General features: G+C 63.6%; 59 protein-coding genes (1 of these 59 running past the window's edge). 21 read left to right on the top strand and 38 right to left on the bottom strand.

Going from position 1 to position 54,593, the window contains the following annotated elements; translation table 11 throughout:
• The 4 genes in view from NKI61_RS12310 to NKI61_RS12295 are tightly spaced (each overlapping or abutting the next) and all read left to right on the top strand, a layout consistent with a single transcriptional unit that may run on beyond the window.
• Window positions 1–653 carry the 3' end of a glycerol-3-phosphate dehydrogenase/oxidase gene (locus NKI61_RS12310; protein ID WP_352839639.1) on the top strand. 1,072 nt of this gene lie to the left of the window's left edge, so only the last 653 of its 1,725 coding nucleotides appear in the window; the start codon falls outside the window, past its left edge; its stop codon occupies window positions 651–653.
• Entirely contained in the window at window positions 650–1,492 is an 843-nt protein-coding gene (locus NKI61_RS12305; protein ID WP_352839637.1) for a class I fructose-bisphosphate aldolase, read from the top strand. The genes NKI61_RS12310 and NKI61_RS12305 overlap by 4 nt, the downstream gene beginning before the upstream one ends.
• On the top strand, window positions 1,485–3,023 hold the full coding sequence (locus tag NKI61_RS12300; protein ID WP_352839635.1) for an FGGY-family carbohydrate kinase: 1,539 nt from the start codon (window positions 1,485–1,487) through the stop codon (window positions 3,021–3,023). Before NKI61_RS12305 ends, NKI61_RS12300 begins: the two co-directional genes overlap by 8 nt.
• A complete protein-coding gene (locus tag NKI61_RS12295) occupies window positions 3,020–4,627 on the top strand; it encodes a GMC family oxidoreductase (RefSeq protein WP_352839633.1) in 1,608 nt (535 codons plus the stop codon). The genes NKI61_RS12300 and NKI61_RS12295 overlap by 4 nt, the downstream gene beginning before the upstream one ends.
• Before the next feature lie 12 nt (window positions 4,628–4,639).
• On the opposite strand, the gene NKI61_RS12290 is transcribed toward NKI61_RS12295, so the two are convergent.
• Both NKI61_RS12290 and NKI61_RS12285 read right to left on the bottom strand, forming a co-directional pair.
• Entirely contained in the window at window positions 4,640–4,996 is a 357-nt protein-coding gene (locus NKI61_RS12290) for a YciI family protein (RefSeq protein ID WP_023742126.1), read from the bottom strand.
• A complete protein-coding gene (locus NKI61_RS12285) occupies window positions 4,993–5,208 on the bottom strand; it encodes a hypothetical protein (RefSeq protein ID WP_023698372.1) in 216 nt (71 codons plus the stop codon). Before NKI61_RS12285 ends, NKI61_RS12290 begins: the two co-directional genes overlap by 4 nt.
• Before the next feature lie 219 nt (window positions 5,209–5,427).
• Between NKI61_RS12285 and NKI61_RS12280 the strand changes: the two genes are divergently transcribed.
• Window positions 5,428–5,853, top strand: coding sequence for an OsmC family protein (locus tag NKI61_RS12280; protein ID WP_023683888.1), 426 nt, complete (start codon window positions 5,428–5,430; stop codon window positions 5,851–5,853).
• Window positions 5,854–6,062: 209 nt separating this feature from the next.
• Here the strand turns inward: NKI61_RS12280 and NKI61_RS12275 are convergent, their stop codons facing one another.
• From NKI61_RS12275 to NKI61_RS12250, 6 genes are all read right to left on the bottom strand, one after another.
• Window positions 6,063–6,692 (bottom strand): YceH family protein, encoded by a 630-nt coding sequence (locus tag NKI61_RS12275; RefSeq protein WP_023742125.1) that lies wholly within the window; start codon window positions 6,690–6,692, stop codon window positions 6,063–6,065.
• A gap of 241 nt (window positions 6,693–6,933) precedes the next feature.
• Window positions 6,934–7,713, bottom strand: a complete 780-nt coding sequence (locus tag NKI61_RS12270) for a succinate dehydrogenase iron-sulfur subunit (protein ID WP_023670510.1) — start codon at window positions 7,711–7,713, stop codon at window positions 6,934–6,936.
• 40 nt (window positions 7,714–7,753) lie between these two features.
• On the bottom strand, window positions 7,754–9,583 hold the full coding sequence (gene sdhA, locus NKI61_RS12265; protein WP_023706721.1) for a succinate dehydrogenase flavoprotein subunit: 1,830 nt from the start codon (window positions 9,581–9,583) through the stop codon (window positions 7,754–7,756).
• 1 nt (window position 9,584) lies between these two features.
• Complete coding sequence (gene sdhD / locus NKI61_RS12260) at window positions 9,585–9,983, bottom strand: succinate dehydrogenase, hydrophobic membrane anchor protein (RefSeq protein WP_023683885.1); 399 nt, start codon at window positions 9,981–9,983, stop codon at window positions 9,585–9,587.
• A complete protein-coding gene (sdhC, locus tag NKI61_RS12255; RefSeq protein WP_023683884.1) occupies window positions 9,983–10,402 on the bottom strand; it encodes a succinate dehydrogenase, cytochrome b556 subunit in 420 nt (139 codons plus the stop codon). Before sdhC ends, sdhD begins: the two co-directional genes overlap by 1 nt.
• A 240-nt stretch (window positions 10,403–10,642) precedes the next feature.
• Window positions 10,643–11,113, bottom strand: a complete 471-nt coding sequence (locus NKI61_RS12250) for a hypothetical protein (RefSeq protein ID WP_023709350.1) — start codon at window positions 11,111–11,113, stop codon at window positions 10,643–10,645.
• Between the two features lie 252 nt (window positions 11,114–11,365).
• Between NKI61_RS12250 and NKI61_RS12245 the strand changes: the two genes are divergently transcribed.
• Window positions 11,366–11,737, top strand: coding sequence for a hypothetical protein (locus tag NKI61_RS12245; protein WP_023708760.1), 372 nt, complete (start codon window positions 11,366–11,368; stop codon window positions 11,735–11,737).
• A gap of 37 nt (window positions 11,738–11,774) precedes the next feature.
• On the opposite strand, the gene NKI61_RS12240 is transcribed toward NKI61_RS12245, so the two are convergent.
• Window positions 11,775–12,971 (bottom strand): GGDEF domain-containing protein, encoded by a 1,197-nt coding sequence (locus tag NKI61_RS12240; RefSeq protein WP_352839631.1) that lies wholly within the window; start codon window positions 12,969–12,971, stop codon window positions 11,775–11,777.
• A gap of 162 nt (window positions 12,972–13,133) precedes the next feature.
• Between NKI61_RS12240 and NKI61_RS12235 the strand changes: the two genes are divergently transcribed.
• Complete coding sequence (locus NKI61_RS12235; protein ID WP_023670517.1) at window positions 13,134–13,445, top strand: hypothetical protein; 312 nt, start codon at window positions 13,134–13,136, stop codon at window positions 13,443–13,445.
• Between the two features lie 107 nt (window positions 13,446–13,552).
• Here the strand turns inward: NKI61_RS12235 and leuC are convergent, their stop codons facing one another.
• The 8 genes from leuC to rplS all read right to left on the bottom strand — a co-directional run bounded on the left by leuC (window position 13,553) and on the right by rplS (window position 19,658).
• Window positions 13,553–14,962, bottom strand: a complete 1,410-nt coding sequence (gene leuC, locus NKI61_RS12230; protein ID WP_023670518.1) for a 3-isopropylmalate dehydratase large subunit — start codon at window positions 14,960–14,962, stop codon at window positions 13,553–13,555.
• Window positions 14,963–15,033: 71 nt separating this feature from the next.
• The gene (locus NKI61_RS12225; RefSeq protein WP_196813720.1) at window positions 15,034–15,243 is read right to left on the bottom strand and encodes a hypothetical protein; all 210 of its coding nucleotides are present in this window, start codon (window positions 15,241–15,243) and stop codon (window positions 15,034–15,036) included.
• A complete protein-coding gene (locus NKI61_RS12220; RefSeq protein WP_352839629.1) occupies window positions 15,240–15,875 on the bottom strand; it encodes a class I SAM-dependent DNA methyltransferase in 636 nt (211 codons plus the stop codon). Before NKI61_RS12220 ends, NKI61_RS12225 begins: the two co-directional genes overlap by 4 nt.
• 58 nt (window positions 15,876–15,933) lie before the next feature.
• Entirely contained in the window at window positions 15,934–16,740 is an 807-nt protein-coding gene (locus NKI61_RS12215) for an amino acid ABC transporter permease (RefSeq protein ID WP_023683878.1), read from the bottom strand.
• Window positions 16,741–16,982: 242 nt separating this feature from the next.
• The gene (locus NKI61_RS12210; protein ID WP_023687705.1) at window positions 16,983–17,783 is read right to left on the bottom strand and encodes a transporter substrate-binding domain-containing protein; all 801 of its coding nucleotides are present in this window, start codon (window positions 17,781–17,783) and stop codon (window positions 16,983–16,985) included.
• Window positions 17,784–18,020: 237 nt separating this feature from the next.
• Complete coding sequence (locus NKI61_RS12205; RefSeq protein ID WP_023683877.1) at window positions 18,021–18,518, bottom strand: MarR family winged helix-turn-helix transcriptional regulator; 498 nt, start codon at window positions 18,516–18,518, stop codon at window positions 18,021–18,023.
• The gene (locus NKI61_RS12200) at window positions 18,515–18,943 is read right to left on the bottom strand and encodes an organic hydroperoxide resistance protein (protein WP_023670524.1); all 429 of its coding nucleotides are present in this window, start codon (window positions 18,941–18,943) and stop codon (window positions 18,515–18,517) included. The genes NKI61_RS12205 and NKI61_RS12200 overlap by 4 nt, the downstream gene beginning before the upstream one ends.
• A 154-nt stretch (window positions 18,944–19,097) precedes the next feature.
• Window positions 19,098–19,658: a 50S ribosomal protein L19 gene (gene rplS / locus NKI61_RS12195; RefSeq protein ID WP_023687704.1), complete on the bottom strand. Its 561-nt coding sequence runs from the start codon at window positions 19,656–19,658 to the stop codon at window positions 19,098–19,100.
• Between the two features lie 326 nt (window positions 19,659–19,984).
• Between rplS and NKI61_RS12190 the strand changes: the two genes are divergently transcribed.
• Window positions 19,985–20,737, top strand: a complete 753-nt coding sequence (locus NKI61_RS12190; RefSeq protein WP_352839627.1) for a sulfite exporter TauE/SafE family protein — start codon at window positions 19,985–19,987, stop codon at window positions 20,735–20,737.
• On the opposite strand, the gene trmD is transcribed toward NKI61_RS12190, so the two are convergent.
• Both trmD and rimM read right to left on the bottom strand, forming a co-directional pair.
• Window positions 20,719–21,417 (bottom strand): tRNA (guanosine(37)-N1)-methyltransferase TrmD, encoded by a 699-nt coding sequence (trmD, locus tag NKI61_RS12185; RefSeq protein WP_023726048.1) that lies wholly within the window; start codon window positions 21,415–21,417, stop codon window positions 20,719–20,721. The genes NKI61_RS12190 and trmD overlap by 19 nt on opposite strands.
• Complete coding sequence (gene rimM, locus NKI61_RS12180; RefSeq protein WP_352839626.1) at window positions 21,414–22,013, bottom strand: ribosome maturation factor RimM; 600 nt, start codon at window positions 22,011–22,013, stop codon at window positions 21,414–21,416. Before rimM ends, trmD begins: the two co-directional genes overlap by 4 nt.
• Window positions 22,014–22,131: 118 nt before the next feature.
• On the opposite strand from rimM, the gene NKI61_RS12175 reads away from it, so the two are divergent.
• Entirely contained in the window at window positions 22,132–23,070 is a 939-nt protein-coding gene (locus NKI61_RS12175; RefSeq protein WP_352839625.1) for a tyrosine recombinase XerC, read from the top strand.
• A 73-nt stretch (window positions 23,071–23,143) separates the two neighbouring features.
• Complete coding sequence (locus NKI61_RS12170) at window positions 23,144–24,208, top strand: TraB/GumN family protein (protein WP_352839623.1); 1,065 nt, start codon at window positions 23,144–23,146, stop codon at window positions 24,206–24,208.
• A gap of 849 nt (window positions 24,209–25,057) precedes the next feature.
• Here NKI61_RS12170 and lpdA read toward each other — a convergent pair.
• The 11 genes from lpdA to mdh form a co-directional block, all read right to left on the bottom strand.
• Entirely contained in the window at window positions 25,058–26,464 is a 1,407-nt protein-coding gene (lpdA, locus tag NKI61_RS12165; RefSeq protein ID WP_023732889.1) for a dihydrolipoyl dehydrogenase, read from the bottom strand.
• A 23-nt stretch (window positions 26,465–26,487) separates the two neighbouring features.
• On the bottom strand, window positions 26,488–27,243 hold the full coding sequence (locus NKI61_RS12160; RefSeq protein WP_023670532.1) for an SDR family oxidoreductase: 756 nt from the start codon (window positions 27,241–27,243) through the stop codon (window positions 26,488–26,490).
• The gene (locus NKI61_RS12155) at window positions 27,240–27,746 is read right to left on the bottom strand and encodes a hypothetical protein (RefSeq protein ID WP_352839621.1); all 507 of its coding nucleotides are present in this window, start codon (window positions 27,744–27,746) and stop codon (window positions 27,240–27,242) included. Before NKI61_RS12155 ends, NKI61_RS12160 begins: the two co-directional genes overlap by 4 nt.
• Window positions 27,743–28,480: a DUF4241 domain-containing protein gene (locus tag NKI61_RS12150; RefSeq protein ID WP_352839620.1), complete on the bottom strand. Its 738-nt coding sequence runs from the start codon at window positions 28,478–28,480 to the stop codon at window positions 27,743–27,745. Before NKI61_RS12150 ends, NKI61_RS12155 begins: the two co-directional genes overlap by 4 nt.
• Window positions 28,481–28,496: 16 nt before the next feature.
• The gene (odhB, locus tag NKI61_RS12145) at window positions 28,497–29,789 is read right to left on the bottom strand and encodes a 2-oxoglutarate dehydrogenase complex dihydrolipoyllysine-residue succinyltransferase (RefSeq protein WP_023683869.1); all 1,293 of its coding nucleotides are present in this window, start codon (window positions 29,787–29,789) and stop codon (window positions 28,497–28,499) included.
• Window positions 29,790–29,837: 48 nt separating this feature from the next.
• Entirely contained in the window at window positions 29,838–32,825 is a 2,988-nt protein-coding gene (locus NKI61_RS12140; protein ID WP_352839618.1) for a 2-oxoglutarate dehydrogenase E1 component, read from the bottom strand.
• Between the two features lie 128 nt (window positions 32,826–32,953).
• The gene (gene sucD / locus NKI61_RS12135; protein WP_023738003.1) at window positions 32,954–33,859 is read right to left on the bottom strand and encodes a succinate--CoA ligase subunit alpha; all 906 of its coding nucleotides are present in this window, start codon (window positions 33,857–33,859) and stop codon (window positions 32,954–32,956) included.
• A gap of 12 nt (window positions 33,860–33,871) precedes the next feature.
• Entirely contained in the window at window positions 33,872–34,363 is a 492-nt protein-coding gene (locus NKI61_RS12130) for a DUF1579 family protein (protein ID WP_023738004.1), read from the bottom strand.
• A 2-nt stretch (window positions 34,364–34,365) separates the two neighbouring features.
• Window positions 34,366–34,737 carry a cupin domain-containing protein gene (locus tag NKI61_RS12125; RefSeq protein WP_023738005.1) on the bottom strand — a complete coding sequence of 124 codons (372 nt, stop codon included), beginning with the start codon at window positions 34,735–34,737 and terminating at the stop codon, window positions 34,366–34,368.
• Between the two features lie 6 nt (window positions 34,738–34,743).
• A complete protein-coding gene (sucC, locus tag NKI61_RS12120) occupies window positions 34,744–35,937 on the bottom strand; it encodes an ADP-forming succinate--CoA ligase subunit beta (protein ID WP_023687692.1) in 1,194 nt (397 codons plus the stop codon).
• Window positions 35,938–35,956: 19 nt separating this feature from the next.
• The gene (gene mdh / locus NKI61_RS12115) at window positions 35,957–36,925 is read right to left on the bottom strand and encodes a malate dehydrogenase (RefSeq protein WP_023738006.1); all 969 of its coding nucleotides are present in this window, start codon (window positions 36,923–36,925) and stop codon (window positions 35,957–35,959) included.
• Between the two features lie 233 nt (window positions 36,926–37,158).
• Here mdh and NKI61_RS12110 point away from each other — a divergent pair, with 233 nt between their 5' ends.
• Window positions 37,159–37,527, top strand: coding sequence for a GNAT family N-acetyltransferase (locus tag NKI61_RS12110; protein WP_352839615.1), 369 nt, complete (start codon window positions 37,159–37,161; stop codon window positions 37,525–37,527).
• 269 nt (window positions 37,528–37,796) lie between these two features.
• Here the strand turns inward: NKI61_RS12110 and zapE are convergent, their stop codons facing one another.
• On the bottom strand, window positions 37,797–38,981 hold the full coding sequence (gene zapE, locus NKI61_RS12105; protein WP_023738007.1) for a cell division protein ZapE: 1,185 nt from the start codon (window positions 38,979–38,981) through the stop codon (window positions 37,797–37,799).
• Between the two features lie 30 nt (window positions 38,982–39,011).
• A complete protein-coding gene (locus tag NKI61_RS12100) occupies window positions 39,012–39,551 on the bottom strand; it encodes a protease inhibitor Inh/omp19 family protein (protein WP_023687689.1) in 540 nt (179 codons plus the stop codon).
• A 430-nt stretch (window positions 39,552–39,981) separates the two neighbouring features.
• Here NKI61_RS12100 and NKI61_RS12095 point away from each other — a divergent pair, with 430 nt between their 5' ends.
• From NKI61_RS12095 to NKI61_RS12060, 8 genes are all read left to right on the top strand, one after another.
• Window positions 39,982–40,548: a hypothetical protein gene (locus tag NKI61_RS12095; RefSeq protein ID WP_352839613.1), complete on the top strand. Its 567-nt coding sequence runs from the start codon at window positions 39,982–39,984 to the stop codon at window positions 40,546–40,548.
• Window positions 40,549–40,643: 95 nt separating this feature from the next.
• Window positions 40,644–40,805 (top strand): DUF1328 family protein, encoded by a 162-nt coding sequence (locus NKI61_RS12090; RefSeq protein ID WP_023683859.1) that lies wholly within the window; start codon window positions 40,644–40,646, stop codon window positions 40,803–40,805.
• Between the two features lie 73 nt (window positions 40,806–40,878).
• On the top strand, window positions 40,879–41,763 hold the full coding sequence (gene dapF / locus NKI61_RS12085) for a diaminopimelate epimerase (protein WP_352839612.1): 885 nt from the start codon (window positions 40,879–40,881) through the stop codon (window positions 41,761–41,763).
• Window positions 41,763–43,082 carry a tRNA (N(6)-L-threonylcarbamoyladenosine(37)-C(2))-methylthiotransferase MtaB gene (mtaB, locus tag NKI61_RS12080; RefSeq protein ID WP_352839610.1) on the top strand — a complete coding sequence of 440 codons (1,320 nt, stop codon included), beginning with the start codon at window positions 41,763–41,765 and terminating at the stop codon, window positions 43,080–43,082. The genes dapF and mtaB overlap by 1 nt, the downstream gene beginning before the upstream one ends.
• 294 nt (window positions 43,083–43,376) lie before the next feature.
• Window positions 43,377–45,065 carry a signal recognition particle-docking protein FtsY gene (ftsY, locus tag NKI61_RS12075; RefSeq protein WP_502899894.1) on the top strand — a complete coding sequence of 563 codons (1,689 nt, stop codon included), beginning with the start codon at window positions 43,377–43,379 and terminating at the stop codon, window positions 45,063–45,065.
• A gap of 61 nt (window positions 45,066–45,126) precedes the next feature.
• A complete protein-coding gene (locus NKI61_RS12070) occupies window positions 45,127–45,798 on the top strand; it encodes a septation protein A (protein ID WP_023687683.1) in 672 nt (223 codons plus the stop codon).
• Between the two features lie 60 nt (window positions 45,799–45,858).
• Window positions 45,859–46,479 (top strand): pyridoxamine 5'-phosphate oxidase family protein, encoded by a 621-nt coding sequence (locus NKI61_RS12065; protein WP_352839608.1) that lies wholly within the window; start codon window positions 45,859–45,861, stop codon window positions 46,477–46,479.
• Between the two features lie 48 nt (window positions 46,480–46,527).
• Window positions 46,528–47,076: an NADPH-dependent FMN reductase gene (locus tag NKI61_RS12060; protein WP_352839606.1), complete on the top strand. Its 549-nt coding sequence runs from the start codon at window positions 46,528–46,530 to the stop codon at window positions 47,074–47,076.
• 83 nt (window positions 47,077–47,159) lie between these two features.
• Here the strand turns inward: NKI61_RS12060 and NKI61_RS12055 are convergent, their stop codons facing one another.
• Both NKI61_RS12055 and NKI61_RS12050 read right to left on the bottom strand, forming a co-directional pair.
• Window positions 47,160–47,366 (bottom strand): tautomerase family protein, encoded by a 207-nt coding sequence (locus NKI61_RS12055; RefSeq protein ID WP_013528835.1) that lies wholly within the window; start codon window positions 47,364–47,366, stop codon window positions 47,160–47,162.
• Window positions 47,367–47,531: 165 nt separating this feature from the next.
• Window positions 47,532–48,452: an SMP-30/gluconolactonase/LRE family protein gene (locus NKI61_RS12050; protein ID WP_023742108.1), complete on the bottom strand. Its 921-nt coding sequence runs from the start codon at window positions 48,450–48,452 to the stop codon at window positions 47,532–47,534.
• Between the two features lie 284 nt (window positions 48,453–48,736).
• Between NKI61_RS12050 and NKI61_RS12045 the strand changes: the two genes are divergently transcribed.
• The gene (locus NKI61_RS12045) at window positions 48,737–48,904 is read left to right on the top strand and encodes a hypothetical protein (protein ID WP_023742107.1); all 168 of its coding nucleotides are present in this window, start codon (window positions 48,737–48,739) and stop codon (window positions 48,902–48,904) included.
• A 184-nt stretch (window positions 48,905–49,088) separates the two neighbouring features.
• Here NKI61_RS12045 and NKI61_RS12040 read toward each other — a convergent pair whose 3' ends face one another.
• The 4 genes from NKI61_RS12040 to ccmA all read right to left on the bottom strand — a co-directional run bounded on the left by NKI61_RS12040 (window position 49,089) and on the right by ccmA (window position 51,496).
• Window positions 49,089–49,670, bottom strand: coding sequence for a DsbE family thiol:disulfide interchange protein (locus NKI61_RS12040; protein WP_023742106.1), 582 nt, complete (start codon window positions 49,668–49,670; stop codon window positions 49,089–49,091).
• Window positions 49,667–49,870 carry a heme exporter protein CcmD gene (gene ccmD, locus NKI61_RS12035; RefSeq protein WP_023683849.1) on the bottom strand — a complete coding sequence of 68 codons (204 nt, stop codon included), beginning with the start codon at window positions 49,868–49,870 and terminating at the stop codon, window positions 49,667–49,669. The genes NKI61_RS12040 and ccmD overlap by 4 nt, the downstream gene beginning before the upstream one ends.
• Window positions 49,871–49,992: 122 nt before the next feature.
• On the bottom strand, window positions 49,993–50,658 hold the full coding sequence (gene ccmB / locus NKI61_RS12030; protein WP_023683848.1) for a heme exporter protein CcmB: 666 nt from the start codon (window positions 50,656–50,658) through the stop codon (window positions 49,993–49,995).
• A gap of 229 nt (window positions 50,659–50,887) precedes the next feature.
• Entirely contained in the window at window positions 50,888–51,496 is a 609-nt protein-coding gene (gene ccmA, locus NKI61_RS12025) for a heme ABC exporter ATP-binding protein CcmA (protein WP_023683847.1), read from the bottom strand.
• Between the two features lie 285 nt (window positions 51,497–51,781).
• Here ccmA and acnA point away from each other — a divergent pair, with 285 nt between their 5' ends.
• Window positions 51,782–54,472, top strand: coding sequence for an aconitate hydratase AcnA (acnA, locus tag NKI61_RS12020; RefSeq protein ID WP_023687676.1), 2,691 nt, complete (start codon window positions 51,782–51,784; stop codon window positions 54,470–54,472).
• The last annotated feature ends 121 nt before the right edge of the window (window positions 54,473–54,593 follow it).

Below are 54,593 nucleotides of genomic sequence, written 5' to 3'. Positions count from 1 at the left end.
GGCCGCTGCCGAAAAGCGACCATGCCTTCACCGGCAGGATATCGCGCGGCCATTCCGTGCATCGCATAGCCGGCGGCATCCCGCAGTTCTGCATGATCGGCGGCAAGTGGACGACCTTCCGCGCCTTCGCCGAACAGGCGGCCGACGAAGTGCTGGCCGAGCTTGGCCGCGAGCGCATTCGCGGCACGCTGGCGCTGCCGATAGGCGGCGGCCTCGGTTTCCCCGCAGATCCGGCATCGATGGCAGCCGATCTCGCCGGTGAGTTCGCGATCAGCACCGACCGCGCCGCGTATCTCGTCGATCACTACGGCAGCGGCGCGCGCGACATCATCCTGTTCTGCCTCGGGCGTCCCGACGACATCAGGCTCGACGACAGGACCGAGACCACGGCGGCCGAGATCGTCTATCTCGCCCGGCATGAGTTCGTGACCTGCCTCTCGGATGTTGTCTTGCGCCGCACGTCGCTTGCCATTGCCGGCGACATCTCGATGGTATCAATCGAACGGATCGCCGATGCGCTAGCCGCCGAGCGCGGCTGGAGCGATCCGCACCGCGACGAGGAGATAAAAAGTCTCATCGCCGAACTCGACACCTATCACGGCGTCTCGCAAGAGATGCTCGACCAACGCACGAATCCCAGGAGCAGAACATGAAAGTCAGCGCCAAGGCCCGGATGAACCGGATGTTCACCAACGGCAATTGCCTCGACGTGGCGCTCGATCACGGCGTCTGCAATGAACCGGGGTTTCTCGTTGGCTTGGAGGACATGCCACGTGTCATCGACACGCTGATCGGGGCAGGGCCAGACGCGTTGCAGCTCGCCTATGGCCAGGCCGATCTGCTGCAATCGCGGCCGGACAAGGACAAGCCGGCGCTGGTCATGCGCATCGACATGGGCAACCCTTACAATGCACAGCGCCACCGGGTGATGTGGTCGATGCTGCAGAACCATGACGAGCCGATCATCGGCGCGCTGGAAATGGATGCCGCCTGCGTCGTCGTCAATCTGTTCATGCTGCCCGACGAGCCGGAACTGTTTCGCCAATGCGTCGAAAACATCAGCAAGGTCCGCGCCGCCTGCCATCGCTACGGCATGCCGTTGATGATCGAGCCGCTGGTCATGCTGCCCAACGATATCAGGGGCGGCTACCAGGTCGATGGCGACGCCGAAAAGATCGTGACGCTGGTGCGGCTCGCCGCCGAAATGGGCGCCGATATCATCAAGGCCGACCCGACCGAGCGAGCTGAGGATTTCCACCGCGTCGTCGAGGCGGCGCGCGTACCGGTGCTGGTGCGTGGCGGCGGCAAGGACGATCTCAAGACGGTACTGGCAAAATCGTCGGCCCTGCTCAGGCAAGGCGCCAAGGGGCTGGTCTATGGCCGCAACATCTATCAGCATGCCAACCCGAAGGCGGTGGTCAACGCGCTGATGGCGATGATCCACAACGACGCCGGCGGCGAAGAGGCTTGGGACATCTACAACAATGGCTGATCAAGCCGCCTATCTGCTCGGCCTCGACGCCGGCAACACCATCATCAAGGCGGTGCTGTTCGATCATACCGGGCGGCAGCTCGCCATGCACGCGGTCGCCGGCCGTTCGCACACGCCGCAGCCGGGCTATGTCGAACGCGACCTCGGCGGCATGTGGGCCGATGCGCGCGACGCCATACGCGCCTGCATTGCGCAGGCCGGCATCGATGCCCGCGAGATCGCCGCCGTCGGCTGCGCCGGCCATGGCAACGGCCTTTATCTGGTCGACCGTGCCGGCGAACCGCTGATCGGCATCCAGTCGCTCGACACCCGCGCCGCCCGCATGGCGGCGTCCTTGGCGTCGCGCAATGCCGAGGCACTGCACGCCATCTGCCTGCAAAAGCCGTGGCCGGCGCAGACGCCGACCTTGCTGGCCTGGGTCAAGCAGCATGCGCCCGACCTTTATGCCGCAACCGGCACGGCGATGCTGTGCAAGGATTTCATCACTTTCCGCTTGACGGGCGAGCGCGTCAGCGATGTCTCCGACATGTCCGGTTGCGGCCTCGTCCGCATGCCCGAAGGCGTCTATGATTCCGAGCTTCTCGCGCTCTACGGCATCGAGGACGCGCAGGCCAAACTGCCTCGATTACGCGAGAGCGCCGACATCGCCGGCGCGGTCACCGCGCAAGCGGCTGAAGAGACCGGACTGGCGGAAGGCACGCCGGTCATCGCCGGCTATTTCGACGTCGTCGCCAGCGCCATGGGAGCCGGCGTCGTGCGTCCCGGCGAAGCCTCTGTTATCGCCGGCACCTGGTGGGTCAATCAGGTCTTCTCCACCGCGCCGGTCGTCGACCCAGATGTTTTCATGGTGGCGCGCTTCGGTCCCGGCCGTTTCGTCAACATCGAATCCAGCGCTACATCGGCCGCCAATCTCGAATGGTATGTACGCGAACTCGTCGAGCGCGGTGCCCATTATGACGATCCGTTCGGCCACTGCAACGCGGCTGTCGGCGCGGTGACGCCAACCTGGGACGATCCGATGTTCCACCCGTTTCTCTACGGGTCGGGACAAGGGGCGGAGTTCCGCGCCGGCTTCTACGGCCTCGCCGGCTGGCATAGGGAAGGCCATATGCTGCGCGCGCTGTTCGAGGGCGTGATGTTCGAGCACCGGCGCCACATCGATGTTCTGAAGGACGCCGGTGTCAGCTTCGACAAAGCGGTCCTGTCCGGCGGCGGTTCGCGCAGCGAGCACTGGCCGCAGATCTTCGCCGACGGGCTTGGCGTGCCGATCACCGTCCCTGAAGCACGCGAGACCGGCGCACTTGGTGCGGCGATCGGCGCCGGGGTCGCGGCCGGCCTGTTCGCCGACTATGAGGCCGGCGTCGACGCCATGACCCGGTCAAGCGCCGCCTACCGTCCGAACCCGGCCATGCAGGACCATTACAACAGGCGTTATCGCGCCTATTGCGGCCTTGCCGATACGCTGCGATCGTTCTGGGCCGAACACGCCGCAGAACCGAGTAGAACACCGCCGAGTAAACCACCGCAATGACCCAACGGCTCGATGGCGACTACGACTACATCATTGTCGGCGCAGGCACCGCCGGCTGCGTGCTGGCCAATCGCCTGAGCGAAAACCCGGCGACGCGCGTGCTGCTGCTCGAGGCCGGCGGCAGCGACAATTATCACTGGGTGCATATCCCGGTCGGCTATCTCTATTGCATCGGCAATCCGCGCACCGACTGGATGATGAAGACTGCCCCCGAAGCCGGCCTGAACGGCCGCTCGCTGGTCTATCCCCGCGGCAAGGTGCTGGGCGGCTGCACCTCGGTCAACGGCATGATCTACATGCGCGGCCAGGCGGCGGACTACGATGGCTGGCGGCAGATGGGCAATGTCGGCTGGGGCTGGGACGATGTGCTGCCCTACTTCCTCAAATCCGAGGACCATCATGGCGGCAAGACCGAGCTGCATGGCTCCCGCGGCGAATGGAAAGTGGCGCGGCAACGCCTGTCGTGGCCGATCCTGAACACCGTGCAGGAGGCGGCCAAGGAATTCGGCATCATGCCGCGCGAGGATTTTAACGACGGCGACAATGAGGGGTCCGGCTTCTTCGAAGTCAACCAGAGCAAGGGCGTGCGCTGGAACACAGCCAAGGCATTCTTGCGCCCGGCGCTGCAACGGCCGAACCTCAGGCTGGTCGTCAACGCGCATGTCGAGACGGTGTTGTTCGAGGGCAAGCGTGCTATCGGCGTTTGTTATCGCGTCGGCGGCCAAACCATCGAGGCAAAGGCCAGGAGCGAGGTGCTGCTGACCGCCGGCTCGATCAACACGCCGAAACTGCTGGAGCTTTCCGGGGTCGGCGAGCCGGATCGCCTCGCCGCGCTCGGCATCGATGTGGTTCACGCCAGCCCCGATGTCGGCGAGAACCTTCAGGACCATCTGCAGATCCGCACTGTCTACAAAGTGTCGTCGGCGCTGACGCTCAACACGCTAGCCAACAGCCTGAGCGGCAAGGCGAAGATCGCGCTGCAATATGCCTTTGGCCGCTCGGGACCGATGTCGATGGCGCCGAGCCAGTTCGGCATGTTCTCGAAATCCGATCCGTCGATGGCGACGCCGGACCTGGAGTACCACGTCCAGCCCTTGTCTACCGACCGGCTGGGCGACCCGCTGCACCCGTTCCCGGCAATCACCATGTCGGTCTGCAATCTGCGGCCCGAGAGCGTCGGCTCGGTGCACGCTACGACGCGCGAGCTGGCCGTGCAGCCGGAGATCCGGCTGAACTACCTCTCTACGGCGCGCGACCGCGAGATCGCGCTGCGTTCGGTGCGCCAGGCGCGCAGCATCATGACCGCCAAGGCTCTTGCCGGCTTCCATCCGGAAGAAATCCTGCCTGGTCTCGCCCACCAGTCGGACGAGGACCTGCTGCACCAGATCGGCTCGATCGCCACGACCATCTTCCACCCGGTCGGCACCTGCCGGATGGGCATCGATGACCGCGCCGTCGTCAGCCCGGACCTGCGCGTGACCGGTATCGAGGGGCTGCGGATCATCGACGCGTCGATCATGCCGCGCATCGTCTCCGGCAACACCGCCTCGCCAGTGGTGATGATCGCCGAGAAGGCGGCGGATATGATCCGCCGGCCTGCATGACGTCGCCGCCGCCTATGACCCCGGCACGTCGTAGATCGCCCTGACTTCGACGGTGCCGATTTCAGCCAGCGGAATTTTGCAGGCGATCTCCAGCGCCTTGTCGAGAGTGTCGGCTTCGATCATGACGAAACCAAGCAACTGCTCCTTGGTTTCGGCAAACGGACCGTCAGTGATCAGCCGCTTGCCTTGGCGCCGCCGCACCGTCTTCGACGTCTTCACCGATTGCAGCGCCTGCGCGATGATCAGCTTGCCTTGCTGGTCCAATGACCGGTCATAGGCCATCGAATCGGCGTCGAGTTTGGCCAGACGCTCCGGCGTCATGGCATGGAGGTCCTTTTCCTCGCCGTAGACCAGACAGACATATTTCATTTCCAGCTCCCTTGCTGTGACGAACCATAGGTGATCACGGCGCCGGCGGCATCCTTGCCGGCAGCAGCGTGGTCGAGCACGCAGACCGCAATGCCGATCACGGCGACCGCAGCAAGCAGCCGGCCGAAGCCGGAAGGTCGCGAGCACTCGATCTCGTGTAGACGCGCGCTTTTGTCGGCGTCGTTCCAATGGGCAGAAAACAGATTGTTCATCTTGGATCTCCATCCGCCACGAGAATCCGTGGACGCTCGCAGGACGGCCGGCGCCGATGCAAGTCGACATTTTTGCACGCACATTTTTTCAGAAGAATTTGCAGGGCACGCCGGCGTCGCATCCGGCCGAAACAGCGCGGTGGTCTTCCCCGGCCGCCGCGCTATAGTTGGAGGGAACGCCGCGTGGCCGGCGCTGTCGCTGTAATCAAGGAGAATTCTATGGACCGTACCGCAAACGCCGTCTGGAAAGGCAATCTGAAGGAGGGCACGGGCACGCTCGACAGCCAGAGCGGCACTTTGAAAGGCACGCCCTATTCGTTCAAGGCTCGCTTCGAGGACGAGAGCGGCAAATCCGGCACCAATCCCGAAGAGTTAATCGCCGCGGCACACGCCGGATGCTACGCCATGCAGCTGTCGCATTTCCTGGCCGAGAACGGCACGCCCGCCACCGAGCTCGACGCCAAGGCGGTGGTGACGCTGGTCCCCGGCACCGGCATCACCGGCAGCGCCATCACCCTGGTCGGCAAGGTGCCAGGAATCGATGCGGCGAAGTTCAAGGAACTGGCCGAGAAGGCCAAGGCGGAGTGCCCGGTTTCGAAGGCGCTGGGGGCCATCGCAGTGTCGCTCGACGCGAAGCTGGGGTGATCCGCCGATTTTGCCCGGGGTAGCGATTCTTCGCGCCCCCCTCTGCCCTGCCGGGCATCTCCCGGGGAGATTGGAAGCTCGGTAGCTGGCACTTTCTTTCGACGTTCGTGATTGGCGAAGGCCGGCGTGACATCTGATCTCCCCACTTGAGGGGGAGATGGCCGGCAGGCCAGAGGGGGGTGCTGTCCCACCAACGTTTCGGATAACTATTAGGCGCCCAGCGCATCAAGCCGGGCGCGAAGGGCTGCGACTTCCTGCTCCAGAGCCTCCAATCTCGCTTCCAGGTCGGAAGCAGGCAAGGCCGGCGCGCTCCGCTGCACCGATAACGCCGCGACGTCCACCGGTCCTGCGAGCAGATGCACGTAGCGGTCCTCGCGCTGGCCTGGCCCGCGCGGTATTTCCTGGATAAGCGGCGGTCGGCGGCCGATCAGCATGTCGAGTTCAGCGCGCAGGTCTTCGATCGACGAAAACCGCGCCATGCGCTCAGCTCGCGCCAGCAACTCATGCGCCGTCTGCGGCCCGCGCAGCAAAAGCAGGCCGATCACCGCAGTCTGCGGCCTCGTCAGCGAGAAGCGCTGCGCCATCTGATGCTCATAGCGCTCGACGCGCGAGCCGAACATCTGACGCACCAGCCCCTTCTGCTCGAGCAGCTTCAGCGTCCGATGCACCTCTGTCGGCTCGAGCGCCATCACAGGCTCGCGCGCCGTCTTCTGGTTGGCGGCTACAAGTGCTGCATTCAGCGTCAGCGGATAGACATCCGGCGTCAGCTCCTTCTTCTCGATCAGGCAGCCGAGCACACGGGCTTCGACCGGATTAAGGATTGGAAGCTCTTCGCTCATTGGGTTGAGTATCCTTTCTAGCGCCGGCGAGACAGCGCCCCCCACTCTGTCCTACCGGATATCTCCCCACGCGGGGGGAGATCGGCAGCTTCGCCGACAGCGCGCCATCCTTCAACCTTGGAGATTGGCGAAAGCCGCGATGACGGCCAATCTCCCCACCCGTGGGGGAGATGTCCGGCAGGACAGAGGGGGGCGCGAAGGATCGCCGCGTCCGAGATTGCCGCGAGCGAACTCGCCTCAACTAAACCCGCCGCTCCACCATCATCTTTTTGATTTCGGCAATCGCCTTGGCCGGGTTGAGCCCCTTCGGGCAGGTCTGGGCGCAGTTCATGATGGTGTGGCAGCGGTAGAGCCGGAATGGGTCTTCGAGATCGTCGAGCCGTTCGCCCGTGGCTTCGTCGCGGCTGTCGATCAGCCAGCGATAGGCCTGCAGCAGCGTCGCCGGGCCGAGATAGCGGTCGCCGTTCCACCAATAGCTCGGGCACGAGGTCGAGCAGCAGGCGCATAGGATGCACTCGTAGAGCCCGTCGAGCTTTTCGCGGTCCTCATGGCTCTGCAGCCATTCCTTGGCTGGCTCTGGCGACACTGTCTTCAGCCATGGCTGGATCGAGGCGTGCTGGGCGTAGAAATTGGTGAGGTCGGGCACCAGGTCCTTGACCACCTGCATATGCGGCAGCGGGTAGACCTTGACGGCGCCGGAAATGTCGTCGCAGCCCTTGGTGCAGGCCAGCGTGTTGGAGCCATCGATGTTCATGGCGCAGGAGCCGCAAATGCCTTCGCGGCAGGAGCGGCGCAACGCCAGCGTCGGGTCGATCTTGTTCTTGATCCAGAGCAGCGCATCGAGCACCATCGGCCCACAATCGTCCATGTCGACGAAATAGGTGTCGATGCGCGGGTTCTCGTCATCGTCGGGCGACCAGCGGTAGATGCGGTATTCCCTGAGGTTGGTGGCGCCCTCCGGCTTCGGCCAGGTCTTGCCCGGCTGCACCTTGGAGTTCTTGGGAAGCGTTAGTTCGACCATTACCTCAGGTCCTTTCGGATGACGAGCTTCGGCACCATGGTCAGTACACCCTGGCCTTGGGCGCGATCTTGGCGAGGCTGATGCCGCCGTCCTTTTCCGCCACCAACGGTTCGGTGTGCACCGGACGATAGCTGAGGCTCACCTGGCCGTCCTCGCTTAGCCGGGCCAGCGTATGCTTGCGCCAGATAATGTCGTCGCGGGCCGAGAAATCTTCGCGCGCATGCGCGCCGCGGCTCTCCTTGCGCGCCTCGGCGCCGTAGACCGTGGTGATGGCGTTGGCCATCAGATTTTCCAGCTCCAGCGTCTCGACCAGGTCGGAATTCCAGATCATCGAGCGGTCGGAGACTTTCAGGTCCTTGAGCTCGGTCCATATCTGCGAAATGCGCTTGCAGCCGTTTTCGAGCGACTCCTGTGTGCGGAACACGGCGGCGTCTTCCTGCATCGCCTTCTGCATTTTCTCACGCAGAACAGCGGTTGGCGTCGAGCCATTGGCGTGGCGCAGCCGGTCGAAGCGGTCCATGATCTTTTCGACCGAGGCTTCGTTGGGCGAAGGGATCGCCGAATTACGGTCGATGACCTGGCCGGCGCGGATTGCGGCGGCGCGGCCGAACACCACCAGATCGATCAGCGAGTTCGAGCCCAGCCGGTTGGCGCCGTGCACGGAGGCACAGCCGGCCTCGCCGACCGCCATCAGCCCGGGTGACACCCGGTCAGGATTCTCGACCGTCGGGTTCAGCACCTCGCCCCAGTAATTGGTCGGCACGCCGCCCATATTGTAGTGCACCGTCGGCAGCACCGGGATCGGCTCCTTGGTCAGGTCGACGCCGGCGAAAATCCTGGCCGATTCCGAAATGCCCGGCAGCCGCTCATGCAGCACGGCCGGATCGAGATGGTCGAGATGCAGGAAGATATGGTCCTTGTTCTTGCCGACCCCGCGGCCTTCGCGGATCTCCAGCGTCATGCAACGCGAGACGACGTCGCGCGAGGCCAGGTCCTTGGCCGACGGCGCGTAGCGTTCCATGAAGCGCTCGCCCTCGGAATTGACGAGATAGCCGCCCTCGCCGCGCGCGCCTTCGGTGATCAGGCAGCCGGCGCCGTATATGCCTGTCGGATGGAACTGCACGAACTCCATGTCCTGCAGCGGGAAGCCCGCCCGTGCCGCCATGCCGCCGCCGTCGCCTGTACAGGTGTGCGCCGACGTCGCCGAGAAATAGGCGCGGCCATATCCGCCGGTCGCCAGCACCACCATCTTGGCGGAGAAGCGATGGATGGTGCCGTCGTCGAGGTTCCAGGCGACGACGCCGGTGCAGGTGCCGTCCGGTTCCATGATCAGGTCGAGCGCAAAATACTCAATGAAGAACTGCGCATTGTTCTTCAGCGACTGGCCGTAGAGCGTGTGCAGGATGGCGTGACCGGTGCGGTCGGCGGCGGCACAGGTGCGCTGCACCGGCGGGCCGTCGCCATAATTCATCATGTGGCCGCCGAACGGCCGCTGGTAGATCTTGCCCTCTTCGGTGCGCGAGAACGGCACGCCGTAATGCTCGAGCTCGTAGACCGCCGCCGGTGCCTCGCGCACCAGATATTCCATGGCGTCGACGTCGCCCAGCCAGTCCGAACCCTTGACGGTGTCGTACATGTGCCACTGCCAGGAGTCCGGACCCATGTTGGACAGCGACGCGGCAATGCCGCCTTGTGCCGCCACCGTGTGCGAGCGGGTCGGGAACACTTTGGTGATGCAGGCCGTGCGCAGGCCCTGCTCGGCCATGCCGAGCGTGGCGCGCAGGCCGGCGCCGCCGGCGCCGACGACCACCACGTCGAACTTGTGGTCGACAAAGGTATAGCCGGTGGCCGATTTCGCGTCCTTGGCCAAATCAGCCTCCGAATGCCAGTTTGAGCAGGGCGAAGATCGAGGCGACGCCGACCGCTATGGTGAAAAACGTGCTGAGTGCGATCAGCGCCAGCTTCATGCCTTCGGCATGCACGTAATCCTCGATAATGACCTGCATGCCGACACGCATATGGGTGAGACCGGAAACGAGCACCAGCGCCAACACCAGCGCCACGAACGGACTGGCGAGCGCCGCCCGCACCTCGGCGAAGCCGGCGCCATTGAGCGCGATCAGGAACCCGACGAAGAACAGTATCAGGGGGATGTTGGCAATGGCCGTCAGCCGCTGTCGCCAGAAATGCCCGGTGCCTTCGCGGGCCGAGCCCAGACCGCGGACCTTGGCCAGCGGCGTGCGCATATCGTTGTTGTTCGTGCCGCTCATCACAAGGTTCCCCGCGCCATGTAGCCGGCGACCCAGATCAGCAGCGTGAGCAGGATGGAACCGGCGAGCGTCGCCCAGGCGATCTTCGATGCCGTGTGTTTCTCCAGCCCGGCGCCGGTGTCCCAGACGAGATGGCGCACGCCGCCCAGCATGTGGTGCATCAGCGCCCAGGTGTAGCCGAACAGGATGAGCCGGCCGAGCCAGGTGCCGAAGGCCCAGTTGATCCAATCGAAAGCGCCTTGCGAACTCGCCGCCGCCATCAGCCACGCGGCGACCAGCAGCGTGCCGAAATACAGCGCCCCGCCAGTGATGCGGTGAATGATCGACATCGTCATGGTGATCGGTGGGCGGTAAATCGTCAGGTGCGGCGAGAGCGGCCGTTCACGTCTGGCGGTTCGGGTGGCTGGTGATTTGCTCATGGCTGCCCCAGTTCGATGTCCGGAGCCGCGGTGGAAAGCGGCACTTACCGCCTCGATATATGACTTCAGACAGCCGGTTTCTAATGCTCTTTTTGCACCGCGTCAAAGCCGGAAAATCGTTTTGAAAACGTCATTTAGTCTGACAAAAGGCTGCTGTTTCGCTTCAATCGATTTGGCCACCGTCGAAAGCCAGCGCACCGTTCGCTGCAGTGCGGCATTTCCTTTGCAATCGACGCCAGGCTATCGTTTGCAGGTCTGTGGTGTCGAGCCCCTCTTCATCACCAGCGCCTCGCGCGCGTCGATCACGATTGCGTCATGCGACGCAGCTTCCTGGTAGCGGCTGGACTGGTTGGCGGGTGATGCGGCAAACTCCTCGGTCGTGCCATCGGGCCTGACAACGCGCAACGCCGTGCCGAGGTTCTGGATGGTGATCATGCCGCCATTGCCGCATCTGTAAGTTGCCGTGCCGACAGCAGACCGCGGCGCGGTAAGGTCGGTGACGATCTTGGCTGAAGGTGCGGCAGGCGCTGTCGGAGCCGTTGCGGAAGCCGGGGGCGCCACAGGTGCGGCGGACTGCTGAGCCGGCACGGGCGCGACAGTGGGTGGTACGGTATTCACCGCCGTCGGCGCGCCGTTCTGCGGCACGCAGGCTGCGGCAGTCAGCAAGGGGATCGACAACAGCGTCACCCGAAACGTCCGGCGTAACGCCATATGCTGTCCTCCTGCACGGCTAACTAGCCGCGATGTTCCACCAAGATCAAGCTCACCCGACGTCAGCGTAGTTGTGTGCGTCGCGGCCGATGGTGCGGGCAAGCATGGCCGAATGATGACGCCCGGGTTTCCATCCCGTCGGATATTAACCATGTTTGGCGAGAGATCGCCGCCGGATGCGCCTGCCCTCTTAACAAAGGTTAAGAAAAGGTTAATTTCCGATTCGATCGGGTCCACAGCAGAGAGGACACCATGCTTTCGAATTCAGGAAGAGCGCGCCTTGCGGCGCTTGTGCTGGCGACAGCCAGTCTCGGCTTCGCCGCCCCGGCAATGGCCTGGTCGCGCCATCATGACCGCGTCTATGCCGATTCCCTAGGCAATCTCGTCATCGACAGCGCCGCCGGCTACAAGCGCATCATTGCCGGCCAAGGCAGGCTGGCCAAGAAATTGTCCGACTACACCAGCGCCGGGCAGCCGGAAGCGGAACCGGAAGTCCTTTATGAAGACGAGGCGGATCACATCTCCAGGCGTGGCTGCTACCAGCCGCCGGTGTTCGTGAAGGGCCGCTCCTATATGTACGGCCTCTCCGATGGCGAAATGCCCAACCTCAGCCCTTGCCGCTGATGATCCGGCACGGCCGAGAGGCCGTTTAAGCGAGACGCTAACCGACGCTGCCTGTATCCGGGATGAACACCGTTTCCGCCCGCTCATAGGACAATCGCACGCTGTCGCGGCCGTTCTTCTTGGCCTTGTAGAGCGCTTCGTCGGCGCGCCGCATCAGCGGCTCCAGCCCTTCGTCGCCGGTGCGCGCCGCGACGCCGAAGCTCGCGGTCACCCTGGTGCCCGGCGGCAACCCGTCGACACTGCCGGCCGAATAGTGCGTGCGCACGGCTTCGGCAAACAGCCGCGCCGTGGCAAGATCGCTCAGCGACAGAAGCACAGCGAACTCCTCGCCGCCGATGCGGCCGGCAACCGCACGCGTGCCGGCGGCCGCGCGAAGCTTGGCGGCGAAGTCGGCGATCACCTGGTCGCCCGCGGCATGTCCGTATTTGTCGTTGAGCGCCTTGAAGTGATCGAGATCGGCCAGCACCAGCGCGACCGGCACCTTGGTAACAGCGCAATGCTGCAGCACCAGCAAGGCGCGCTCCTCGAAACCCCTGCGGTTGAGCAGGCCAGACAGCGGATCGGTGTGCGTCTCGGTCTTCAGCGCCTTCATCACGTCGAGCGCAGCTGCCGAGAACAGGCAGAGCGCGATCAGCAACGACAGCAGCGCGTGCGTCAAAAGCGCCGTCGTCCAGTAGGACGAGCCATAAAACCCGTCATAGCTGGTGAACGGCCCGTGCGAGATGACGACGAGCAGCGTGCGGCCGATGAAGTTCAGCCCGGACAGCAGCGACAACACGAACAGGATTTTTTCCGTCGGGCCGTTCTTGCGCACGGCGCGCAGCTCGGCAGCGACCAGCAGGCTGAGGCCGCCAAAGCCGAAATTGATCGACAGGATGCGCCAAGTCAAGTCCGGCTGGACGAACAGGAACCAGCAGAATGCCACCATCCCGCCACCCGCCAGAATGCCGATCGCGATATAGGGCACGCGCCTGCCGTAGCGTGAGATGATCGCACCGACGAGGCAACAGGCGGCGAGCGTGAAGCAGAGGTTGGAGACCAGCTTGGTCAGCACCATGCCGCCGGGCAGCGTGAAATACTGCAGCAGGAAGCCGGGCGCGGACACGCAATAGCTCGTGCCGAGCACAGCCAGATAGGGCCGGTGGCGCTGATAGAACCACAGCACGAGGAACGCCGCGCCGAGCGCCAGCGCGATCGTCGGATTGAGCAGCGCTATGAACAGGTCGGTGTCCAAAGGACGGTGACTTCCCGCTTGACGTCAGGGAAGACCTTAGAGCGCAAGCCCCAACAAGCGGTTAAGCCGGGACGAATATGCAAGTCGCCACTCATGAAGCTGGTGCACGGAACCGGGACCTGAGGCAGGCGTTTCGTGACAGCAATCAAGGAGAAGTCATTCATGGCCGACACGATCACGCTGACCGACCACGAAGCAATTCGCTCATGGGCCGCAGGGCGCGCCGGATTTCCGGCGATCGTCGATGTATCGCCCGAAACCGGAACGCAGCCGTTGCTGAGGCTCGTCTTCGGCCAGCACGCCTATCAGGACCAGGATCAGCCTGAACGCCCGGTCAACGCAGGCGGCTACGAGCTGGTCGAATGGGACGAGTGGTTCAAGATCTTCGACGAGCGCGAACTGGCGCTGGTGGTCGCGGCCGACGAACCCGGCAGCCGGGAGGAATTTCATGAAATCATCCGGCGTGCCGGCTAGGGCATATACCCCAAGGGTCTTAGAGCGGCGCGCTTTAAACAAAATCCCGAACGGTTTTGCCGTTCGGGGTTTTGCATACGCTCAGATCAGGCTTGAACCAGTCTGCGCTATTTCCAGTCGCGGATGTCGACGAAATGGCCGGCGATCGCCGCCGCTGCCGCCATCGCCGGCGATACCAGATGGGTGCGGCCCTTGAAGCCCTGCCGGCCTTCGAAATTGCGGTTCGAGGTCGAGGCGCAGCGCTCATGCGGCTTCAGCCGGTCGTCGTTCATGGCCAGGCACATCGAGCAGCCCGGCTCGCGCCAGTCGAAACCGGCGGCAATGAAGATCTTGTCGAGACCCTCGGCCTCCGCCTGTTCCTTGACCAGACCGGAGCCCGGCACGATCATCGCATCGACATGCGCACTCACCGTCTTGCCTTCGACCACCTTGGCCACCGCACGCAGATCCTCGATGCGGCCATTGGTGCAGGAGCCGATGAAGACGCGGTCGAGCGTGATGTCGGTGATCTTCGTGCCCGGCGTCAGTCCCATATAGTCGAGCGCGCGGATCTTTGACGTCCGCTTGTTCTCGTCCGTGATCTCTTCCGGATTGGGAACGACGCCCTGCACCGAAACGACGTCCTCGGGCGAGGAACCCCAGGAGACGATCGGCGGCAGCTTGGCCGCGTCGAGCACGATCACCTTGTCGAAATGCGCGCCCTCGTCGGACTGCAGCGTCTTCCAGTATTCGAGCGCGGCGTCCCACGACGCGCCCTTCGGCGCGCGCGGCTTGCCCTTGACATAGGCGAAGGTGGTTTCGTCGGCCGCGATCAGGCCGGCGCGCGCGCCGCCCTCGATCGACATGTTGCAAATCGTCATGCGGCCTTCCATCGACAGCGCGCGGATCGCCTCGCCGGCATATTCGATGACATAGCCGGTGCCGCCGGCGGTGCCGATCTCGCCGATGATGGCCAAGATGATGTCCTTGGCGGTGACGCCTTCCGGTAACTGGCCATCGACACGCACCAGCATGTTCTTGGCCTTGCGCTGGATCAGCGTCTGGGTCGCCAGCACATGCTCGACCTCGGAGGTGCCGATGCCATGTGCCAATGCGCCGAAGGCGCCATGCGTCGAGGTGTGGCTGTCGCCGCAGACAATGGTCATGCCAGGCAGCGTGAAGCCCTGCTCCGGCCCGATGATGTGGACGATGCCCTGGCGGATATCGTTTTCGGAGTAATATTCGACGCCGAAATCCCTAGCGTTCTTGGCCAAGGCCTCGACCTGGATGCGGCTTTCCTCGTTCTTGATGCCGAACTTGCGCTCGGGCGAGGTCGAGACATTATGATCGACCACGGCCAGCGTCTTTTCCGGATGCCGGACTTTTCTGCCGGTCATGCGCAGACCTTCGAAGGCCTGCGGGCTGGTCACTTCATGGACGAGATGGCGGTCGATGTAGAGCAGACAGGTGCCATCATCCTGGCGGTCGACGACATGGTCGTCGAAAATCTTGTCGTAGAGGGTGCGCGGTGCGCTCATGTGCGTAAATCCGTCGATTTGCAAAAAGGGGAAGGGCAGACGCGCGAAGCCTTCGGCGCGGCGAAAGCGGCTTAGCTAAGTCGGCTGGTGAGCGCGCCGGAAATGCGCGAAGAGAAACGCGACGGCAGGCGTTTTCTGTCCTGCAGCACGAAACCCTTATAGGCCGGATCGCCAAAAAGCTCTTCCATGGCGTGGCTCATACCAATGTTTTGGCTTTTCGGCAATTGCGGCGTGTTTTCGCTCCTCCCCTTGTGAGAGAAGGCGAAGAGGGCGGCGCTCAAAGCACCTCGAACACAAAAGTCTTCACCAGCGCGTCCGGCTCGGCGATCGCATAGCAGCGGAACCATGGGCTTTGCTCGGCCGGCCGCCATTTCCCGGCCCGCTCCAGCCCGTCGAACACGTCCTGGAAGCCGCCGCTTTCGAAAACCTGGTCGCGCACGGTGAAGATGGCGTGGCCGCCTTTCCTGGTGATGCGGACAAGCTCGTGCAGGCCGGACGCCGGCGCATGGCCGATGGTGAACACGCCAGTCGAGAAGAAGGCGCGGAAATGCCCGTTCGGCCAGGGTAGCGGCCCGCCGAGCATGGCCTGCTTCAGATCGCCATAGGCATTGCGGCTGCCGGCGATCTTCAGCATGTCGTCGGAGAGGTCGAGGCCGGCAATGTCGTGATAACCCAGCGCCTTCAATGACGGGCCTGACAGGCCGGTGCCGCAGCCGGCGTCGAGCAGCGGGCCTTCACCCACCTTCACATGGCGCGCCACCCAGGCGGTGATCAGGAACGGCAGCAGATAGCCTAGCGAAGCGGTTTCGCCGTCATAGGTCGCGGCCCAGTCCGCATAGGCCTTGGCCAGCCCTTCCGGCGTGTCGGCCGAATAGACGGTGCCCAGCGCCGCGTTGGCCTTGTCGATCGTCATCGCCTGCATCCTCCGGAATCCTGTCCTCCGCGATCGTAGCCGTGCCCGCGTCGGACTTCTATTCCTGTTGCGCCCGCCGCAGTCGTTGCTCCAGCCCCCGCAGTGCCAGCGACAGGCTGACAGTGAGGATGAGATAGATATAGGCGACGATCGAATAGGTCTCGAAGAAGCGGAACGAGCCGGCGGCGTAGATCTTGCCCATCTGCGTGATGTCGGCGACGCCGAGCACCGAGACCAGCGAGGAATCCTTGACCATGGCGACGAAGTCATTGCCGAGCGGCGGCAGGATGGTGCGGATCGCCTGTGGGAAGACGATCAGCCGGAAGCGCTGCGTGCGCGTCAGCCCGAGCGCCTTGGCAGCCTCGATCTGGCCTTTCTCGACCGACTGGATGCCGGCGCGGAAGACCTCGGAGATGAAGGCGGAATAACCGATGGTCAGCGCCATGATCGCACGCCACAACAGCGACACGTCGCGCACCAAAAGCTCGCCGAGATAGCCGGCGTTTTGCAGCGGCGCGGTCAGCGCATTCCACGCAGCCACGAAGGCCGGCGCGCCGGCGAAGGCGATCCAGAACAACAGCACCAGGATCGGCACGCCGCGGATGATCTCGACATAGAAACGAGCGATCTGCTTGAGCCAACGCGACCCCGACAACCCCATCAGCGCAATGCCGAGCCCGACGGCGGAAGCCAGCGCGAAGGCGACCACGGTGACAAGAATGGTGATGCCGATGCCTTTGGCGACGGTGGCAAAAACCTGGGCGTAGAGATCGCTGGCGGCAATGGAGAGCGCAGCGACGACGGCGAGCGCGATCGCGGCGGCAAGCCACCAGGGAAAATCGGGTTTTGAGGTTGAGGCGAGCATCAATGCCCAACGCTGGTGAACAGCTGCGCTCGCAAGATCTGCCGATCTCCCCCCTTGCGGGGGAGATGTCCGGCAGGACAGAGGGGGGTGCTGTCCCTCCAACCTGTCAAACGGTTACAGTCACAACCTTTGGCCTCTTTGGAAAAGCTCAAAACAAAAGGGAGGCGATCCTTCACACCCCCCTCTGCCCTGCCGGGCATCTCCCCCGCAAGGGGGGTCAGCGGCCGTCGCGCCAAGACGGCCTACTGCCCCATCTTGTAGTCGAGAAACCACTTCTTGTTCAGCGCCTCGATCGTGCCGTCGGCCTTCAGCGCCGCGATCGCCGCGTTGACCGGCTTCACCAGGTCCGAGCCCTTCGGGAAGATGAAGCCAAAATCCTCGGTGCCGAGCGGGCCGCCGATCAGCTTGAGCTTGCCGCCGGAGGCATCGACATAGCCTTTGCCGGCGGTGCCGTCGGTCAGGACGACATCGACGTCGCCGGATTTCAGTGCCTGCACCGAAGCGCCGAAGGTCTCGAACTGCTTGATGCGCGGGTTCTGCTCATTGCCGTCGAGCACGCTGTAGACGGCGGTGTAGAACGGCGTCGTTCCGGCCTGCGCGCCGATCAACCCGTCCTTGAAGGCGGCGAAGGTCTTGGCGTCGGTGAAGCGGCTTTCATCGGCGCGCACCAGCATGAACTGCTCCGAACGCATATAGGGGTCGGAGAAATCGACCTTCTCCTTTCGGTCGTCCTTGATGGTGATGCCGGTCATGCCAATGTTGTACTGGTTGTCGGAAACCGCCTGGATCATCGCGTCCCAGGAGGTGTTCTGGTACTCCACCTTGAAGTTCAGCCGCTTGGCGATTTCGTCCATCGCGTCATACTCCCAGCCGATCTGCTTGCCGGTCTTGGCGTCGATGAACTGCAGCGGCGGATAGGCGTTTTCCGTCACCACCACGACCTTCTTGCCGCCGAGATCGGGCAGCGCATCGGCCGCCCATGCAGCGACGGGCGCGAGGAAACAGGCCGCGAGGGCGGCCAGCAGCAGCTTCGATTTGGTCATGACACGCTCCAGGATGAGAAGCCCGCTTGCAGCCGGGCTCGCATGAAAATCCAGGCGCGACTTTAGCCGTCCGCAGACGGCTTGCAAGCCGGTCCGGTGCTCAGCGTCCGGTGAAAGCGGATTCCAATGCCTTCAACCAACGCGGTTTTAGAACGCCCCGTGGTCGGAATTTATTCCGTGATTGCGCCGCCGGCAAACCAGGCCCCTCCTGGACACGGGAACCCGTCAGATGACGGATCAGGATGGTGACGTAGCCTCACGCAGCTTGGCGACAAATCCGGTCAAGGTCCGGTGCAGCGACTTCAGCTCCTCGACTTCCAGCGGCATGGCGCAGGCAAGGCCTGCGGATACGTCCTTGATGCGGGCGCGCAGCGCCTGGCCCTTGGCAGTCGGTTCGACCAGCACGCGGCGCTCGTCGGCCGGATCGCGACGGCGGGTGACGAGACCAGCCGCTTCCATCCGCTTGAGCAGAGGCGTCAATGTCGCCGAATCCAGCCCCAGCGCCTCGCCGAGTTCGCCGACCGTGCTCGGCGCATGCTGCCACAGCGCCAGCATCGCCAAATATTGCGGATAGGTCAGGCCGAGCGGGTCAAGCAGCGGCCGATAGAGCTTGGTCATCAGCCCGCTCGCCGAATAGAGCGCGAAGCAGAGCTGCTGGTCGAGGCGCGGAACGGCGATCCTCCCGGCGGTGTCCGCCGGGACTTCGCTGGCCCTGGTTTCGGTCTTCGTCGTCATGCTGCCTTTGCCGGAAGCGCCACGGTCGAAAGCGCCACCTCGACATTGCCTTTGATCGCATTGGAATAGGGGCAAATCTGATGCGCGGCCGATACAAGCGCTTCCGCCGCCGCCTGATCAAGGCCTTTGGTCTCGGCGGCCAGTGCGACACCAAGTTTGAAGCCTTCACCATTGGGAAGCAGGCTGACGGTGGCGCTCACCGCCGCATCGTCCAGCGGCAGCTTCTGCTTGCGCGCGACGAAGCGGATGGCGCTTTCGAAGCAGGCGGCATAGCCGACCGCGAACAGCTGCTCGGGATTGGTGGCGCCACCCTGTCCGCCGAGCTCCTTCGGCAAAGCGAGGTCGACCTTCAGCAGGCCGTCGCTGGTCTCGCCGTGGCCGGCGCGGCCGCCGGTGACGCGAGCCTGTGTGGTGTAGAGTGCCATGTCAGTTCTCCATTTTATTTGTACACTATCATTTAGTGTACAAGATAATTCGAGTCAACAGCCATGGCCAAACTCTCGGCCGGCAATCGTTTCACAGTCTGGTGAAACGAAAAAAGGCGGCCGAAGCCGCCTTTTCAAAATCCTTGGACCAGGTTTATTCGGCCGGGGTCGCTTCCGCCGCCTTTGCAGCCTCGTCGGCGGCCTTGGCGGCTTCGTCGACGGCCTTCTTCTCGGCAGCTTCCTTGGCGGCCGTCTCGGCGGCCAGCGCCTGGGCAGCGGCAACCTTCTCGGCTTCGATGCGGGCCTTCTCGGCGTTCAGCGCGTCGCGTTCCTCATCGTTGAGCTTGCGCGCGCGCACGCCGGTGTTTTCCGAAATACGGGCCGACTTGCCGCGACGGTCGCGCAAATAATAGAGCTTGGCGCGGCGCACCTTGCCGCGGCGCACGATCTCGACGCCTTCGACCATCGGCGAGTAGACCGGGAAAACGCGCTCGACGCCTTCGCCGTAGGAGATCTTGCGGACGGTGAAATTTTCCTGGAAGCCGGCGCCGGCGCGGGCGATGACGACGCCCTCATAGGCCTGGACGCGGGTGCGGGTGCCTTCGGTCACGCGGACCTGGACGCGCACGGTGTCGCCGGGCTGAAACTCGGGAAGCTTGCGCTTGGCTTCGATCTTGGCGGCCTGTTCGGCCTCGAGCTGACGGATGATATCCATCTCAATAGTCCACTTCTTGTTCTTCCGACAGTCAGAGCGTCCGACACTCGCCTTGCAGTTCCATTGACCGCTCGGCTATGCCCTTTGTCCCCGAGACATCTTGTCTTCGAAACATTGGGCAGGGGCGACTACACCGTCATTGTTGACGGGTCCGGGAGATTTTTCTCGCCAGTACGGGCGGGCACATACAGCTATTTCACTGACTTGTCACGCCTTGGCCCTGTCTTTTTTGGTCGCATGCCACCACGCAATCGTCCAGTGCAGGGTTGCGCCGGCCCTTCAAGCTTCCTAATCCGGGAGCAGCACACTTGTCCGGCGGCCTCACAATGTCTGTTTTCGACGCAGTCCTGCTCTTCCTCGCGGGTTTTCTGTCAGGCGCCGTCAACGCGGTTGCCGGGGGCGGCACCTTCATAACCTTCGGCGCCATGACGCTGGCCGGCCTGCCGCCGATCGTCGCCAACGCCACGTCCTCGGTGACGCAGTTTCCCGGTTACATCACCTCGACGCTGGCTTACTGGACCGACATCAAGCATTTCTGGCGCGGCGCGCTGCTGCTTTGCCTGATCTCGGCTTTGGGCGCGCTGGCTGGTGCGCTCATCCTGCTGGCGCTCTCAAATCCGTCGTTCCGCGCCCTCGTGCCGTGGCTGCTGCTGGCCGCAACCGCCTTGTTCGCCGCCGGGCCGTGGCTGAAACCAACGCCGAAGCCTGGGCATGAAGCCACGGTCGGCTCTCTGGCCGGTTCGCTGGCGCAGTTCGCTACCGCCATCTATGGCGGCTTCTTCGGCGCCGGCATGGGCGTCATGATGCTGGCGACGCTCGGCCTGACGCAAGCCGGCGACTATCACCGGCTGAACGCGCTGAAGAACATGCTGGCCGTTGTCATCGCCGCCGTTGCCATACTGGTCTTCGTCTCCGGCGGCGTCGTCGCCTGGCCGCAGGCGATTGTCATGATCCCCGGCGGCGCGCTCGGCGGCTATGCCGGTGTCTGGATCGCCAAGCGCGTGCCGCAGAACGCCGTGCGCGGCTTCGTCATCGCCGTCGGCCTGTTTCTCGCCGTCTACTATTTTGCCAAGGGCTGAGCGGCGAGCAAATCCGGCCGGCGCTCCCTGGTCAGCTTCTCGGACTCGGCGCGCCGCCACGCGGCGATCTTCTTGTGATTACCGGAGACCAGCACGTCGGGGATGGGGCGGCCTTCGAACTCCTGTGGCCGCGTGTAATGCGGGTGTTCGAGCAGGCCGTTCTCGAAACTTTCTTCCTCGCCCGACACCGCATTGCCCATGACGCCGGGCAACAGCCGCACAACGGCGTCGAGCAGTACGAGCGCCGCCGGCTCGCCGCCCGACAGGATGAAATCGCCGATGGAGACCTCTTCCAGTCCACGCGCCTCGATCAGCCGCTGGTCGACGCCCTCGAACCGGCCGCAAACGATGACGGCGCCTGGCCCGCCAGCCAGTTCGCGCACGTGCGCCTGCGTCAGCGGCTTTCCACGCGGGCTCATCAGCAAACGCGGCCGCGGATCGCCCGCCGGCGACGTGTGGTCGATCGCCTTGGCCAGCACATCGGCGCGCATCACCATGCCGGCGCCACCGCCGGCCGGCGTGTCGTCGACGGTGTGATGGCGATCGCTGGCGAAGTCGCGGATCTGGATAGCTTCCAGCGACCATGTCCCGACTTCGAGCGCCCGTCCGGCCAGCGACAGGCCTAGCCCGCCCGGAAACATCTCGGGATAGAGCGTCAGCACCGACGCCTTGAACGTCACCGGTTGCCTCCGGCTTCGCGCGGCCCGCGCGGTCGGCCCTTCGCGTCGAAATCTTCTTCGCGCGGCGCGTCGCCATCCTCATCCTCAACAAGGCCGGCGGCTGCCGGGTCGACGCGGAGAAAACCTTCGGCGATCGAAACCTGAGGCACGGCGGCCTGGGTGAACGGGATCAGCACGCCTTTGCGCCCGCGGAGGGTAACGTCGAGAATGTCGCCGCCGCCGAAATTATGCACCGCCACCACCTTGCCGATGACCGCGCCCTTATCGTCGCGGACTTCAAGTCCGACGAGATCGGCGTGGTAGAATTCGTCCTCCTCGCCATCGTCGGGCAGCATCGAGCGGTCGACGAACAGCTCGGTTCCGGCCAGCGCCTCGGCGGCGTTGCGGTCGGCAATGCCCTTGAAGCGCACCACCACGACGGTGTTGGCGGGCCTGATGTCGATGATCTGGAAGGCGCGGCCGTCCTTGGCATAGAGCGGCCCATAATCGGCCAGCGCCATCGGCTCGCCAGTGAAAGTCTTCACCCGCAATTCGCCCTTGATGCCGTGGGCGGCGCCGATCACGGCCATTTGCACGGGGTTCTGGGGCTTCGACATGGCTGATATCCTTTGCCCTGCTCTAACGCCCTACCGGCGTCATTTCAATGATCGCTCGTGGCCATTTCAATGACAGGTTCTTCACCGCTTCCTAACCCGGCTGCCTGACAATGGCGGCATGCAGGAATTTCTCATCCCGGCAAAACCCGACCTCCAGGCAGCGCGCGAAAGCTGGCTGAAGATGCTGGCGCGCGAGCGCCGGCTGTCGCCGGCGACCGTCGAAGCCTATGAGCGCGACACGCGCCAGTTCCTGCATTTCCTCACAGGGCATTGCGGCGGCTCGCCTGGTCTTTCCGACATCGCCACTCTCCGCCCGGCCGATCTGCGCGGCTTTCTTGCCGCGCGGCGCAACGCCGGCGCCGGCGCCCGCACGCTCGGACGCGGCCTCGCCGGCATCCGCTCGCTGCTGCGCTTCCTCGAACGGCGGGGTCTCGCCAATGCCGCCGGTGCCGCGGCGTTGCGCGCGCCGCGCCAGCAGAAATCGCTGCCCAAGCCGCTGACCGCCAGCGATGCCAAACATGTCGTGTCGGTGGACTGCCAGCTGGCTGAAGAGCCTTGGATCGCCGCCCGCAACGCCGCCGTGCTGACGCTGCTTTATGGATCGGGCCTGCGCATTTCCGAAGCGCTGGGCCTCAGCGCCGCCGACCTGGCATCGGAAGCCGACACCGTGCTGCGCGTCACCGGCAAGGGTGGCAAGACACGGCTGGTGCCGGTGCTGCCGGTGGCGCTCAGGGCAATCGCCGAATACCGAAAACTGTGTCCCTACCATCTCGATCCCAAGGGCCTGCTGTTTCGCGGCGCCCGCGGCGGGCCGCTCAACCCGGCCATCGTCCAGCGCGACATGGCCAGGCTGCGCTCGGCGCTGAACCTGCCCGACACCGCGACGCCGCACGCGTTGCGCCATTCCTTCGCCACCCATCTGCTCGGGCGCGGCGGCGACCTGCGCACCATCCAGGAACTGCTCGGCCACGCCAGCCTGTCAACGACGCAGGTCTATACCGGCGTCGACACCGCAAGACTGCTCGAGATTTACGAATCCGCCCATCCCCGCGCGTGACACTGTATAAGTCCAGGACAATTTCCCCACGTCGGTTAACCGTTTCGCCGCTTTTCAGTCCTAGAACCGCACCATGAAACGCGCCCTTGCCATCGCCGACCGCGCCGCCCTTGTGTCGCTGAAGCTGCTCGTCGCGCTCAACGCCCTGTTTTTCCTGTCTTTCCTCATCGTGCTGCTGCTTGCCATGGGCAGGGCGCATGCCGAAGCCCCGGCCTGCGCCGGCGCCGATCTGCTGTCGGCCCTGCAGAAGGAAGACCCCGCCACCTATTCCAGGATCGAGACGGAAGCAGCAGCGACGCTGAACGGCAAGGGCCTGTTGTGGAAGCTGGAGAAATCAGGCGAAAAGCCATCCTTCCTGTTCGGCACCATGCACATGACCGACCCGCGCGTGACCACTCTGCCGCCGGCAGCCAGGAAAGCCTATGACGCTGCCGGCACCATCATCATCGAGACCACCGACGTGCTCGACAAGCAGAAGATGATGGAGGCCATGCTCAAGGAACCCGAGCTGATGATGTTCACCGACAACACGACGTTGTCGTCGCTGTTGTCGCCGGAGGATGCGGCGGTGGTGAACAAAGGGCTCGATGCGCGCGGCATTCCGCCGGCGAGCGTCTCCAAGATGAAGCCGTGGCTGCTGTCGGCCATGGTCGCGCTGCCGGTCTGTGAGGTCGCCCGTCAGGCAGGCGGCGCACCGGTTCTCGACGTCAAGCTGGCGCAGGACGCCAAGGCCTTGGGGAAGCCGGTGGAAGGGTTGGAGACCGCTGCCAGCCAGCTGCGCGCCATGGCCTCGCTGCCGATTGCGTTCCACATCAAAGGGCTGGTCGAGACCCTGAAGCTCGGCGACAAGATAAACGACATCAACGAAACCATGATCGTGCTTTACCAGCGCGGCGACACCGGCACCTTCTGGCCGCTGTTGCGTTCGATCTCGCCCGACGAAGACGACGACGCAGGTTACGCCGAATTCGACCGGACGATGATCACCGGCCGCAACAAGGTCATGGCCGACCATGCCGCACCGATCCTGGCCAAGGGCAATGCCTTCATGGCCGTCGGCGCCATGCATCTTCCCGGCCCCGAAGGCCTGGTCGAGGATTTTCGCAAGGCCGGCTATACCGTCACCGCCGTCGACTGAGCAGCGCCCGTCTTGAATACCGAATCACGTAAGCCCGGCTCTGTGCGGTGCGCAACTGATTCGCAAAGCGGAGGCGGTTGGCCCTATTTTTGGCGGAAAAGGCCAGCTAAGCTCGTTCTACCTCGTTCGTGATTGATTTTGCGGGGGAAATACAGGCCAACAAGCGGTTGCGAATCAGAATTTTCCTGCGTTCGTCAATTTGAAGGCCTAGTATGAACCCGTTCAACGGTTGCGCGTTGAGGGGTGTTGATTGATGCTTTTCATCCACGGAGGACACTTTTATGGCGAACCCTAACGATCCAGCGCCCAGGTCGGGTGGTGGCAGCGGCTGGCTGATTGCGCTGGTCGTCGTCATCCTTGCGATTGTCGCGTACTATGTTTTCGGCAGAAGCGGCGAACATCCTGCGCCCGCAGAGCCGCCGGCAGCCAGCACACCGGCGCCCGCACCTGCACCGGCTGAGCCGATGAAGCCCGCCGAACCGGCTCCCGCACCAGCCCCTGCGCCCGCACCGGCTCCTGCGCCAGCCCCGGCACCCGCGCCCGCTCCGGCGCCGAGCCCGTAATCTGGCCAACTGATCTGGCATCTTGATTCCAGCCAAGAACGGCCCGCTGAAAAGCGGGCCGTTTTGTTTGGGGCACCTATCGGCGAGCGTCGCAATTCTTCACCGCCCCCTCTGTCCTGCCGGACATCTCCCCCTCGAGAGGGGAGATCGGCTGTCTCACGAACAGCGCCGGGTTAGAAACGTGAGAAACTTGAAAGCTCGCGACGCGGCGGTGAAGTCCAATCTCCCCGCTTGAGGGGGAGATGGCCGGCAGGCCACAGGGGGGTGCTGTCCCTCCAGCGTTTCCTTAAATATGGATCGGCTTGAAGAACGTCGCCAGCGCTGCTTCCTTCACCGCTTCCGACATTGTCGGATGCGCGTGGCAGGTGCGGGCGAGGTCTTCGGATGAGCCGCCGAATTCCATCAGCACCGCCGCCTCATGAATCATCTCGCCGGCGCCGAAGCCGACAATGTGGACGCCGAGCACGCGGTCGCTGGCTTTGTCGGCGAGGATCTTCACGAAGCCGTCCGTGTGCAGCATGGCGCGCGCGCGGCCGTTGGCGGTGAACGGGAATTTGCCGCTTTTGTAGTCGATGCCGGCCTTCCTCAGCTCTTCCTCTGTCTTGCCGACCGAAGCGATTTCCGGGCTGGTGTAGACGACGCTCGGAATGACGTCGTAATTCACATGGCCGGCCTGGCCGGCAATGGTCTCGGCCACCGCCACGCCTTCATCCTCGGCCTTGTGCGCCAGCATCGGTCCGGCGATGACATCGCCGATGGCGTAGATGCCGGCGACGTTTGTCCTGAGATGGCTGTCTATCTTGACCCGGCCGCGCTCGTCGACCTCGACGCCGGCTTCCTTCAGTCCAAGGCTATCCGAATATGCGCGGCGTCCGGTCGAGATCAGCACCGCGTCGGCCTCGATGGTCTCGGCCGCCCCGCCCTTGACCGGTTCGAAGGTGACGGTCGCGCCCTTCTTGGCCTTGGCAACGCCGGTCACCTTGGCGCCGAGCTTGAACTCGAAACCCTGCTTCGAAAGCAGGCGTTGGAACTGCTTGGAAACCTCGCCGTCCATGCCGCCCAGGATGGTGTCGAGGAATTCAACCACGGTGACCTTGGCGCCGAGCCGCGCCCATACCGAGCCAAGCTCCAGCCCGATGACGCCGCCGCCGACCACCACCAGATGGCCAGGCACCTTCTCCAGCGACAGCGCTCCGGTCGACGACAGGATCACCTTCTCGTCGATGTCGACCTTGACGCCGGGAATGCCGGCGACATCGGAGCCCGTGGCGATAACGATGTTTTTCGTCTCGATCTCCTCGACCTTGCCATCCTCAGCCGACACCGACACCTTGCCGGCCGCGACCACCTTCCCGGTGCCGCGAAACGAGTCGATCTTGTTCTTCTTGAACAGGAAGGCGACGCCATTGACGTTGGCCGAAACGGTCGCGTCCTTGTGCGCCATCATCTTCTTCAGATTGAGTTTCGGCGCCGGTATCTCGACACCCAGCGCATCGAAGGAATGGCCGGCCTCGGCGAACATCTCCGAGGCATAAAGCAGCGCCTTGGATGGGATGCAGCCGATGTTCAGGCAGGTGCCGCCGAAAGTGGCGTTCTTCTCGACCACCGCGACCTTGAGCCCGAGTTGTGCCGCCTTGATGGCACAGACATAGCCGCCCGGTCCCGACCCGATGATAACGACATCATAAGCCATGTTCGTTTCCCTTAGCTTGGGGCTCAGCGGCCGCCGCTTACATTCAGGATTGCGCCCGTCGTGTAGGACGCTTCATCCGACAAAAGATAGAGAACGGCATGCGCGACTTCATCCGCCGTGCCGGCTCGTTTCATCGGCAGCATGTCGCGGAACCGCTCGACCCGGTCCGGCTGGCCGCCCGAAGCGTGGATCTCGGTGTCGATGATGCCTGGCCGTATCGCATTGACCCGCACGCCTTCGGTCGCGACTTCGCGCGCCAGTCCGAGCGTGAAGGTGTCGATCGCCGCCTTGGACGCGGCATAGTCGACATATTCGCCTGGCGAGCCGTGTAGCGACGCAGCCGACGAGATGTTGACGATGGCGCCGCCCTGGCCGCCATGCTTGCTCGACATGCGCCGCACCGCTTCGCGGGCGCACAGAAACGAGCCGATGACATTGATGCGCATCATGCGCTCCAGCCGCGCCAGGCTCATCTCGTCGACACGCGCCTTGACGTCGACGATTCCGGCATTGTTGACCAGGGCGTCGAGCCGGCCATAGGCGCTATCGACGGCTTCGAACACGGCGACGATGTCAGCCTCGACGCCGACATCGCCCTTGACCGCTATCGCTTCACCGCCACCGGCCTCGATCTCGGCGACCAGCGCCTGGGCCGCGGCCTCGTTTGCGGCATAGTTGACCGCGACGCGGTAGCCGGCCTTCGCCGCAAGCCGGCAAGTGGCCGCACCAATGCCGCGGCTGCCGCCGGTGACCAGAAGAACTTTCTTCGCCGCGCTCATTCCTGGCAACCTTTCAGCAAAAACACATCCCACGGCAATTTCGAAAAACCATTGGAGCCAAAGGCAGACGACATCTGCAACGATGGACCAAAATCGGGGAAGATCAGGCTCTGCGGCGCGTCCGTGCCTTCGGCCGCCAGCAGCGCAATGTTGCCCTTGTCGTCGGCGCTGTAGACCACGCCCTGCCAGACCGTGCAGGCGGCAAGCTCGTCACCGGTGACGTCGCCGGTCGGGCATTTGTACATCAGCGAGCCATGCGGTCGCGAAACACCGGAGGTCCACATCACAATGCCGTCGAGAACGATGCCCTTGTCGAGCACCATCTTGAACGAGTTGGTGACGGTGACCGCATCCGTCGTCGGCCGGAAATCAATGCCGGCCTCGCTTTCGGCATCGCCATAGACAGCAAGCGCCAGCGGGCAGGCGGCATGCGCCTCGTAACCCGCTGCGAGAACAGCCAGCCCGGCCATAAATCCGATCATTGGCGAAGCGATGTTTGTCATGAATTGCTCCGGCTGCTCTCGCGGCCGTCGGCTTTTTCGAGCACCTCGAAATCGGTCATCAAGACCAGCGGCTCGCCGGCCGCATCCAGTCCCCAGAAGGAATAATAGTTCCCATCACCGAAGCCAGTGTCGAACATGGCTATATTAAGCGGATTTCCATCAACCGGATTATCCATGCGGAACTTGTCGAACGAGCATGCAACGTCAGCAAGATAGCTGTCGAGTTCCTCCTGGTCGGACATCAGCGTCAGAACCGACTTGTCCATGAACGAAGCAACATTATCATCGACAATAAATCCAGACTTCCAGGACGATGTGCCGACGTCGCGGACGAAGGCAGCCAACTCCCACCGCACCGGCAAGCCAGTGCCAAACCGCAATACCGCTGCAGCAACACGGCCTTGCGCCTCAAGCAACGTGACTGGATAGCATCCCGGCCTGACCTTACGGCTAAACACAGGCCGTTCCAGCCCGGTAATCAGTGGATCGCAAGCGATGATTTCGCCGGTCGGTAGCTCAAGCTCACCGATCGCGGTGACGATGATCTTCCGCTCCGCCATTTCGGCTTCGCTGAGAGCGAAGGCACCGAGATTGCTGCTCGCCGGCGCCGAATCCCATTCAGTCGATGTCGCCGGCGGAGAGATGGCGGCGGAAGCCGCCGGCCGGGAACGCCTCAATACGCTACCCGCTACTCGACCCAGCTTGAACCCAAACCGCGCCAGCCAGCCGCTCATGACGGATCAGCTCCGATCACAAATCAAGCACCAGCCGTTCCGGATCTTCCAGGCTGTCCTTGACGCGGACCAGGAAGGTCACCGCTTCCTTGCCGTCGACGATGCGGTGATCGTAGCTGAGCGCCAGGTACATCATCGGCCGAATCACGATCTGGCCGCCGACCACGACGGGCCGGTCCTGGATCTTGTGCATGCCAAGAATGCCCGACTGCGGCGCATTGAGGATCGGCGTCGACATCAGTGAGCCGTAAACGCCGCCATTGGAGATGGTGAACGTACCACCCTGCATGTCGGCGACCGACAGCTTGCCGTCCCGCGCGGCAATGCCCAGCCGGCCGATATCCTTTTCGATCTCGGCAATCGACATTTGGTCGGCATTGCGCACCACTGGCACGACGAGACCCTTTTCGGTGCCGACGGCAACGCCGATATGGGCATAGTTCTTGAAGATGATGTCGGTGCCGTCGATCTCGGCATTGACCGAGGGGATTTCCTTCAATGCGTGCGTAACCGCTTTGGTGAAGAAGCCCATGAAGCCGAGCTTCACGCCGTGCTTCTTCTCGAAGATGTCCTTGTACTTGGTCCTGAGCGCCATCACCGCCGACATGTCGACCTCGTTGAAGGTGGTCAGCATGGCGGCGGTCGACTGCGCTTCCTTGAGCCGGCGCGCAATGGTCTGGCGCAGCTTGGTCATGCGCACGCGCTCCTCGCGCGACGCATCGTCGCCCGAGGACGGCGCACGCACGGCGACCGGAGCCGGTGCGGCCTTCGGAATTTCGGCCGGCTGCGACGGCGCGCCCTTGGAAATCGCGTCGAGCACGTCGCCCTTCAGCACCTGGCCGCGCTTGCCCGAGCCAGAAACCTGGTCGACCGACAGATTGTTCTCGGCGATCAGCTTTGCGGCAGCTGGCGCCGGCGGCATTGTGCGCGGCTCGACCGGCCCGGCATCGCCGGCTATCTTGGCGGTCTCGGCCGCGGCCTGCTTGGTCGTATGTGCCGCGTCGGGGCTCGACGCCTGCGACACAGCTTGCGGCTTGGTCTCCTGCTTGGACGCCGGGGCGGCCGTGGCGACGCCTGCCGAGATCGAACCCAGCAACGCGCCGACGCCGACGGTCTCGCCTTCCTTGGCGGTGATCTCGCCCAGCGTGCCGGCGGCGGCGGCAGGCACCTCCACCGTCACCTTGTCGGTTTCGAGCTCGACCAGCGGCTCGTCGACGGCAATGGCATCGCCGACCTTCTTGAACCACTTGCCTATGGTCGCCTCGGTGACGGATTCGCCGAGAGTGGGAACGCGGATTTCGGTAGCCATTGTGCCTGTTCCGTTTCTTCTCTGTCTGTTCTATTCGCCGGGTTTGTTCTATTCGCCGAGCGCGTCTTCGAGCAGGGCGGCGAGCTGCGCCAAATGCTTCGACATCAAGCCGGTCGCCGGCGATGCCGCCGCAGGACGTCCGGTATAGCGCACCCGCTGGTGCTTGGCGTCGATATGCGCCAGCACCCATTCCAGATACGGATCGATGAACGACCAGGCGCCCATATTCTTGGGTTCCTCCTGGCACCACACCATCTCGGCATTGCGGAAGCGCGACAGTTCGGTGATCAGCGCCTTGGCCGGGAACGGATAGAGCTGTTCGACGCGCAAGAGATAGATGTCGTTGATGCCGCGCTTCTCGCGTTCCTCGTACAGGTCGTAATAGACCTTGCCCGAGCACAGCACTACGCGGCGGATTTTGGAATCCTTGGTGAGCTTGATCGCCTGGTTCTGCAACAGCTGGGCGTCGTCCCACAACAGCCGGTGGAACGAGCTTTCGCCCGAAATCTCCGGCAGCGTCGACACTGCCCGCTTGTGGCGCAGCAGCGACTTCGGCGTCATCAGGATCAGCGGCTTGCGGAAGTCGCGCTTCAGTTGCCGGCGCAATATGTGGAAGTAGTTTGCCGGCGTGGTGCAGTTGGCGACTTGCATATTGTCTTCGGCGCAGAGCTGCAGGAAACGCTCGAGCCGGGCCGAGGAATGTTCCGGCCCCTGGCCCTCATAGCCATGCGGCAGCAGGCAGACCAGGCCCGACATGCGCAGCCACTTGCGCTCGCCCGACGAGATAAACTGGTCGAACACCACCTGGGCGCCGTTGGCGAAATCGCCGAACTGCGCTTCCCAGAGCGTCAGCGCCTTAGGCTCGGCCAGGCTGTAGCCATACTCGAAGCCGAGCACCGCCTCTTCCGACAGCATCGAGTTGATGACTTCGTAGCCGGCCTGTGCGGCCGAGAGATTGTTGAGCGGGATGTAGCGGGTCTCGTCGCGCTGGTCGTAGAGCACGGAATGGCGCTGCGAGAAGGTGCCGCGTTCTGAATCCTGGCCGGAGAGCCGGATCGGATTGCCGTCGAGCAGGATGGCGCCGAAGGCCAGCGCCTCGGCCGTCGACCAGTCGATGCCTTCGCCGGAGTCGATCGCCTGGCGGCGGTTTTCGAGGAAGCGGATGATGGTCTTGTGCGCCTCGAAACCTTTCGGCACCTCGGTCAGTTTCTTGCCGATGTCCTTCAGCACCTTGACCGGCACGGCGGTCTTGCCGCGGCGCTGTTCGTCCTGGTTGTCGGCGGTGCGCAAACCAGACCAGGCGCCGTCCAGCCAGTCGGCCTTGTTGGGCTTGTAGTGCTGGCCGACTTCCCATTCGGACTCCAGATGGGCGCGCCAGTCGGCCTTCATCTTGTCGAGTTCGGCCTGGCTGATATGGCCCTCGGCGATCAGCCGGTCGCCATAGATCTGCACCGTCGTCTTGTGGTTGCGGATGTTGGCGTACATGATCGGCTGCGTGAAGGCCGGTTCGTCGCCCTCATTGTGGCCGAAGCGGCGATAGCAGAACATGTCCACCACCACCGGCTTGTGGAACTTCATGCGAAATTCGATCGCCACCTTGGTGGCATGCACCACCGCTTCCGGGTCGTCGCCATTGACGTGGAAGATCGGCGCCTCGATCATCTTGGCGACGTCGGACGGATAGGGCGACGAGCGCGAGAAGCGCGGATTGGTGGTGAAGCCGATCTGGTTGTTGATGATGAAATGCAGCGTGCCGGCGACGCGGTGGCCGCGCAGGCCCGACAGGCCGAGAATTTCCGCGATTACGCCCTGGCCAGCAAAGGCGGCGTCGCCATGCAGAAGCAGCGGCAGCACCTTGGCGCGCTCTTCCAGCGGCACGATCTCCTCGCGGCTGCGGCCGAACAGATAGTCCTGCTTGGCGCGCGCCTTGCCCATCACAACCGGATCGACGATTTCCAGATGCGAAGGATTGGCGGTCAGCGACAGATGCACCTTGTTGCCGTCGAATTCGCGGTCCGACGAGGCGCCGAGATGGTACTTGACGTCGCCCGAGCCCTCGACCTCGTCAGGAGCGGCCGAGCCGCCCTTGAATTCGTGGAAGATGGCGCGATGCGGTTTGGCCATCACCTGGGACAGCACGTTCAGCCGGCCGCGATGCGCCATGCCGAGCACGATCTCCTTCATGCCGAGCTGGCCGCCGCGCTTGATGATCTGCTCCAGCGCCGGGATCAGGCCTTCGCTGCCATCGAGGCCGAAGCGCTTGGTACCCTTGTACTTGACATCGATGAACTGCTCGAAGCCTTCGGCCTCGACCAGCTTCTGCAGGATCGCTTTTTTTCCCGTAGCGGTGAAGGAAATCTCCTTGTCGGCACCCTCGATGCGCGCCTGGATCCAGGCCTTCTCCTCGGGGTCGGAAATGTGCATGAACTCGACACCGAGCGTCGAGCAATAGGTGCGGGTCAGGATCTCCAGCATCTGCCGGATGGTGCCGAATTCGAGGCCGAGCACATTGTCGAGGAAGATCGGCCGGTCGTAGTCGGCTGCGGTGAAACCGTAATTTTCCGGGGACAGCTCGTTATAGTCCTCAAGCGGCTTGGCGATGCCGAGCGGGTCGAGATTGGCGTGCAGATGGCCGCGCATGCGGAAGGCGCGGATCATCATGATGGCGCGCACCGAATCGCGCGTCGCCTGATGCACGTCGGCATCCGACAGCACGATGCCATTGGTGACCGCCTTGTCCTTGACCTTCTTTTCCAGATGCTTCTCGACGATGCCCCAATTGCCGTCCAGCGCCGACACCAGTTCGCCATTGGCTTGCAGCGGCCAGGACGGCTTTGCCCAGGAAGCGCCCTTGGCGTTCTTGCGCACATCGCCGGCGTCGTCCTTCAGCCCGGCGAAGAAGTCCTGCCATTCGGGGTTTACCGACTCTGGATCATCCTCATAGGAGGCGTACAGCGCGTCGATATAGTCGGCATTGCCGCCATACAGGAAAGAGGTGAGCGAAAATTGGTCGTTGGCCTGATCTTGTCTTGCCATTTTTGTCCGCGGAGCCTGGCTCCGTCTCCTTTTCAAAAGCGAATAGTGAGTAGCGAATAGCGAGTAGGGATTTTTCCCGGGTCGCGCCGTTACTCTCTTTTCCCTATTCGCTATTCACTACTCGCTACTCACTTGGCCTTGATCGCCTCGACCAGCGTCGTGCCCAGACGCGCCGGCGATGGCGATACTTTAATGCCGGCCGATTCCATCGCCGCGATCTTGTCTTCCGCGCCGCCCTTGCCGCCGGATATGACCGCGCCCGCATGGCCCATGGTGCGACCGGCCGGCGCGGTGCGCCCGGCGATGAAGCCGGCCATCGGTTTCCTGCGGCCGCGCTTGGCCTCGTCCTTGAGGAACTGCGCGGCGTCTTCCTCGGCCGAACCGCCGATCTCGCCGATCATGATGATCGACTTGGTCTCGTCGTCGGCGAGGAACATTTCGAGCATGTCGATGAACTCGGTGCCTTTGACGGGGTCGCCGCCGATACCGACGGCGGTGGTCTGGCCGAGGCCGACATTGGTGGTCTGGAACACTGCCTCATAGGTAAGCGTTCCCGAGCGCGAAACAACGCCGACCGAGCCCTTGCGGAAGATGTTGCCGGGCATGATACCGATCTTGCATTCGTCGGGGGTGAGCACGCCGGGGCAGTTCGGGCCGATCAGCCGCGAGGTCGAGCGGTCGAGCCGCGCCTTGACCCTAACCATGTCCATCACCGGAATGCCTTCGGTGATGCAGACGATCAGCGGGATCTCGGCTTCGATGCCTTCGAGGATGGCTTCGGCGGCGCCCGCCGGCGGCACATAGACCACCGAGGCATTGGCGCCGGTCTTTTCCTTGCCCTCGGCAACGGAACCGAAGATCGGCAGGTTTTCGCCCTTGGCGCCGGTCCAGGTCTCGCCACCCTTCTTGGGATGGATGCCGCCGACCATCCTGGTGCCGTGATAGGCCAAGGCCTGCTCGGTGTGGAACGTGCCGGTCTTGCCGGTCAGGCCCTGAACCAGCACCTTGGTGTTCTTGTCGATGAGAATGGACATCGGAGCCCTTTTCTAAAAACCGTTGATCGAGGAAGGCGAAACGCGCCGGTAGACGCCGCTCACCATGTCTTGCCAGCTGTCGCTGCCGGCAGGTTTGAAATGCAGTCGCATCCGGTAGGCATCGGCATTGTCGAAAATATAGGTCACGCGCGCTGAGCCACGCGGCGACGACCGCTCCAGGACCAGCTCATCGCCGTTCCACGTTCCTGTGGCCGGCGTGGCCGGCACAAAACCCATGGAGTCGAACTGGTGCATGGTGAAGAGCCTGTTTGGCTGGTCGAAGCCGAACACGCTGTGCGAGCCAAACGAGACCGTGCCGTCGCGGCGCTGGCGATAGCGCTGGACCACGAACAGGCCGCCGAACTGTGGCTCTGTCAGCACGTCGGAAGTCGCCGGTCCGCCATCGGCCCACTGCGTTTCCGCCACCTCTTCCTCGCCGCGCCACGCGCCGACGAGTGCCTGCAGGCGCTGGTGATCGGCCGAGAGCGAGGAGAACGCGTTCATGGTCAGAGCCGCTTCAGGTCGGAGACGGTGAGGTCGCTCTTGGCGTTGCCGGTGTTGAGCGTCGTTGCCGGCTCGAACATCAGCACCACCGGCTCGGCGGTCAGCGAGCGCGGCCGGTGCTCGACGCCCTTCGGCACGACGATGAAATCACCCTCGCCGAGTTCGACCGGACCGTCACGGAAATCGATGGCGATCCTGCCCCGCAGGACGAGGAAGGCTTCGTCCTCATGCTCATGCGCGTGCCAGTCGAAGGTCCCGCCGAACTTGGCGACCTTCGCCTGGCTGTCATTGACGTCGCCGGCGATATGCGGATCGAAGACCTTGGTGATCGTTCGATCCGCCGCCTCGACCAGGTTTATCTTGCGCGGAGGCATTCGCCTTCAGCCCTTCACCGCGGCCACGATCTTCTTGGCTGCGTCGTCGAGATCGTCCGCCGACACCACGTTGAGGCCGCTGTCGTTGATGATCTTCTTGCCGAGTTCGGCATTGGTGCCTTCGAGGCGCACCACCAGCGGCACTTCCAGGCCGACTTCCTTGACCGCGGCAATCACGCCCTCGGCAATGATGTCGCACTTCATGATGCCGCCGAAGATGTTGATCAAGATGCCTTTGACCGCCGGATCCCGAGTGATGATCTTGAACGCCGCCGTCACTTTTTCCTTGGACGCACCGCCGCCGACATCGAGGAAGTTGGCGGGCTCGGCGCCGTAGAGCTTGATGATGTCCATCGTCGCCATCGCGAGGCCGGCGCCATTGACCATGCAGCCGATATTGCCGTCGAGCGCGACATAGGCGAGGTCGTATTTCGACGCCTCGATCTCCTTCTCGTCCTCTTCCGTGGTGTCGCGCAATTCCATCAGTTCGGGGTGGCGAAACAGCGCGTTGTTGTCGAACGACACCTTGGCGTCCAGCACGCGCAGGCGGCCGTTTTTCATCACGATCAGCGGGTTGACCTCGAGCAGGCTCATGTCCTTCTCGACAAAGGCCTTGTAGAGGATCGGGAACAGCGTGCCGGCATCCTTGGCGGCATCGCCGGTGAGGCCCAGCGCTTCCACCAATATGTCGACGTCGATGGTCGTCACGCCGGCCAGCGGATCGATGGCGCGGGTGATGATCTTTTCCGGTGTGTCGTGGGCGACGCCTTCAATGTCCATGCCGCCCTCGGTCGAGACGACGAAAGCGATGCGGCCGACCGAGCGGTCGACCAGGATCGACAGATAAAGCTCGCGATCGATGTCGGCGCCGTCCTCGATATAGAGGCGGTTGACCTGCTTGCCGGCGGGGCCGGTCTGCTTGGTCACCAGCGTGTGGCCGAGCATCTCATTGGCGTTGGCAACGACTTCGGCAACCGACTTAGCCAGCCGCACGCCGCCCTTTGCGTCGGGCGACAGTTCCTTGAACTTCCCCTTGCCGCGGCCGCCGGCATGGATTTGGCTCTTCACCACATAGAGCGGACCGGGAAGCGCTTGTGCCGCGGCTTCCGCTTCGCTTGCCTTGAACACCGGCACGCCTTCGGCCACCGGCGCGCCAAAGCTCTTCAGCAGCGCCTTGCCTTGATATTCATGGATGTTCATCTGGATGGTCTCCGGAGGATTATTTAGAGGCGAGATGCGGGGCGATCTTGACGCAGGCCTCGGTCAGGCCCTGCACCGTCGCCACCGAAGCGTCGAACATCTTCTGCTCGGCCTTGTTGAGGTCGATCTCGATGATGCGCTCGACGCCGCCGGAGCCGATGACAACGGGCACGCCGACATAGGTGCCCTTGACGCCATACTGGCCCGAGAGATGCGCCGCACAAGGCAGCACGCGCTTCTTGTCCTTGAGATAGGATTCGGCCATCGCGATTGCCGAGGCAGCCGGCGCGTAGAAGGCCGAGCCGGTCTTCAAGAGGCCGACGATCTCGGCGCCGCCGTCGCGGGTGCGCTGGACGATCTGGTCGAGCTTTTCCTTCGAGGTCCAGCCCATCTTGATGAGGTCCGGCAACGGAATGCCCGAAACCGTGGAGTAGCGGATCATCGGCACCATGGAATCACCGTGGCCGCCGAGCACGAAGGCGGTGACGTCCTCGACCGAGACCTTGAACTCCTCGGCCAGGAAATAGCGGAAGCGCGCGCTGTCGAGCACGCCGGCCATGCCGACGACATGGGTCTTGGGCAGGCCGGAAAACTTCTGCAGCGCCCAGACCATGGCGTCGAGTGGGTTGGTGATGCAGATGACGAAAGCCTTCGGCGCATATTTCTTCAGCCCGGCGCCGACCTGTTCCATGACCTTGAGGTTGATGCCCAGCAGATCGTCGCGGCTCATACCCGGCTTGCGCGGCACGCCGGCAGTGACAATGCAGACATCGGCGCCCTCGATCCCGGCATAATCATTGACGCCGGTCAGCCGGGAGTCAAAACCGTCGACCGGCGACGACTGCGCGATATCGAGCCCCTTGCCTTGCGGGATGCCCTCGGCAATATCGAACAGCACCACGTCGCCGAGGTCCTTGAGGCCGATCATGTGAGCGAGCGTGCCGCCGATCATGCCGGAGCCGATGAGCGCTATCTTGTTGCGTGCCATGTGAGGAAATTTTCCCTTTGTCTGTGACGACGCCCAAATCCCTGGCGATCTGTTGACGGCGTCGAGGAAGAGGCCGGAATGCTATGATCTCAGCGAGATTTCGCCGCATCCAGTAGCCCCGGTGGAAAATATATTCAATCGATTATTTTCGAGTGAATGATTTCAATCGGTTAGAAAGATCGGGATTTACGTAAACGTCAAAGTTTGTAAGCCAGCTTGGGAGATTTTACACAATGAGCGTGGAATTCAGAAGACTATATCCAGGCCATGACGCCCTTGTGAAGCGCATCGCCGAAGACGTGTTCGACGAACTGGTACGGGCCGACAGACTGTCCGCCTACCTCGCCTCCTCAGGTCATATGATGATTGTGGCACTGGCCGATGGCGTCGTCGTCGGCCAGTGTGCTGCCGTCATCCACCGCCACCTGGACAAGGTCAGCGAACTCTACGTCGACGAGGTCGGCGTCTCACCCGCCTACCAGCGCCATGGCATCGCGCGAAAGATGCTCGACGCGATGTTCGCGCTCGGCCGCGAGCAAAGGTTGCGGCGAAGCCTGTGTTGGAACCGAGCCGGACAATGTTCCATCGCGCGGGCTTTATGAAAAACGCAGGGAGGAGCATGGGCAGGCGGAGGCGTTTGTAATGTATGCGTATGAGCTTTAGGCGTCGGCGGGACAGCGCCCCCCTCTGCCTTGCCAGGCATCTCCCCCACGAGGGGGGAGATCGGACGTCACGCGACCTTTCGCCAATCTCCAATGGCCGCAGGAATGAGCGGAGCGCCGAAACCGCCAATCTCCCCCCGTGTGGGGGAGATGTCCGGCAGGACAGAGGGGGGCGCGAAGGATCACTACATAATGACCTCTTCGAACCCTCAGACCTGCACTTCCGCCTTCGCCTTTTGCCGTTCCGCCCAGTCCTCCAGCCAGTCGCGGCTTTGCATCTCGATCAGCCGCGAGGCCGTGCGCTCGAATTCGAACACCTCGTTGCCGCGCCTGGCCGTATAGAGCTCAGGGGGCGAGGCATCGGCGCTTACCACCAACCGCGTGTGATGATCGTAGAGCGTGTCTATCAGGAGGATGAAGCGCTTGGCCTCGTTGCGCTTGCCTTCGCCCAGCACCGGCACGTGATCGATGAAGACGGTCGAGAAGCGGCCGGCAATGGCCAGAAAATCGCGCGCGCCGAGCGGCTTTTCGCAGAGGTCGGCGAAGGAAAACCGCGCCGCATTGCCGGCAGCAGCCGGTATTCTCACCTGCCGCCCCTTGAGCGTCAGCGCGGTCTCGGCCGTTGCCGCCCCATGCGTCATCGCCTGCCAGGCTTCGTCGAGCATACGATCGGCTTCCGCATCCGCCGGCGTGACATAGACAGGCGTGCGGGCGAGCTTTTCCAGCCGGTAGTCCTTGTCGGCATCGAGCGTCAGCACATGGGCGTGGCGCTCGAGAATGCTGATGAAGGGCAGGAAGAGTTGGCGGTTCAGCCCGTCGCGATAAAGATCCTGCGGCGCGACATTCGAGGTGGCGACCAGAACCACGCCGTTGGCGAACAGCGCCGAAAACAGCCGCGACAGGACCATCGCATCGGCAATGTCGGTGACTGAAAACTCATCGAAGCACAGCACCCAGGCCTGTTCGGCAAGCTGAAGCGCGACCGGCGGGATCGGGTCGTCCTCCTTGACGTCGCCGTTCTTGCGTGCCTGCCGGTGCTTCTGGATGCGGTCCTGCACATCGGCCATGAAGTCGTTGAAATGAACGCGGCGCTTGCGCCTGACCGGCAACAGCTCGAAGAACATATCCATCAGCATGGTCTTGCCGCGACCGACGCCGCCATGGATGTAGAGGCCCTTGACGGCCTCGCGCGTCTCGCGCTTGCGGGCAAACAGCCAACCGAGCGCGCTCGACTTGTGCGCCAGCCGCTTGACCGAGATCTCGTCGGTCAGCCGGTCGAGCGCGGCGGCGATGCGCTCCTGCGCAGGATCGCGCTCAATGGCGCCGGTTGCGACCAGATGGTCGTAGCGCTGCCTGACGGTCGCATGGGTCTGGAGGCCGTCACGCAGATGCATCGGTCACGTCGCTGTCTAGGGATAGGCAGCCTATCTTGTAAGCGATATCGGCAAGCCGTTGGTAGTCTGGCCGTCGAATTTCGAACCGCCCGAGGAATAGAGCCGCGCCAGCGTGCCGCCATTCTCGTCATAGAGCGTCAGCTGCTTGCCGGCGACGTTCCACGATTTGATGCCGTCGATGGGCGGCGGGCAATGCAGCGGCCCGGCGCGGAAGCCGGCGCCGAATTTGGTCTGCGGCGTCGCCACCTTGCAGCTCTGTCCGGACACGCTGGCGTTCCAAACGCCGGCAACGCTCGCAGCGGTAAGGTCGGAGGCTCCGGCCGGCGCCGATCCGTCCGGCGGCAGCGAGGCGACCTGCGCGCCTGCCGGCGCGGTCGGGAATTGCGATGGGTCGGTGGTGCCCGGCGCTGCCGGGGGCGGCAGTTGGCTTCCGCTCACCGTGCCGGCGGGCGCGGGCTGCAGCGGGGCGGGCTGCTGGTCATCCATCGATGAAAAACGCGAGGTCGAACAGCCGCTCGCAACGAGCGCTGCCAGCGATACGGCCATCAGCCCGCTTCTCGAAAAAATCATTCCAACCTCCGTCGGATCCGGCTGGGGGGAAGCCGTCCGCACAATCTCACCCCTCACCAAGATGGAGAAGGTGGCGAAATTTCAACCCGATATGGTTAAAATAGGGTTTGCACCACGAATTGTTGTAAATTTGTCGCAAAAGGGCTGGCGGACGAAAGGCATGTCTTCGCTCTAGCGCGGTTCCAACCGGTACATCGGTTGCGAAAGCGGCACCGGAGCCCGCGGCAGGTCGGCGCATCGGCGGTCGAGCGCAAATGCCGGCGCAAAACTGACTGAAGCGCTTGAGGCGCAAGGCCTGGGTGAGCGGTTTCGCGCCTTGCGTCCGGGCGAGCTTTGGGACGTTCCCGAGATCGAGCGCGGCTGAAGTCTGCATTCGGCCGTTTACGGCACTGCCGTTTTAGCCGATGGTCTATCGCAACAGGGGGAACAGATGAAATCAATCTTGGCAGTTTTGATCGCGCTGGTAATTTCGACGCCGGCCGCTTTCGCGGGTGAAATCACCGATCGCGCCGCTGAAGCCGAAAAGGCACTGCAGGCGGGTGATGGCGCCGGCGCGCTGGACAAATTCCGCAGCGCCGAGGACGCTCTGTGGCAAGCGATGCCGCTTGGCGTGCAAAATGTGAAGCATATCATGTCGGCCAGCGGGTTCGGCGCCTACGCCGAGCGCCCGAACCATGTCTACAAGCCGGGCGAAGAGATTGTGCTTTATATGGAACCGGTCGGTTACGGCTACGGCTCGGATGGGCTCGGCAACAACCAGATCGCGCTTTACGTTGACCTTACCGTGCTTTCCCAGTCGGGCGAGAAGCTGGGAACCGTCGAAAAGCTTGGCCGGGTCCAGCTCGCCTCGCGCTCGCATAACCGAGAGATGTTCTTCAAATTGAACGTCTCCCTGGATGGCGTTCCCCCCGGCAAATACCGCGCGGATTTCCTCATGCATGACGAGAACTCGCAAAAGATGGCGCCTTTCACGACCGACTTCGAGATTGCCGAATAGCGCGCCCAGTCGGAGAGAGCCTCACGGCAAGAGGGGAACCAGAGCGCGGCAGATGCGTTCTTAAGCCGCTGCAGTCAATTTGCGAGGCATTGTCCATGATCAAATGGATCATCATTCTTCTCATCGTTGCTGCCGCCGCCAGCCTGCTCGGCATGCCGGCGCTGGCCGGTGCCGCCGCCACCGGCGCGCGCGTGCTGATCGGCATCGTTCTCGTCATCTTCCTGCTGATCGTGCTCGGCGTTTTCGCGGTAACCTAAACGCAGCCCACACTGGTAATTCCCGCCCGTTTCCGCCATATAGCGGCGAAACGTACAGGAATTACCTCAGATCATGGCAGGCACTGCCCCCTTCGCCAAGATGAACGGCATCGGCAACGAAATCATCGTCGCCGACATGCGTGGCCGTGCCGATAGGGTCACGGCGGCGTCGGCTGTCGCGCTGAACGCCGATGCGGCGACCAGGTTCGACCAGATCATGGCGATCCACGATTCGCGCACGCCGGGCACCGCCTTTTACATCGACATTTTGAATTCCGACGGCTCGGGCGCGCAGGCCTGCGGCAACGGCATGCGCTGTGTCGTCCAGGCGCTGGCCGCCGAAACCGGCCAGAAGACTTTCATCTTCGAGACCCGCGCCGGCATCCTCAACGCCGTCGAACATGCCGACGGCACCATCTCGGTCGACATGGGCACGCCGCGCTTCGGCTGGCAGGACATTCCGCTGGCGGAGGAATTCCGCGACACCCGCATGATCGAGTTGCAGATCGGCCCCATCGACGCGCCGGTGCTGCATTCGCCTTCGGCTCTCTCGATGGGCAACCCGCACGCCATCTTCTGGGTCGACAACGATGTCTGGTCCTACGAGCTCGAGCGTTTCGGGCCGCTGCTCGAAAACCATCCGATCTTCCCCGAACGCGCCAACATCACCATCGCCCAGGTAACGTCGCCGGAGACGATGATCATCCGCACCTGGGAGCGCGGCGCCGGCCTGACCAAGGCTTGCGGCTCGGCCGCTTGCGCTTCCGTCGTCGCCGCTGCCCGCACCCGGCGCACCGGCCGCAGCGTTACGCTGATGACGCCCGGCGGCGGCTCGCTGCATGTGGAATGGCGCGACGACGGCCACGTCATCCTGACCGGCGCTGCCGAATGGGAGTTTTCCGGCAATTTCGATCCGTCGACCGGCACCTGGGCCCGCGACACCGAAAGCGCGGCCTGATGTCTGCACTTGCCGATACCAAAGGCCCCAACTCCCAAGGCATAGACGTCGTCACCTTCGGCTGCCGTCTCAACACCTATGAATCCGAGGTGATGCGCCGCGAGGCCGAAAGCGCAGGTCTCGGCGCGCTCAAAGGCGGCGCGATCATCTTCAACACCTGCGCCGTCACTTCGGAAGCGGTGCGCCAGGCCAGGCAGTCGATCCGCAAAGCCCGCCGCGAAAACCCGGCGGCGCGCATCATCGTCACCGGCTGCGCCGCGCAAACCGAACCGCAGAATTTTGCCGCCATGGACGAGGTCGACCTCGTGCTTGGCAACGAAGAGAAGCTGAAGGCCAACTCCTACCGCGCGCTGCCGGATTTCGGCGTCAACGACAGCGAGAAGGCGCGCGTCAACGACATTTTCTCGGTGCGCGAGACTGCCGGTCATATGGTGGACGCCATCGAGGGCCGGGCGCGCGCTTTCGTGCAGGTGCAGAATGGCTGCGACCACCGCTGCACCTTCTGCATCATCCCCTACGGCCGCGGCAATTCGCGCTCGGTGCCGATGGGCGCGGTTGTCGAGCAGGTCAAGCGTCTCGCCGGCAACGGCTATGCCGAGATCGTGCTGACCGGCGTCGACATGACCTCTTTCGGCGCCGACCTGCCGGGCGCGCCGAAGCTGGGAAAACTGGTGAAGACCATCCTGAAGCAGGTGCCTGATGTGAAGCGGCTGCGGCTGTCCTCCATCGATTCGATCGAAGCCGACGACGATCTGCTGGACGCCATCGCGACCGAGCCCAGGCTGATGCCGCATCTGCATCTGTCGCTGCAGTCGGGCGACGACATGATCTTGAAGCGCATGAAGCGCAGGCATTTGCGTGACCAGTCGATCCGCTTCTGCGAAGATGTGCGCAAATTGCGCCCGGCAATCGTCTTCGGCGCCGACATCATCGCCGGCTTTCCGACCGAGACCGAGGAAATGTTTCAGAATTCGATAAAGATCGTCGAGGAATGTGGGCTGACGCACCTGCATGTCTTCCCGTTTTCGCCGCGCGAAGGCACGCCCGCCGCGCGCATGCCGCAGGTCCGCCGCGAATTGGTCAAGCAGCGCGCGGCCCAGCTGCGCGCCGCTGGTGAGGCTGCGTATCGCCGCCATCTGTCGTCGCTCCCGGGAACGCGCCAGTCGATCCTGGTCGAGCGCGACGGCCTCGGCCGCACCGAAGGGTTCACGCTTGCCGCGCTAGGCACAGGCGCGCCGGGCGAGATCGTCGAGGCAGACATCACCGGCCATGATGGGGCGCGCCTGATAGCCTCGCCCCTCACTGCCCGCGCCGCCTGAGACGATTGAAGCATGGCCGGTTTTTTCAAGAACATATTTTCGTTCGGCAAGAAGGAAGGCGTCGAGGAGCGCATCGACGAAACCGCTCCCCTGCCGCCGATCAAATGGGATGCGCTTGAGGCGCTGAAGCCGGCGGCCGAGCAGATCGTTCCGGAGTTCTTGAAGCGCGAGGAGCCCGAGCCGCCGACGCCCCACCCTCCCCTCGATGGGGAGGGTCGCCACGAAGTGGCGGAGAGGGGTGAGAGCGCCGACGCCGGCGCCACTCACCACCAAGCTTCGCTTGGGGCCTCCCCCATCGAGGGGGAGGTAAAGCCTGCGCCGCAGTCGGCGCCAGAAGAACCGAAGCCCGAACCCGCGCCGACCATCCCGCCCGCGCCGGAACCGGTCGTCCCATCCGAGCCGGAACCGTTGCCGGAGCCCGCGCCGGAAGAAGCCCCCGAACCTGAGACGCCTGCCGAGCCGCCGGAGCCCGAGGAAGTTCCCGCGCCGCCGGCTGTTCCGAAGCCCGCGCCCGAACCGCAGCCGCAAGAAGTTCCGGCCGCACCGGCCAAGCCGGAGGTTGAACCAGCGCGCCCGGAGAGGCAGCCGGAACCGGCCCCCGTTGAAGTACCAACGCCTGCCGAGGAGCCGGCCGAAGCACCAGCGCCGATCGAAGTGCCGCAACCGTCCGCGCCTCCCGCACAGCCTACCTCAGAGGTCAGCGCCGCCCCGCCTGCCGGCACCTTCTCCCCGTATAGCCACGGGGAGAAGGACGAGGCGCCCCACCCTCCCCTCGATGGGGAGGGTCGACGCGAAGCGGCGGGGTGGGGTGATGGGGCCGACGCCAGCGCAAATCACCCCCACCCCCAGCCTTCGCTTGGGACCTCCCCCATCAAGGGGGAGGTAAAGCGCACGTCGGTTGAAGCTGTACCCGCGCCGGTCGAAGCCAAGACCATCGTTGCCGAGCTAGCGCCCGCGCCGGCCCCGCAACCTTCGCCACAGTCAAAACCAGCTCCCGGCAAAGTCACCGTCACCAAAAAGGTCGAGCAGAAAGCCGAGCCGCAAAAGGCGCCCGAACTGGCGCCGCGACGCTCCTGGTTCCAGCGCATGCGCGACGGGCTTGCCCGCTCCTCGAAAGAACTCACCGGCAACATTGCCGGCGTTTTCACCAAGCGAAAGCTCGACGAAGAGACGCTACAGGACCTCGAAGACGTGCTGATCCGCGCCGATCTCGGCATGGAAACAGCCTTGCGCGTCACCGATGCGCTCGCCGCCAGCCGCTATGGCAAGGATGTCTCCGACGCGGATGTCCGCACCATCATGGCGGCCGCGGTGGAGAAGGTGCTGGCCCATGTCGCCAAGCCGCTGGAGCTCGACCTCTCGCACAAGCCGCATGTCATTCTGGTGGTCGGCGTCAACGGCACCGGCAAGACCACGACCATCGGCAAGCTCGCCGCCAAACTGACCGATGGTGGCCTGTCGGTGATGCTGGCCGCCGGCGATACCTTTCGCGCTGCAGCCATCGAGCAGCTGAAGATCTGGGGCGAGAGGACGAAGTCTCCGGTCATCGCCTCGAAGATCGGCGCGGATGCCGCCGGCCTCGCCTACGACGCTTTCGAACGCGCCAAGGAGGCCGGCTCCGACGTACTGATCATCGACACCGCCGGCCGGCTGCAAAACAAGACCGAACTGATGGCGGAGCTGGAAAAGATCGTGCGCGTGCTGGGCAAGCTCGATCCGGAAGCGCCGCATACCGTGCTGCAGACGGTCGACGCCACCACCGGCCAGAATGCGCTCAACCAGGTCGAGATCTTCCGCAATGTCGCCGGCGTCAACGGCCTGGTGATGACCAAGCTGGACGGCACGGCGCGCGGCGGTATTCTGGTCGCGATCGCGGCAAAGCACAAACTGCCGGTCTACTTCATCGGCGTCGGCGAACAGGTCGACGACCTCGAACCATTCTCGGCCGGCGAATTCGCCAGGGCGATCGCCGGCGTAGCGTAACAGGCAATGATCCCGAAGAGCTGACGGCTTTTTGGACAAGATCATGCGTCAGAAGGAAGTCATGAACCCACCCATCCTCGAACGCGACCCGTCCGACCCGCGAAAGAAGAAAGAAAGCGTCAATCCGCTGCTCAAGCTGGTGCTGGAACTCGGGCCGCTGATGGTGTTCTTCTTCGCCAATGCACGCGGCGCCTGGCTGGTGCAGAAATTTCCTGTCCTGGCCGAATTCGGCGGGCCGATCTTCGTCGCCACCGGCCTTTTCATGGCGGCGACGGCGATCGCGCTGATCGCCTCCTGGCTGCTGCTGCGCACCTTGCCGATCATGCCGATGGTCTCGGGCGTCGTCGTCTTCATCTTCGGCGCGCTGACGCTCTATCTGCAGGACGACGTGTTCATCAAGATGAAGCCGACCATCGTCAACACCCTGTTCGGCGGCGTGCTGCTCGGCGGTCTGTATTTCGGCCGATCGCTGCTCGGCTATGTCTTCGATTCGGCCTTTCGCCTCGATGCCGAAGGCTGGCGCAAGCTGACTTTCCGCTGGGGCCTGTTCTTCCTGTTCCTGGCTCTTGCCAATGAAGTGGTGTGGCGGAATTTTTCCACCGACTTCTGGGTTACCTTCAAGGTCTGGGGCATCATGCCGATCACCCTGTTGTTCACCTTCAGCCAGATGCCGCTGATCCTGCACCATTCGATCGAGGATAAGGCCGAGAAGGTGGAAGAAGCCGGCAAGTAGAGCAATTCCAGGCAAAGTGTGAAGCCGTCCGGAATTGCGTCTGAATAAACGGAGACGGCCATGGAATTCGTCACCACGCGCGATGAACTGAGGACGATCTACAAGACGCCGCGGCCGACCGACACCTCGATGCGCAAGGAACTCAGGGCGCTCGACGGCCACTGCCGCTCTTTCATCGGCAAGAGCCCTTTCGTGCTGATCGGTTCTTCCGACGGCGCCGGCAATGCCGACGTGACGCCGAAAGGCGACAGACCGGGCTTTGCCCTTGTCCTCGACGACAGGACCATCGCCATTCCCGACCGGCCCGGCAACAACCGGCTGGACACGCTGGAAAACATCCTGCTCAACCCTTCGGTCGGGCTGCTTTTTCTCATCCCCGGCATGAACGAGACGCTGCGCATCAATGGCGACGCCCGCATAACCGTCGATGCCGGTTTGCGCGAGCGCCTCACCGTCGACGGCAAGCAACCGCAAAGCGTCGTCGTGGTGAGCGTCAAGGCCGCCTACATGCACTGCGCCAAGGCCTTCATGCGCTCCGAATTGTGGAAGCCGGACAGCTGGCACGACCGCGCGACATTGCCGACGCTGGGTCAGATCCTGTCCGATCAGATCGCGCATACCGAAACTGCCGACGATTTCGACCGCTCGCTGGACGAGGCCTACAGCAAGACCCTCTGGTAGATTTCGGGTACGATTCGCCATTGCCGGTTTCCCTAGCCTTGGTTCCCCGTGATCGAACTCCTCGCCATCTCCGGCAGCCTGCGCGCCGCCTCGACCAATTCGGCGCTGCTGGCGGCGCTGTCCGCGAACGCGCCTTCGGATTGCCGCGTAACTGTCTATGACGGGCTCGGCCTGCTGCCGATCTTCAACCCGGATGACGAAGGCGAGCGCACACCGGCCGAGGCCACGCGGCTGATCGAGGCCGTCACCGGCGCCGACGGCATCATCGTCTCCTGCCCCGAATATGCCCATGGCGTGCCGGGCGGCATGAAAAACGCGCTCGACTGGCTGGTCTCACGCGACGCCGCAGTCGGCAAGCCCGCCATGCTGGCCCACGCCTCCGCGCGCTCGCTCTATGCCCGCGCCGCGCTGGCCGAGATCATGCGCACCATGTCGTTCGCGCTTTGTGAGGACGCAGTGCTGGAGATCGCCTTGCTCGGCAAGAAACCGCCGGAGATGGAAGCGATCCTGGTAGAGGACGAGAACCTGCGGGCCATGCGCGAAGCGGTGCAGGTTTTCGCGAGTTTTATACGCGCAAACGTTGCCTCGTCATCCTAGGGCGGAGCAAGGAGCGAAGCGACGCGGCGCAGACCCTAGGATGACGAACGAAAGGGTGCGGCGCACCCCAACGTGCCGCTGTGCTACCCCTTCCGCAACGTCTCGACATCAGTCTTGCCGACATACCAGTCACGCGCATTGACCTCTTCGAACACCACCCAGACGTCGTCATTGCTAAGCCCGGTGGCGTCCATGATGGCCGCCGTGACCTTTTTGGCGATGTCGGCCTTCTTGCCAGCGGGATCAGCGGCGATCACTTCCTTGACGATGCGGATGTTGACGAATGGCATGACGTCCTCCCCTTGAATTGTGTCTGATACCGCCGCCGCTGGGCGGCTTCGAAATCCGCTCCGGCGAACCACTTGGCGGCGGTTCCGGCGGCCGCCGCGCAACAGGCGCCGCGGACATGCGCAGAAACGCCATCAAGGGCCGCCAGAGAAGCGTTTCCAGCAGCCTCAATACGTCTTCGCCCCGTTCACCATCAGCCGCACCATGTAGAGCGACGTGGTGCCGGCGATGTAGAGGCAGTTCAGCTTGTTGCCGCCGAACACGCAATTGGCGGTCACTTCCGGCACCTTGACCTTGCCGATCAGCGTGCCGTCGGGATCGTAGCAATGGATGCCGTCGGCGGCACTGGTCCAGATGCGGCCGGCCTCGTCGAGCCGGAAGCCGTCGAATAGGCCGGCCGTGCAGTCAGCGAACACCTTCCCGCCCGAGACCTTCTTGCCGTGCTTGCCGACGTTGAAGACCCGCATATGCGCGGGGTTCTGCGCGCCATGGGTGCGGCCGGTGTCGACGACATAGAGCTGGCTTTCATCCAGTGAAAAGGCAAGCCCGTTCGGCCGGACCATGTCGGTGATGACGGCCTCGACCTCGCCCGTATCCGGATCGACCCGGTAGACATTGCAAGCGCCGATCTCGCTTTCGGCCTTGTCGCCCTCATAGTCGGTGTCGATGCCGTAGCTCGGATCGGTGAACCAGATCGAGCCGTCGGATTTCACGACCGCGTCATTGGGCGAATTCAGCCGCTTGCCTTTCCATTCGGCCGCGATGGTGGTGACGGAACCGTCATGCTCGGTGCGGCTGACGCGGCGGCCGGAATGTTCGCACGTCACCAGTCGGCCCTGGCGGTCGACGGTGTTGCCGTTGGAATTGCCGGAGGGCTGACGAAAGACGCTCACATTGCCGTCGGTCTCGTCATAGCGCAGCATCCGGTTGTTGGGGATGTCGGACCAGACGACATAGCGGCCGGCGGCGAACCAGGCCGGCCCTTCCGCCCACTGACATCCGGTAAACAGCTTTTCCACCTGGGCGTTGCCGTTGAACAGCCGCGCGAAACGCGGATCGTGAATTTCGTAATAGTCTGCGGTCGCCATGCATTTCCTCCGGGCATCACGTGACGCGCGGATCAAGCCAGCCTGCGGGCGCGATGGCAAGGTGGCGCAGGCGCAATTGTAAGACAAAAGGTGCCCGGCCGGCATGGCCCGCCAGCCTGTCCGGCCGTTTATGGTGCTGTAGCGCTGTATTAACCCGCTATGCGCCCTGTGCAATGGTGCATTGCAACATCTTCTTTTTGCATCGCACCATTCCTATGTCATGGTGCGAACGACCAAGGGAGGAACAATTCACCGCTGATACGCGGTACGAAAGGACCCTTGCTATGGCTTTTGACAACCTCTTCTCCCGCGCGCGCACCTCGATGGCCAAGCGCCGCCACTACAACCGCCTCGTCGCGGAAATCGAAAACCTGACGAGCCGCGATCTGGCCGACCTGCGCGCCGACCGCTCGGAAATGCTCTACCAGGTCCACAAGCAGATCTACGGCTGAGCTTTCGGACGTCAGCGGGGCACCGCCCCCTCACCCGGATTGCCAAACCGAATTGCATGAGCAATTCGGACAATCCGACCTCTCCCCTCGGGGAGAGGAGCTAGCCTGTGCCGATGCTTCCCTCTTCTCCCCCGCGGGGATAAGGTGGCCGCGTAGCGGCCGGATGAGGGGCATGGCGCCAACGTCAGCCCGGTACCGCGAGCGCTTTTTCAATCTGCGGCAACAGAACATCCCTCGCCGACTCCCCGGTCAGCGGCCCGACATGCTTGTAGGCAATCTTGCCGTCCTTGCCGATGACGAACGTTTCCGGCACGCCGTAGACGCCCCAGTCGATGGCCGTGCGGCCAGCCTCGTCGACACCTATCGCCTGGAATGGATTGCCGAGATCACCAAGGAACCGGCGCGCGTTTTGCGCTTGGTCCTTGTAGTTTAGCGCGGCCATGACGAAGCGCTTGTCCTGCGACAGCGCCAAGAGCACCGGATGCTCTTCCCGGCACGGCGCGCACCACGATGCAAAGACGTTGACCAGCGTTACCTTGCCGGCGAAGGCTTTCGAATCCAGCCCGGGCAGGTTTGACCCTTCCAGCGCCGGCAGGTTGGTCTGCGGCGCCGGCAGGCCGATCAGCGCCGACGGCACTGCCGCCTCATCGCGTCCCGACAAAAGCTGCGACAGGAACAATCCGGCGAGGCCGAGAAAAACCAGCAGCGGCAACAGCACGATCAGGCGGCGGCGCGGCGACGCCGGCGTTTCGCTTTCCGTGCTCATGGCTTGCTGGCCCCAGTGCTGGCCCCAGTGCTGGCCCCAGTACCGGCTTTGTCCGAGCGACGCCGCACGCCGGCCGCTTCGAGGTCTGCCAATTCGCGCTTGCGGGTCCGCTGGTCGAGCAGGATCCAGCCGATCAGCCCGGCCAGCACGATCACCGTGATGCCATAGGCGGCCGCGACATAGAGTGCGTGTGCACTCATGCGCTTCGCTCCCCTTCCACCGTCACTTCGTCGTGCTCGATCATGGCCTTCCCATAGCTTTGCGGCTTTCTTAGCTTTGCGGCTGGGGCTTCGCAATTGATCGTCGCGCCGCAGCGGTCATATCAATCCGTTCCATGCCGCAGCGCCAGTGCTGCCGCCACCGGACCCAGCACGGCAAGAAACAGCGTCAGCGCGGCAAGAATGAGGAAGGGCTGCAGGAACGGATCAGGATCGGCCACCGCGCCGTAGCTCGCCGACACCCCGAAGATCAGCACCGGGATCGTCAGCGGCAGCACCAGCACCGAGATCAGCAGCCCGCCACGCGGCAGCGCCACCGCCACCGCCGCCCCGACCGCGCCGATGAAAGTGATCGCCGGCGTGCCGGCCAGCAGCGTGAGCGCGGTGGCGCCGATGCTGAGCGGCTCCATGTTCATGAACAGGCTCAGCAGAGGTGCCGCAACAACCAGCGGCAGAACGCTGCCCGCCCAATGCGCCAGGCACTTCACCAGCACCGTCAACGCCAGCATGTGGCGGTCATTGCCCAGCACCAGAAGATCGAGCGACCCGTCTTCGCGATCGGCCTGAAACAGCCGGTCGAGGCCGAGCAGGCAGGCGAGCAGAGCGCCGATCCAAAGGATCGCCGGACCGATGCGGGCGAGCAGCTTCAGGTCCGGTCCGACACCGAAGGGGATGGTGGCGATGACGGCGAGGAAGAAGATGACGCCGGTGAGCGCTCCGCCGCCGGCGCGGATTGAGAGACGGACGTCGCGCAGGAAGAGGGCTAGCATTGCCAAGCCGCGCCTGCGGTTTGATCGCCATCTTGCCGAAGGTGGCGTTCCTTCACACCCCCCTCTGTCCTCCCGGACATCTCCCCCGCAAGGGGGGAGATTGGCAGCTCCACTGCTGACGCCTCTTTTTCAATGCCGGTGATTGGCGAAAGCCGGCATGACATCTGATCTCCCCCCCTGCGGGGGAGATGCCCGGCAGGGCAGAGGGGGGTGGGCGGGAATGCCGGCATCACCCTGTTGCTCCCATCCTCAATGCCTGTGCTCCATCCAATCCCAGCGGCAGGTGCGTCGCCGCGACAATAATCCCGCCCTCCGCGCAATGCCTCGTCATCAGCCCCGCAAACCGCGCATCCGAAGCCTTGTCCAGCCCGGCCGTCGGCTCATCCAGCAGCCACAGCGGCTTATGACTGACCAGCAATTTCGCAATTGCCGCGCGCCGCCTTTGCCCGGTCGACAGATAGCCGAAAGGCAGGTGGCCGATGCCGCCGAGACCAACCGTCTCCAGCGCCTCTTCGACACCCGACTGCCCATCGCCGTTGAAATCGCGCCAGAAGCGCAGATTCTCCGCCACGCTGAGCGCCGTCTTCATTGCATTGAGGTGGCCGAGATAGTGGACCGCCGAAGCGATCGTCGGAAACGTCTCGCCGCCGCCCTCGATGCGCACGTCGCCTTGCGCCTTCGGCAGCAGCCCGGCGATGACCCTGAGCAGCGTCGATTTGCCCGAACCGTTCGGCCCGGTGACGACCAGCACCTGGCCCTTGTCGAGCGCAAAACCGATGCCGGAAAAGACCGTCTCGCCGCCGCGTTCGCCGCCCAGATTTTCGGCAATCAGCCGCATGCCTGCCCGTCCCGAAAACTTTACCGCGCGATAGCTGCCGCATCGCACAAATTTGCTCCGCAACTGTCTAGAACTATTCCAGAAAATTCTCTATATGCGGGACATCCGTGCCAGCGGTCGGCACGGGAACAGAATTTGCGCCGAACCAGCGCACGCGCCGCCTTGAACGGCTCGGGTTGGCTGGGAACGGACAGCGGAAATGGCCGTACCCGCACCTTTGCGCGTGATTGCATGCCCATCGGCGTCCGTTCCCTTTCAGGCTGAACAGACAAGGACGGACCGCACGTGTCAAAATCCCTCGACAGTTTCAATTGCCGCCGCACCCTCACCGTGGGTGGCGCGGACTATGTCTATTACAATCTGGTCGAGGCCGAGAGGAACGGCCTCACCGGCATTGCCCATCTGCCTTATTCGATGAAGGTGCTGCTGGAAAACCTTTTGCGCAATGAAGACGGCCGCTCCGTCACCAAGGACTCTATCCAGGCTGTGGCCGGCTGGCTGACGGACAAGGGCACCGCCGGCGTCGAGATCGCCTATCGCCCGGCGCGTGTCCTGATGCAGGATTTCACCGGCGTCCCGGCGGTGGTCGACCTTGCCGCCATGCGCGACGGCCTCAAGGCGCTCGGCGGGGATCCGCAGAAGATCAATCCGCTGGTGCCGGTCGACCTCGTCATCGACCACTCCGTCATCGTCGACGAATTCGGCACGCCACTGGCCTTTGCCAGGAATGTCGAGCTCGAATATGAGCGCAACGAAGAGCGCTATAAATTCCTGAAATGGGGCCAGCAGGCGTTCCGCAATTTTCGCGTCGTGCCGCCCGGCACCGGCATCTGCCATCAGGTCAACCTCGAATATCTCGGTCAGGTCGTCTGGACCAACACGGAAGACGGCGAAACGACCGCCTATCCCGACACCTGCGTCGGCACCGATTCGCACACCACCATGATCAATGGCCTTGGCGTGCTCGGCTGGGGCGTCGGCGGTATCGAGGCCGAGGCGGCGATGCTCGGCCAGCCGGTTTCCATGCTGTTGCCCGAAGTCATCGGCTTCCGCCTTACCGGCAAACTCAGGGAAGGCATCACCGCCACTGACCTGGTGCTGACCGTCACCCAGATGCTGCGCAAGAAGGGCGTCGTCGGCAAGTTCGTCGAGTTCTTCGGCCCGGGCCTGTCCAACATGACGCTGGCCGACCGCGCCACCATCGGCAACATGGCGCCCGAATATGGCGCCACCTGCGGCTTCTTCCCGGTCGACGGCGAGACCATCCGCTACCTCACAATGTCGGGCCGCGAGGAAAGCCGCATCGCCCTTGTCGAGGCCTATTCCAAGGCGCAAGGCATGTGGCGTGACGCCGGCTCGGCCGACCCTGTCTTCACTGACCTGCTCGAACTCGAGCTCGACAGCGTCGTGCCGTCGATGGCAGGTCCCAAGCGCCCCGAAGGCCGCGTTCCGCTCGAAGGCATTCCGGCCGGCTTCGCAAAGGCGATGGAAACCGAGTACAAGAAGGCTGCCGAAATCCACAAGCGCTATGCCGTCGAAGGCACCGACCATGATCTCGGTCATGGCGATGTCGTCATTGCCGCCATCACGTCCTGCACCAACACCTCCAACCCGAGCGTGCTGATCGGCGCCGGCCTCTTGGCGCGCAACGCCAACCGGCTCGGCCTCAAGCAGAAGCCGTGGGTGAAGACCTCGCTGGCGCCGGGCAGCCAGGTGGTCGCCGAATATCTGGAAAAGTCCGGCCTGCAGAAGGAGCTCGACCAGATCGGCTTCAACCTGGTTGGTTTCGGCTGCACCACCTGCATCGGCAATTCGGGCCCGTTGCCAGCGCCGATCTCCAAGACCATCAACGATAAGGGCCTGATCGCCGCCGCGGTGCTCTCCGGCAACCGCAATTTCGAAGGCCGCGTTTCGCCTGACGTGCAGGCGAACTATCTGGCGTCGCCGCCGCTGGTGGTAGCCCATGCTTTGGCCGGCACCGTCACCAAGGACCTGACCACCGAGCCACTCGGCGAAGGCCGTGACGGCAAGCCGGTCTATCTCAGGGATATCTGGCCGAGTTCGGCCGAGATCCAGGAGTTCATCGAGAAGAACGTCACACGTGAGCTGTTCGCCCGCAAATATGCCGACGTCTTCAAGGGCGACGAATACTGGCAGAACGTCAAGGCGCCGGAAGGCCAGACCTATGCCTGGGACGACAACTCGACCTATGTGCAGAACCCGCCCTATTTCGCCGGCATGACCTCCGGTTTCGGCAAGATCGGCGACATCAAGGGCGCGCGCGTGCTCGGCCTGTTCGGCGACAAGATCACCACCGATCACATCTCACCGGCGGGTTCGATCAAGGCCGCTTCCCCGGCCGGCAAATACCTCACCGACCATGGCGTCGGCGTTGCCGACTTCAACCAGTACGGCACAAGGCGCGGCAACCATGAGGTGATGATGCGCGGCACCTTCGCCAACATCCGCATCCGCAACCATATGCTGGGCGAGAACGGCCGCGAGGGCGGCTACACCATCCACTACCCGTCGAAGGAAGAGGAATCGATCTACGACGCGGCGATGAGGTACAAAAAGGAAGGCGTGCCGCTGGTCATCTTCGCCGGCGTCGAATACGGCAACGGCTCCTCCCGCGACTGGGCAGCTAAAGGAACGAATCTCCTCGGTGTCCGTGCCGTCATCGCCCAGTCCTTCGAGCGCATCCATCGCTCCAACCTGGTCGGCATGGGCGTCATCCCCTTCGTCTTCGAGGAAGGCACCTCATGGGCCTCGCTCAACCTCAAGGGTGACGAGCTGGTCGAGATCGACGGCATAAGCACCATCAAGCCACGCCAGACGATGATCGCCAAGGTGACCTATGGCGACGGCACCGTGAAGAACGTGCCGATCATCTGCCGCATCGATACGCTGGACGAACTCGACTACTTCAAGAATGGCGGCATTTTGCAATACGTGCTGCGCGATCTGGCCGCGTAGCGGCCAGGGCTTAGGCAGTAGGGATTGGGCGGTAGCGGGGAAGGACATCCCCCACTCCCTACTCCCTACTCCCCACTCCCTACTCCCTACTCCCTACTCCCTACTCCCTACTCCCTACTCC

The organism is Mesorhizobium sp. M0514, from assembly GCF_040321145.1.
GTDB lineage: Bacteria > Pseudomonadota > Alphaproteobacteria > Rhizobiales > Rhizobiaceae > Mesorhizobium.
This window is presented reverse-complemented; position numbering and strand designations above follow the sequence as displayed.

Excerpts from the sequence above, each read along its gene's own strand:
- NKI61_RS12305 (WP_352839637.1), top strand. The coding sequence starts at position 650 with ATGAAAGTCAGCGCCAAGGCCCGGATGAACCGGATGTTCACCAACGGC.
- NKI61_RS12300 (WP_352839635.1), top strand. The coding sequence starts at position 1,485 with ATGGCTGATCAAGCCGCCTATCTGCTCGGCCTCGACGCCGGCAACACC.
- NKI61_RS12295 (WP_352839633.1), top strand. The coding sequence starts at position 3,020 with ATGACCCAACGGCTCGATGGCGACTACGACTACATCATTGTCGGCGCA.
- NKI61_RS12290 (WP_023742126.1), bottom strand. The coding sequence starts at position 4,996 with ATGAAATATGTCTGTCTGGTCTACGGCGAGGAAAAGGACCTCCATGCC.
- NKI61_RS12285 (WP_023698372.1), bottom strand. The coding sequence starts at position 5,208 with ATGAACAATCTGTTTTCTGCCCATTGGAACGACGCCGACAAAAGCGCG.
- NKI61_RS12280 (WP_023683888.1), top strand. The coding sequence starts at position 5,428 with ATGGACCGTACCGCAAACGCCGTCTGGAAAGGCAATCTGAAGGAGGGC.
- NKI61_RS12275 (WP_023742125.1), bottom strand. The coding sequence starts at position 6,692 with ATGAGCGAAGAGCTTCCAATCCTTAATCCGGTCGAAGCCCGTGTGCTC.
- NKI61_RS12270 (WP_023670510.1), bottom strand. The coding sequence starts at position 7,713 with ATGGTCGAACTAACGCTTCCCAAGAACTCCAAGGTGCAGCCGGGCAAG.
- sdhD (WP_023683885.1), bottom strand. The coding sequence starts at position 9,983 with ATGAGCGGCACGAACAACAACGATATGCGCACGCCGCTGGCCAAGGTC.
- sdhC (WP_023683884.1), bottom strand. The coding sequence starts at position 10,402 with ATGAGCAAATCACCAGCCACCCGAACCGCCAGACGTGAACGGCCGCTC.
- NKI61_RS12250 (WP_023709350.1), bottom strand. The coding sequence starts at position 11,113 with ATGGCGTTACGCCGGACGTTTCGGGTGACGCTGTTGTCGATCCCCTTG.
- NKI61_RS12245 (WP_023708760.1), top strand. The coding sequence starts at position 11,366 with ATGCTTTCGAATTCAGGAAGAGCGCGCCTTGCGGCGCTTGTGCTGGCG.
- NKI61_RS12235 (WP_023670517.1), top strand. The coding sequence starts at position 13,134 with ATGGCCGACACGATCACGCTGACCGACCACGAAGCAATTCGCTCATGG.
- leuC (WP_023670518.1), bottom strand. The coding sequence starts at position 14,962 with ATGAGCGCACCGCGCACCCTCTACGACAAGATTTTCGACGACCATGTC.
- NKI61_RS12220 (WP_352839629.1), bottom strand. The coding sequence starts at position 15,875 with ATGACGATCGACAAGGCCAACGCGGCGCTGGGCACCGTCTATTCGGCC.
- NKI61_RS12215 (WP_023683878.1), bottom strand. The coding sequence starts at position 16,740 with ATGCTCGCCTCAACCTCAAAACCCGATTTTCCCTGGTGGCTTGCCGCC.
- NKI61_RS12210 (WP_023687705.1), bottom strand. The coding sequence starts at position 17,783 with ATGACCAAATCGAAGCTGCTGCTGGCCGCCCTCGCGGCCTGTTTCCTC.
- NKI61_RS12205 (WP_023683877.1), bottom strand. The coding sequence starts at position 18,518 with ATGACGACGAAGACCGAAACCAGGGCCAGCGAAGTCCCGGCGGACACC.
- NKI61_RS12200 (WP_023670524.1), bottom strand. The coding sequence starts at position 18,943 with ATGGCACTCTACACCACACAGGCTCGCGTCACCGGCGGCCGCGCCGGC.
- rplS (WP_023687704.1), bottom strand. The coding sequence starts at position 19,658 with ATGGATATCATCCGTCAGCTCGAGGCCGAACAGGCCGCCAAGATCGAA.
- NKI61_RS12190 (WP_352839627.1), top strand. The coding sequence starts at position 19,985 with ATGTCTGTTTTCGACGCAGTCCTGCTCTTCCTCGCGGGTTTTCTGTCA.
- rimM (WP_352839626.1), bottom strand. The coding sequence starts at position 22,013 with ATGTCGAAGCCCCAGAACCCCGTGCAAATGGCCGTGATCGGCGCCGCC.
- NKI61_RS12175 (WP_352839625.1), top strand. The coding sequence starts at position 22,132 with ATGCAGGAATTTCTCATCCCGGCAAAACCCGACCTCCAGGCAGCGCGC.
- NKI61_RS12170 (WP_352839623.1), top strand. The coding sequence starts at position 23,144 with ATGAAACGCGCCCTTGCCATCGCCGACCGCGCCGCCCTTGTGTCGCTG.
- lpdA (WP_023732889.1), bottom strand. The coding sequence starts at position 26,464 with ATGGCTTATGATGTCGTTATCATCGGGTCGGGACCGGGCGGCTATGTC.
- NKI61_RS12160 (WP_023670532.1), bottom strand. The coding sequence starts at position 27,243 with ATGAGCGCGGCGAAGAAAGTTCTTCTGGTCACCGGCGGCAGCCGCGGC.
- NKI61_RS12155 (WP_352839621.1), bottom strand. The coding sequence starts at position 27,746 with ATGACAAACATCGCTTCGCCAATGATCGGATTTATGGCCGGGCTGGCT.
- NKI61_RS12150 (WP_352839620.1), bottom strand. The coding sequence starts at position 28,480 with ATGAGCGGCTGGCTGGCGCGGTTTGGGTTCAAGCTGGGTCGAGTAGCG.
- odhB (WP_023683869.1), bottom strand. The coding sequence starts at position 29,789 with ATGGCTACCGAAATCCGCGTTCCCACTCTCGGCGAATCCGTCACCGAG.
- NKI61_RS12140 (WP_352839618.1), bottom strand. The coding sequence starts at position 32,825 with ATGGCAAGACAAGATCAGGCCAACGACCAATTTTCGCTCACCTCTTTC.
- sucD (WP_023738003.1), bottom strand. The coding sequence starts at position 33,859 with ATGTCCATTCTCATCGACAAGAACACCAAGGTGCTGGTTCAGGGCCTG.
- NKI61_RS12130 (WP_023738004.1), bottom strand. The coding sequence starts at position 34,363 with ATGAACGCGTTCTCCTCGCTCTCGGCCGATCACCAGCGCCTGCAGGCA.
- NKI61_RS12125 (WP_023738005.1), bottom strand. The coding sequence starts at position 34,737 with ATGCCTCCGCGCAAGATAAACCTGGTCGAGGCGGCGGATCGAACGATC.
- sucC (WP_023687692.1), bottom strand. The coding sequence starts at position 35,937 with ATGAACATCCATGAATATCAAGGCAAGGCGCTGCTGAAGAGCTTTGGC.
- mdh (WP_023738006.1), bottom strand. The coding sequence starts at position 36,925 with ATGGCACGCAACAAGATAGCGCTCATCGGCTCCGGCATGATCGGCGGC.
- NKI61_RS12110 (WP_352839615.1), top strand. The coding sequence starts at position 37,159 with ATGAGCGTGGAATTCAGAAGACTATATCCAGGCCATGACGCCCTTGTG.
- zapE (WP_023738007.1), bottom strand. The coding sequence starts at position 38,981 with ATGCATCTGCGTGACGGCCTCCAGACCCATGCGACCGTCAGGCAGCGC.
- NKI61_RS12100 (WP_023687689.1), bottom strand. The coding sequence starts at position 39,551 with ATGATTTTTTCGAGAAGCGGGCTGATGGCCGTATCGCTGGCAGCGCTC.
- NKI61_RS12095 (WP_352839613.1), top strand. The coding sequence starts at position 39,982 with ATGAAATCAATCTTGGCAGTTTTGATCGCGCTGGTAATTTCGACGCCG.
- NKI61_RS12090 (WP_023683859.1), top strand. The coding sequence starts at position 40,644 with ATGATCAAATGGATCATCATTCTTCTCATCGTTGCTGCCGCCGCCAGC.
- dapF (WP_352839612.1), top strand. The coding sequence starts at position 40,879 with ATGGCAGGCACTGCCCCCTTCGCCAAGATGAACGGCATCGGCAACGAA.
- mtaB (WP_352839610.1), top strand. The coding sequence starts at position 41,763 with ATGTCTGCACTTGCCGATACCAAAGGCCCCAACTCCCAAGGCATAGAC.
- NKI61_RS12070 (WP_023687683.1), top strand. The coding sequence starts at position 45,127 with ATGAACCCACCCATCCTCGAACGCGACCCGTCCGACCCGCGAAAGAAG.
- NKI61_RS12065 (WP_352839608.1), top strand. The coding sequence starts at position 45,859 with ATGGAATTCGTCACCACGCGCGATGAACTGAGGACGATCTACAAGACG.
- NKI61_RS12055 (WP_013528835.1), bottom strand. The coding sequence starts at position 47,366 with ATGCCATTCGTCAACATCCGCATCGTCAAGGAAGTGATCGCCGCTGAT.
- NKI61_RS12050 (WP_023742108.1), bottom strand. The coding sequence starts at position 48,452 with ATGGCGACCGCAGACTATTACGAAATTCACGATCCGCGTTTCGCGCGG.
- NKI61_RS12045 (WP_023742107.1), top strand. The coding sequence starts at position 48,737 with ATGGCTTTTGACAACCTCTTCTCCCGCGCGCGCACCTCGATGGCCAAG.
- NKI61_RS12040 (WP_023742106.1), bottom strand. The coding sequence starts at position 49,670 with ATGAGCACGGAAAGCGAAACGCCGGCGTCGCCGCGCCGCCGCCTGATC.
- ccmD (WP_023683849.1), bottom strand. The coding sequence starts at position 49,870 with ATGAGTGCACACGCACTCTATGTCGCGGCCGCCTATGGCATCACGGTG.
- ccmB (WP_023683848.1), bottom strand. The coding sequence starts at position 50,658 with ATGCTAGCCCTCTTCCTGCGCGACGTCCGTCTCTCAATCCGCGCCGGC.
- ccmA (WP_023683847.1), bottom strand. The coding sequence starts at position 51,496 with ATGCGGCTGATTGCCGAAAATCTGGGCGGCGAACGCGGCGGCGAGACG.